We start from the raw sequence: 57671 nt of genomic DNA, 5'->3' as shown, positions 1-57671 counted from the left end.
ACTGCTGCGCACCTGGGACGGACCGGACGCGACAATCCAGTGCACCCCGGGTCACATCTTGAACTACGGCCTCAACTACAACAGCGAGTTCAGCCAGCTGAACCTCGAGCGCCACGTGAAGCTGGTGCAGTCCATGCTCAGTGACGGCATGTAGCCGTCACTCGAGGCACGCCCGAACGAGCATCCTCGCCGCCCCTCGCGGGCGGCCGGCGCCGGCGGGGCGGGGAACCAGAGCCCTCCCCCCCCCGCCGGCGCCGCATGCCCCGATGTCTCCCTCCGGAGGCGCGGGGCAGCGGAGCGCTCGGGAGTCGAGGAGGGCCCCTCGACCGGGTGGTCGCAGCCGACGTGCCGGACGCCGCACCCTGGGGAGGGGGCGTCCGGCACGTCCCCCTCGTGTCCGCGCCGTCCGGTCCGCCGGACCCCCCGGAGGCGCATGACGGGCGGCGTCTGCGGGCGCTAGCGGTTCTGCTCGACGGTGCTCGGCGCGGTCCGGTGCGTCTCCGGCGCCTCCGTGCGGACGGGCTCCGCCTCCCCGCTCGCCGCGGCCTCCCGCAGGTACTGCGCCGACATGACGCGGTAGGAGCGGGTGAGCATCGCCGCGCCGGCCGCGATGATCATGACGACTCCGCCGACCAGGAACACCAGCGCGATCCCCCGGCCGATGCCGTCGCCGAGCAGCCCGCCGAACGCCGAGCGCCCGGCCGGCGACTCCATGTACGGGATGAGCGCGAACTCGGCGATCGGGGCGATGAGGAACGACGTGATCGGAGCGGCGGCCGACTCGAACGCCGCCGCGAAGCCGAAGACGCGCCCCTGGGTCTCGAAGGGGACGACCTTCTGGATCACCGTCTGCTCGGCGGCCTCGACCGCCGGGATCAGGGTCATGTAGATCCAGATGCCGCCGGCGTAGAGCCACCACCAGTCGCGGAGGGTGAAGACCGCGCCGATCAGGCCCATCGCCATCACGAGCAGCAGCATCGTCCGGATCGGGTTCCTCCCGAGACCGAACCTCGCGACGAGCAGACCGCCGATGACGAAACCGGTCGCCGTCACTCCGAGCACCACGCCCCACAGCTCGACCGGGAACAGCTCGAGGCCGTACGGGTCCATCAGCGCCATGTAGACGCCGCCGATCAGGTTGTTGAACGTCGAGAAGACGATGAGCGCGAACAGCCCGGTCGCCGCCCGCACCGCGGTGATGCTGCCGCGGAGATCGATCAGCGGCGCCCTCTCCCCCGTCGGTGCGGGCCGGTCCTCCGGGATGCGCAGGAAGAGGAGGTGCAGGAGCGCGGCGGCGGAGAGGCCGATCGCGATCACCAGCGTCCACCCCATGCCGAGCAGGCCGATGGCGAGCCCGCTGAAGACGCTCGTCACCACGAAGGCGAGGCCCTGGACCGTGCCGACGAGGCCGTTCGCGCGGGCGTGCCCCTCCACCGGGACCAGCAGGGTCACCGTCGTGGACAGGGCGATGTTGCGCATGTTCTCGATGACGGCGCCGAAGAGGATCGTGCCCGAGAACACCCAGAACCACGGGGCGCGGAAGTCCAGGAGCGCCGCCTCGGGCAGCGCGAGGAAGAGACCGCCTGCGACGCCGAAGGACACCAGCGTGACCGCGCCGGCGAACACCATGACGCGGAACTTGCGGTGCCGGTCCACGATCGTGCCGAAGGCCATCGCGAAGACCGCGACGAGCAGCATGTAGGCGCCGCCGATGATCCCGGTCGCCAGGACGGAGCGCGTCTCGAGGTACACCCAGAACGTGAGCGCGAACCAGAGGAAGCTCGTCGTCACGTTCGCGACGGCGGTGTTGAGGAGGATCTGGTGGAAGTCGCGGAGCCTCGTCGAGGTGTCGGCGTCGGCTCCGGGCACGGGGGCGGTCGAGGACACGGCTTCCCTCCGCTCGCGACGGCGCCGTCGGTCCCGCGGCGGGAGTCGAGGGTCGTCGCAGCCACTGTAGGACCGCGCCGTCGGCGAGTCGAGAGGTGCCGGGCGTCCGGCGGGGATGCGCTGCCGCCTCCCGCGCGGACGCGGGCGCCGGCCTCCGGGCTGCATCGTCCGCTCCTCCTCGACGGATGCTCCGCGGCTTCACCGTGGACCGGCGCGGCGCCGGCGGGTCAGCGGTGACGATCAGGACGGCGAGCGCCGCGCACAGCACGACGCCGGCCCCTCGGAAGGGAGCCGGCGTCGTGCCCTCGCGGTTCCTGCTACTCGAGCAGCTTGCCCGCGGTGGCGACCTCGCCGCTGATCAGCGCCTGGATCTCCTCCGGCACCGCGGGGATCTCCTCGCGGGTGATCCCCGTGGAGGGCGACCAGACGAGGTTCACCTGGAGTGCCGGGTCGATGTCCGGGTAGTCGCTGCGGTTGTGGCAGCCGCGGCTCTCCCGGCGCTCGAGGGCGGCCTCGAGGGTGGCCCGCGCGGCCATCGCGGCCGACTTGAGGTCGAAGGCGTGGGCGAGGTCCTGGAAGCCGGCGATGTCCGGGTGCACGCCGATGTCGGCGATGCGCGCCTCGATCGCGTCCAGCTCGGCGAGCCCGGCGAGCAGGCCCTCCTCGTCGCGGACGACTCCGGCGTGCTCGGTCATCGTGTTGCGGATCGCGCGCTGCAGGGCGCGGACGTTCTCGGTGCCGTCGGCCGCGAGCAGGCCGGCGATCTCGTCGCGGGCGACCTGGACGGACGCGGCCGAGCGCGTCTGGGCGGTCAGTGAGGCGGAGTACTCCGCCGCCGCCTGCCCGACGATGCGGCCGAACACCAGCAGCTCGATCAGCGAGTTGCCGCCGAGGCGGTTGGCGCCGTGCAGTCCACTGGAGGCCTCTCCGATCGCGTAGAGCCCGGGGACGTCGGTGCTGTGGTCGTCCGAGCGCACCCAGACCCCGCCCATCGAGTAGTGCGCCGTGGGCGCGATCTCGATCGGGTCCTTCGTGATGTCGAGCATCTGCAGCTCGAGCATCGTCTGGTACACCCGCGGCAGCCGGGTCATGATCGTCTCGCGCGGCAGGTGCGAGACGTCGAGCCAGACCCCGCCGTTCGGCGTGCCGCGACCCTCCTTGATCTCGGTGTAGCAGGCGAGGGCGACGCGGTCGCGGGTCGAGAGCTCGAGGCGCTCGGCGTCGTACTTGCCCATGAAGCGCTCGCCGAGGCCGTTGCGGAGGATGCCGCCCTCGCCGCGCGCGGCCTCGGAGATCAGCGTGCCCGCCGCGTTCTCGGGCTCGATGATGCCCGACGGGTGGAACTGGACGAGCTCGGGGTCGCGCAGGCGGCCGCCGGCCTCGACGGCCAGGCGGAACGAGTCGCCCGTGTTCTCGTCGCGGCGGGAGGAGGTGCGGCGCCAGATGCGGTTGTGCCCGCCCGCGGCGAGGATCACCGCATCCGCGTGGATCAGGTAGCGGGTGCCGTCGACGAGGTCGAAGCCGTAGGCGCCGAACACTGCTCCGTCCTCGTTGACGAGGATGCGCGTGACGTACACGGTGTCCAGGATCGGGATCTCGAGCTGGGCGGCCCGGTTGACGAGCGTGCGCTGGATCTCGAGGCCGGTGTAGTCGCCCGCGAAGGCGGTCCGGCGGTAGGTGTGCGCGCCGAAGAAGCGCTGCGAGATGCGGCCGTCGTCCTCGCGGGCGAACGGCATGCCGTAGCGCTCGAGGTCCTGGATGCCGCGGGCGGCGTTGGAGGTGACGATCTCGACCGTGTGCGGGTTGGCGAGCTGGTAGGACTCGGTGATGGTGTCGGCCGCGTGCTGCTGCCAGCTGTCGTCGGGGTCCATCGTGGCGAGGGCGGCGTTGATGCCGCCGGCGGCGAGGGAGGTGTGCGCGTCCGACTTCGAGCGCTTGCCGAGCGCGAGGACGTCGACGCCCGCCTCGGCGAGCTCGATCGCGGCGCGCAGGCCCGATCCGCCGGTGCCGATGACGAGGACGGAGGTGGAGATCCGGCGCTCCGGTGCGGTGGTCTCTGAAGTGGTCATGCCTCCACGCTAGGCACGGCACTTCGATTACTCCAATGCATAATGCTGGGCACGGCCATGCGCATAGGGTATGCATGTGGATCTCGAGCAGCTCACCGGATTCGTCGAGGTCGCCCGCCTCGGCAGCTTCACCCGCGCCGCCGAGGAGCTGCACCTCGCGCAGCCCTCCCTGAGCCGCCGGATCGCCGCGCTGGAGCAGGACCTCGGCTCCGAGCTCTTCCACCGGGCGCGCTCCGGCAGCACCCTCACACCGGCCGGCGAGCTGCTGCTGCCGCTCGCCCGGCGCATGCTCGCCGACGCCGGATCGGTGCGCCGCGAGCTGGCCGAGCTGGCCGGGCTCGAGCGCGGCCGGGTGCGGTTCGGCGCGACGCCGACGCTCTGCATCAGCCTCGTCGCGGAGGTGCTGCACGCCTTCCACTCCGTGCATCCCGCCGTGGAGCTGCACCTCGCCGAGGACGGGTCGCGGAGCCTCTTCGACCGGCTGGCCCGGGGCGAGCTCGACCTGGCGCTGGTGACGACCTCGACCGCGGCCGCTCCCGGCGCCTTCACGGTGACCCCGCTGCTCGTCGAGGAGCTCGTCGTGGTCTCCTCCGCCGCAGAGCCTCCCCTCGCCGCGACCGGCGCGCTCGACCTGGCGGCGGTCGCCCGCCTCCCGCAGATCGTCTTCAACTCCAGCTACGACCTGCGCCGCACTACCGACGCCGCGTTCGCCGCCGCGGGCCTGGAGCCGGACGTGGTGCTGGAGGGCGCCGAGATGGACGCGGTTCTGCGCTTCGCCGAGCGGGGCCTCGGCGTCGCGGTCGTCCCGGCGATGGTGCTGCAGGGGCGCCCGGGGCTGCGCTCGATCCGCATCGAGGAGCCGACGCTCGAGAAGCCCACGCTGACCCGGACGATCAGCCTCGCGCGCCCGGCGGACCTCGCGCCGACCGCCGCGGCGCGGGTCATGCAGCGCACCATCGCGGCGACCGCCCGCGCCTTCGCCGCCCAGGCCGGCGGAACGATGCGCCTGGCCGACGCCCGCTGACCGAGCTGGGGTCTCGAGGCGCCGCTGCTCGACCAGCAGTACGGCGAACATGCTGATCGAGCAGCCCCGGAGGCGTATCGAGATCTCCCCCGCACGCGCAGGAGCGCCCCCGGCCCCGCAGGGCCGGGGGCGCTCCCCGGTGGTTCAGCCGTGCGCTACGAGCACGGGCGCGCCGCGTACGGAGCGCTCACCTCCGTCTCGACGGGGGCGCCGTTCATCGTGGCCGTGGCCTCGACGGTCACCGCACCGGCGGGCAGGTTCGCCTGACGGGTGGTGAAGGCGTGCGACACGGTCTTGCCGGGCGCCACCGAGGTGAACGACTTCGTGCCGGACGTCGACGTGAAGGTCACGCCGACGGGGACGTCGGAGCCGTTGCTCGCCTGGACGGTGACGATCGCCTTGCCCGCGATGCAGCGGGTCGCCGCGCTCGCCGTGATGTCGAGTGCCGGAGCCGCCTCGCCCTCGGTGAAGGCGAAGGTGTCGAGCTCGAACAGGTCGCCGGAGGGTCCGGAGTAGCTGAAGAACACGTCGTGCACTCCGGTCGCTCCGGTCAGCGCTGCGCTGACGTCGGTCCACTCACCGGTCGTCCCGTTCACCGCGACGGTGCCCGCGACGGGCCCGGTCTCGGAGTCGAGGCGGACGGTGACGGTGCCGCCGGCCTGCAGCGCCTTGGCCTTCGCGGTGAACGTCGCGGCTCCGGTGTCCCCGAAGTCGACGGCCGACAGCGCGGTCCAGTCGCCGTTGTCGAGGTCCTTCAGCACGAGGTTCTGGGTCGCGCCCGCGGCGGGGGTGCCGAGCGGCGCCGTCGCGATGCCCTTGCTCCAGCCGATGGTCTCGGCCGGGAAGGTGCGGTACGGATCGAAGTCCTTCACCTGGTCGACGCCCTTGTAGTCGCCGACCACCTGCTGCACCGTGCCGTCGGCGTTGAACTGCAGCTCCTGGATGTGCGGGCTGCGGTACCCCTGGGTGGTGTCGCCGTTGATCCGCTTGTTGAGCGTCGGCGCGTGGTAGGTGAAGTAGTACTTGCCGCCCAGCTCGAAGACCGACTGGTGGTTGTTGCCGCCGGTGCCGGCTCCGAAGAAGCGGCTCTGGTTCGGGAACATCACGCCGGCGTAGTTCTCCTTGGGCCAGGACATCGGGTCGTCCGAGATCATGTAGCCGATCTCGCCGCCGCCCGGGTAGCCGGGCTCGCGGGTCTGGTTGCCGCCGAAGTCGTTGCCGCCGAAGTGGGACGAGTACGAGAGGTAGTACTTGTCCTGGCGCTTGAACACCTGGGCCGCCTCGAACGCGACGGGCGCGTCCACGACGGCGGAAGTGCCCTGGGTCGAGATCATGTCGTCGCCGAGCTCGATCACGCGGATGTTCTTCGGGTTGTTGAAGCGCTCGGCCGCGGGGAGCGCGGTCGAGGCGGGTCCGCCTCCGAAGAACAGGTAGCCCTGGCCGTCGTCGTCGACGAGCGGTGCCGGGTCGAACTTCCACGCGACCGCCTCGGCGCCCGGGGTGGACGCGTTGATGAGCGTGGAGGTGCGCTGGCTGGTCCACGGACCCACCGGCGAGTCGCCGGTGATCACGTTGCTGGAGCCGCCGCCGTTGGCGTAGTAGAGGAAGTACTTGTCGACGCCGTTCACGGTCTTCTTCGCCATGCCGGGAGCCCACGAGTTGCCGGTGTAGGGCGCGACTCCGGTGGAGCCGGCGACCTGGATCTCGCCGTGGTCGGTCCAGTTGACGAGGTCGTCCGAGGAGATCACGGTGATCTGGTTGATCTTGCCGTAGTCGATGCCCGCCGAGACGCCCGTGGCGGGGTTCGGAGCGTAGCCCTGGGTGTCGTTCGTCATGTACATGTACACGCGGCCGTTCTCGACGAAGCCGAAGCCGTCGGCGCCGAACTTCCAGCCCATGAGCGGGTTGTGGTCGCCCGGGATCTTGCCCACGACCTCGATGGTGCGCGAGGCGGGCGCGGGCGGCGCCGCTCCGACCAGCGAGACGTCGTCGAGCTTGTAGTCCATGAGGTGCGTCTCGGGCGCGGCCGAGGGAGTCGCGGTCCACGGCGTCTCGAAGAAGAGGCGCGCGGTCGCGACGCTCTGCCCGGCGGGGATGGTGAACGATCCGTTGATCGTCGCCCACTGCCCCTTCGTGGCGGTGACGCTTGCGAGGTTCGTGTAGGTGCCTCCGCCGTAGTGCATGGTGGCGAAGAACTGCTTGGTCGCGGGGCTCGCGGCGTTCTCGTACTTGATCTGCGCCTTGACCTGGTAGGTCTGGCCGGCGACGACCTTGCCGCTGAGGTCCTGCATGGCGCCCGCGCCGGTGGTCGTGCGGCCGGTGACGAGCGCTGCGGCGGTGCCGGTGCGCGCATCCGTGGTCGTCGCGATGGTGCCGGCGTCGGCGGCGTTGCCGTTGTTGACGAACCAGCTGCTGATGCCGCTCTCGAAGCCGCCGTTGACGATGAGCTCCGCCTCAGCGGCGGACGAGGTCTGGGCGGCGAAGGGGGCCACCAGGAGCGCGGTCAGCGCGGCCGTGGCCAGCAGCCTCAGCCGCAACCGCCCCTTCGGAGCGGCTTCTCGTTGTGGTGATCTCACGGATCCTCCTTGATCGTGTCGTGCAGGAGATCGTCGGCGACGGGTGCCGCTGACGCGTTCGGGGGCGGGGGCGGCCGCGCGGGCCGCCCCCGGAGTGCTCAGCCGCAGGACGCGGCCGGGTGGGGCGCTCTCACCGTGGTCGTCACCGGCTCGCCGTCGAGGGTGGCGGTCGCGGTCACGACCACCTCGGCGGCGGGGACCGAGGCCGCCCGCGTGGTGAAGGCGTGGCTCGTCGTGGCGCCGGGTGCGAGCGCGGCGACCGTCTTCGTGCCGGAGGCGCTCTCCATCCGGAGGGCGACGGGCACGTCGTCGGCGTTGGTCGCCCGCACGGTCACGACGACCTTCCCCGCGATGCAGCGGGTCGCGGCGGCGGCGGTCACATCGAGCGACGCCTCCTTCAGCGTCCCGAGGCGGGCCAGCTGGTAGCTGAGCGCGCGCTCCGGGGCGTCGATCTGGTTCTGCGTTCCCGCGGTGCCGACCGCCTGCGCCTTCGCGAGGACCGACTGGAGGTCGGACCAGGCGTCGGCCGGGTAGTCGTCGGAGCGGAGCGTCGCCGCGTGAGCGACGGCCGCGTCGAGCTGCGAGCGGTCGAGCGCCTTCCCCTCCGAGGAGAGGGTGTCGCTCAGGAGGAACTCGTCGACGTCGACGTGGCCGCCGGCGGTCTTCGTCGCGTAGCTGAACAGCCCGAGGCGGTGGCCCATGAAGTGCGTGAGCTGACCGTCGAGGGTCTGCGGGCCGACGCGGCTGCCGAGCTTCGTCCAGCTCGTCCCGTCGAGGCTGTACGAGAAGGTCGTCCAGAGCTGTCCGGCCGGGGCCGAGAGCTCGAGGTCGGCCTTCAGGCGCACCTGCGAGGCGTCGCCGAGGGCGGCGGTGGTGCCGGGGAGGAAGGACTCCACGGCCGCCTGGTCGAACGTGGTCGCGAACGGCTGGCTGCGGTTCACGACGCCGACGGTGGTGACGCCGTCCACGCGCTTGACCGCGACGTAGGAGAAGCCGCGGTTGTAGGCCGCGAGGCCGGCGACGTCGCCGTCCTTCATCCCGGAGACGTCGAACGCCGCCTCCGCCGACTGCTTCGGAGCCACGATGCGCTGGGAGAGCGTGTTGCGCGCCTCCTCCAGGTACGTCATCTCGGGCGAGCCCGAGAGACGCGTGTGCGCGGCCGTTCCGCTGAGCACCTTCCCGTTGGTGAGGCGGAGCCAGCCCTCGCGCTCGGTCAGCGACCAGTAGCGGTTGTCGGGGGCGTGGTTCCACTGCCAGGGGAGGGCGAGGGTCGAGCCGTTCGGCTCGATCTCGGCGGCCGTCGGGCGCTCGAGGGTGGGAGCGGCGCCGACGAGCGAGACGTCGTCGAGCAGGTACTCGGTGCTCGAGGACGCCGGCTGCGGATTGCCCCACGGCGTCTCGACGGCGAACTTCACGCTGCCGACGTTCGCGGTCTCGGGCACCGTGTAGGTCCCCGTGATCGTCGTCCACTGCCCCTGCGTGACGGCGGCGGAGGCCATCGTCACGGGTCCCGCGCCGAAGTCGGCGCAGAGGTTGAAGCGGACCGACGCGGGGCCGGTCGTGTACTTCACCTTCGCGGACACGGTGTAGGTCACGCCGCGCTGCAGCTTGTTCGCCAGCACCTGGCTCGGGCCGGAGCCCTTGAGCGTGCGGGTGCCCACGCGGAGCGCGGCGGTGCCGGACGCCGGGTCGGTCGTGTCGGCCGACAGCGTCGCGCCGAACTGGCCTGCCCACGGCGCCGTCCCCGACTCCGCTCCCGGGTTCTGGAGCAGCTGCACGCCGAGCAGCGACGCGTCGTAGGCGGGCGCGGGCGGGATCGTCCACGACTCGTCCTGGTAGGCCTTCGCCGGGGCGTCGTTGTCGAAGTCGTCCGAGACGACGATGCTCTTCTGCCGCTCGAACAGCTCCTCCTCGGGGCTGAGGCGGATCGGCTTCGGGAAGCTCCCGCCCACCGGCACCGAGCCGTTCGTCCCGAACGTCGGCCAGCCGTCCTTCCACGTCGCCGGAATGAGCCCGGGGATGCGGCCGGTCGGGAAGCTGTCGCGGAAGAACATGCCGTGCCAGGCGGTCGAGCCGTCCTCCTTCGCGATCGGCACGAGGCTCCCCTGGGCGAACCCGCTGGAGTTCAGCACGCCCTTGCCCTCGTAGGGGTTGCTGCCGTCGGCGGTCGCGTAGCGGCCCAGCAGCTCGGACGAGCGGAACAGCGCCACCTGGCGGCCCTGGCCCGAGGGCCAGGTGATGATGACGATGTAGTACTGCCCGTCGATGTACTGCACCTGCGCGCCCTCGAACAGGCCGCCGAGGTAGCCGGCTCCCGGGTAGTCCGAGGTGCGGAGGATGTTCGGGTACTCGGCGACGACGGTCGTCAGGTCCTCGCTCAGCTTCACGGCGCTGGTGGATCCGGAGCCGTAGAAGATGTACGGCGTGCCGCCGTCCGCGTCGTCGAAGAAGAGCGACGGGTCGTGGAAGGCGCGGCCGAGTGCCGTGCGGGTCCAGGCTCCGTCCTCGATGTCGTCGGTCGAGTAGAGGTAGGAGCCGCCGAGGTTGTTGGTGTTGAAGACCGCGTAGTAGCGGCCGTCGTGGTACCGCAGCGACGAGGCCCACTGGCCGTTGCCGTAGGAGTTCTGCCCGTTGCGGAGCGAGAAGCGGTCGCCGATCTCGAGCCGGTCGAAGACGTAGTTGACGATCTCCCAGTTGACGAGGTCGTAGGACTTCATGATCGGGGCGCCCGGGCTGAGGTGCATCGTGGTGCTGATCATGTAGTAGATGTCGCGGCCCTCGTCGTTCTCGGACGCGGGCACGCGCTCGACGCTGACGTCGGGCACGTCGGCGTTCAGCAGCGGCACGGAGTAGGTGCCGTCGCCGCGGTCCGTCGACGTGTAGGAGGCCTTCGGCGACCACGCGCCGGCCGCGGTCGCCGGAGCCGCGCCGGAGGCGAGCAGGCCCGCCGCGAGGAGGGCGCCGATCGCCGTGGAGGCGACTGCGCGCATCGGGGTCATTCGAACAGCGACAGCGTCAGGACGGAGGAGTAGTCGCCGGGGGCGACGTCGGCCTCGGTCTTCAGGGTGAGGCCCGCGGACACGGTCCAGGACCCGTCCGTCGCGGTCTCCTGCGAGTCGAGCGACAGCGCGAGCAGCTCCTGGTCGAACAGGCCCACGGCGTCGGCGCCCTCGTCGAGGATCGTGTCGACCGGGTCGCCCTCGGACACGAGGCCCGACTCGCCGCCGTCCACGAGGACCGGCGTCCAGCCGAGGTGGTCGGAGGAGATGTCCTCCTGGTCCGCGTCGCCGGTGAAGGCGCTCGCCGAGCCGAGGACGTACCAGCCGGCTCCGGCCGGGATCTCGTCGACGGTCCGGGTGTCCGTCACGGTCACGTCGGGCAGCTGCCCCGTGAAGGCGCGCACGGTCGGGGTGGAGCCCTCCTCGGCGAGCGTGGCGGAGGTGCCGTCGATCGACATCGAGAGGGCGCCGGGCTGCTCCAGCTCCTCGATGCTGACGTTCACGTCGACGTCGTCGGAGCCGTACTCGGTGTCGGCGGCCGCGGCCGCGGCGGCGACGCCGGACAGGAGCAGGCAGCCGGCGAGAGCGGCGCCCGAGCGGACGAGCCAGAGGGGTCGGGGGGTGCGTCGCGTGGACATGGTGTTCCTCACTCGATCGGCATCGTCGCCGATCAGGTCGAGCGCCGGACGGCGCGGAGTGGTGGCGCGGCCCGAGGCCGCGAGAGGACGGAGCGCGGCGCAGCCCGAGGGGCGTTCGGCCGCGCCTGGAGCGCAGGACGCGCGGAGAGCGGCGGACGGCTCGTGCGCGGCGGCTTCCACAGCGTGGCCACGCGAGCTCCAGCTCTCGACCCCCTCAGCACTGAGGGGAGAAAGGCTGCCCGACACTCGTCTCTCTCGACTGCTGAGCTTTCCCTCAGCTAGTCTTGCGGGCAATGTTACCGGGAACATTCCCGATTGCAAGGACGTGTTCTCAACCGTCCGGAGCAGCGCAGCGAGGCGATCACCGCGTTCCGCCGCGGCCGGGCGGGGACGGCGGGAGGGGACGAGGATGTCCGCAGGGGCGGCGACGGCGGAGGCCGAGCAGGAGGTCGTGACGACGGAGTGCGCGGAGCGCTCGGGCGTCATCGGCGTGCTCCTGGGCGACTTCGAGCCGTTCGGCACGGAGGTGCTGCAGGGAGTGGCGACGGCGCTCCGGGGGACCCGGTTCGACCTCCTCGCCGGCAGCGGGGCGAGCCGCCGGGGCCGGGCGGGCTGGGAGCAGGAGTCCCTGCGGCGCCTCACCGAGGCGCACGTAGCGGGAGCGATCCTGGTGACTCCCTCCGGCGTGATCCCCTCGTCGGACCTGCCGCTCGTCGTCGTGGATCCGCTGACCGCGCAGACCGAGCTGCATTCGGTGGCGACCGACGACTTCGGCGGAGCGCAGCTGGCGACGAGCCACCTGATCGGGCTCGGCCACCGCCGCATCGGCTTCGTCGCGGGCCGCCCCGACCTGGAGTCGTCGCACCGGCGCGGCGCGGGCTACCAGCGGGCACTCGCGGACGCCGGCCTCCCCTACGACCCCGCGCTCGTGCGGGTCGGCTACTACCGGCACGACCCCTCCCTCGCCGCCGCCCACGAGCTGCTGCTGCTGCCCGACCGCCCGACGGCGGTCCTCGCCGCGAACGACGCCTCCGCCATCGCCGTGATCGAGGCGGCCCGGGCGCTGGGCCTCTCGGTGCCGGGGCAGCTTTCGGTCGTGGGCTACGACGACGTGCCCGACGCCTCCCGGGTGGTCCCCGCGCTCACGACGGTGAGGCAGCCGCTGCACCGCGTGGGGCGCGCGGCCGCCCGGGCGCTCCTGACGCTGATCGACGGCGGGAGCGTGGCCGAGCAGCACGTGCGGCTGCGCAACAAGCTCGTGCTCCGCGGGTCGACGGCGCCTCCCGCCGAGGGCCCGCCGTCCGGCTGACTCCTCCCCCTCCCCCAGCCGGCGGGAATACGCTCGGCGCATGAACCAGCAGCGCACTCCGGTCACGGTCACGGTCACGGGAGCGGGAGGCGCCATCGGCTACGCGCTCCTTTTCCGCATCGCCTCGGGTCAGCTCCTCGGGCCGGACGTCCCCGTCCGCCTGAACCTGCTCGAGATCCCCTCCGGCCTCCGCGCGGCCGCGGGCACGGCGCTCGAGCTGCAGGACGGCGCCTTCCCCCTCCTCCGCGGGATCGAGGCGACGGACGACCCGGCCGCGGCGTTCGACGGCGCGAGCGTCGCCCTCCTCGTGGGCGCCCGGCCGCGCAGCGCGGGCATGGAGCGCGCCGACCTGCTCGCCGCGAACGCGGGCATCTTCGGGCCCCAGGGCGCCGCGTTGAACGCGCACGCCGCCTCCGACATCCGCGTGCTGGTCGTCGGCAACCCGGCCAACACCAACGCCTGGATCGCGCGGCGCAGCGCCCCGGACATCCCCGCCGGCCGCTTCACCGCGATGACGCGCCTCGACCACAACCGGGCGGTCGCGCAGCTCGCCGCGAAGCTCGACGCCCCCGTCGACGCGATCGAGGGCGTCGCGATCTGGGGCAACCACTCCGCCTCGCAGTACCCCGACGCGACGCACGCCACCGTCGGCGGACGGCCGGTGCCCGAGCTGGTCGACGCGGAGTGGCTGCACACGGAGTTCGAGCCGCGGGTCGCCAAGCGCGGCGCCGAGATCATCGAGGTCCGCGGAGCCTCCTCGGCCGCGTCCGCCGCCTCCGCCGCGATCGACCACGTGCGCGACTGGGTCGACGGCACGTCGTGGACCTCGGCCGCCGTCGAGTCGGACGGCTCCTACGGGGTGGAGGAGGGGCTGATCTCCTCGTTCCCGGTCCGCTCCGTCGACGGCGAGTGGCGGATCGTCGAGGGACTCGAGATCGACGCGCACTCCCGCGCGCGGATCGACGAGTCCGTGCTCGAGCTGCGCGCCGAGCGCGACCAGGCGCTGGCGTTCCTCGCGTCCTGACGCGCCCCTCCCCGTCCTGTCGCCACGGGATGCCACTCCGGTGCGCCTCGCGCGACGTGTCGCGTACCGGAGCGGCATCTCGAGGAGGGGCTCAGCGGCGCTTCTCCGGAGTGGGGAGGGTGCCGGAGGCGCGGGCGGCCTCGTACCAGGCGTGCGCCTCCTCCTGGCGCTCCGCCTCGGCGCCGGTCGCGATCGCCGCGCGCACGTGCTCGGGCCCGTAGCCGAACGACGCGACCAGGTCGGCGGCGTGCGGGCGGATGCGGGCGAGCAGGCGGTCGATGTAGGACGTCACCGCGACCGCTCGCTGCGACGACAGGCGCCCGTGGATGAGGTACCAGTCGAGGTGCTTCTCGATCAGGCCCAGGCCGAAGAGATCGCGGAGCCAGGTGAGGACGGTGCGCGTGCCCGCGTCCTCCACGCCGGCGAGCGCCTCCGTGAACGCCTCCCACTGCAGCAGCTCGGCGTGGGCGCGCGCCGCCTCGATGAGCTCGCTCTGGTGCGCGTTGAACAGGCGGGCCGCCTCGTCGGAGGGCAGCTTCGACGCCGGGCGCAGCCGTGAGGCGATCCCCGCGACCATGCTCTCGACGCGGCCGGTGAGCAGCTCGCGCTGGTCCTCCCGCAGCTGGCCGACCGAGCGGGCCGTCGATCCGCGATCGGCGACGACCTGGGCCAGACGGCGCAGACCCGAGTTGTCGACGGTCGCCCCCGCGACCTGCGAGGCGGCGTACCGCGCCAGCTCCGCGGGCTGGGCGCCCTTGAAGCGGCGTCCGACGTCGGTCAGCAGGCGCTTGGCGACCAGCTGGAGGAGCACGGTGTTGTCGCCCTCGAAGGTCGCGTACACGTCGAGGTCGGCGCGCAGCTGCGTGAGCCGGTTCTCCGCGAGGAAGCCCGCGCCTCCGCAGGCCTCGCGCGCCTCCTGCAGCGTGTCGAGAGCGTGCCAGGTCGAGAGCGCCTTCAGCCCCGCGGCGAGGGTCTCGAGGTCCTGCCGCGACTGCTCGGTGTCGTTCGCGCCGGAGAAGACCTCGTCGAACGCCGTCAGCAGCTTCTCGTGCGCGAAGGCGGCGGCGTAGGTGGTGGCCAGGCGCGGCAGGAGGCGGCGCTGGTGCCGCTGGTAGTCGAGCAGCACCTCCTCCCGCTCGCCGCCGCCGGTGAACTGGCGGCGCTGGTCGCCGTAGGTGACGGCGACCGTCAGCGCGATCTTCGCCGCGGCGACCGAGGCTCCGTCGAGCGAGACGCGGCCCTGCACCAGCGTGCCGAGCATGGTGAAGAAGCGGCGGCCCGGGCTCGCGATCGGCGAGGAGTAGGTGCCGTCGGCGGCCACGTCGCCGTAGCGGTTCAGCAGGTTCTCGCGCGGGACGCGGACCCCGTCGAAGTGGAGGCGGCCGTTGTCGATCCCGTTCAGACCGCCCTTGAGGCCGTCGTCCTCCCCGCCGATGCCGGGCAGGAACGCGCCCTGCTCGTCGCGGATCGGGACGAAGAAGGCGTGGACGCCGTGGTTCACGCCGAGGGTGACCAGCTGCGCGAAGACGACCGCCGCGCGCCCGTCCACCGCCGCGTTGCCGAGGTAGTCCTTCCAGGCCGCGCGGAACGGCGTCCGCAGCACGAACTCGCCGTCCTCGTAGGTGGCGGTCGTGGCGATCGACGCGACGTCGGAGCCGTGCCCGGTCTCGGTCATCGCGAAGGCGCCCGGGATCTCGAGGCTCATGATCCCCGGCAGCCACTTCTCGTGGTGCGGGCGCGTGCCCAGGTGCAGGACCGCGGCGCCGAAGAGCCCCCACTGCACGCCGGACTTGATCTGCAGCGAGGGGTCGGCGGTGACCAGCTCCTCGAAGCCGGCGATGTTGCCGCCGTGGTCGGCCTCGCCGCCGAGGTCGACCGGGAAGGCGCGGTGCACGCCGCCCTCGGCCGCGAGCACGCGCATCTGCTCCGAGACGCGGAGGCGGTGCTCCTTCATCGGGAGGCCGTCGGTGCGGTGCAGCTCGGGGCGGGCGGTCAGGGCGCGGCTGGCGAGGCGCTGCTCGCGCCAGGCGCCGAGCAGGGTCTCGCCGAGGGCGGCGACGTCGACGGCGGGGGCGCCGTCCTCGTCCAGGCGCGCGTCGACCTCGGAGCCGAGGGAGTCCACCGGCGGCGTGGGCGCGATGGAGCCCGAGCGGGAGCGCCGGGCCCGCGTGCGCCCGGTGGCCGCCCGGTCGGCGGCGTCGGCGGCGGAGCGGGGGTGGGGAGCGGTGCTGACCATGGTGTTCGTGTCCCTTCGACCGTCTGCGGTTCGGGCCGCTCCCGGTGCGTCGTGCGCCGACGGGCGCGGCAGCGGAGGCGGTCCCCGCACGGTAGGTCGCGCGGCGGCGCGGCGGAAACGTTCCGTCGCCCGGGCACAAACAGCGCCGGGCGGAGGCGGAAGCGCGTTGTCGGAACCGACCAGGCGGGGGCGGGGCGCGCGGCTCGTGCGCAGGACGGGCTGTCCCTGCGACGGGAGCGGAGAAGGGGGCGGCTCGTCCGGGTGCTGAACGGGCTGTCCCTACGGGCTGCTTCTGCGGAGGAGGGACGCCGCACCGGAGGCCGCCTCGCTAGTCTCTCGGCATGAGCGAGCCGCCGCTGCCTCCCCCTCCGCCCGCCCGACACCCGGCGGCCGGGCCGCCCGCGGACGTCGCGGCAGCGCCTCCCCGGACTCCGGGTGCGCCGCCCGTGGACGTCGCGGCCGCGCCTCCCGCGCCTCCGGCCGCGCCGGGATCCGGGGTGCCGCATCGGCGCCCGGTCCGCGTCTGGGACCTGGTGCTGACGATCGTGCTGATCCTCGTGGCCTCCGCGGTGACGCTGCTGCTGTCGTTCTTCGGGCTGTTCTTCGCGATGGCCAGCGACTCGTGCGGCGGATCGAACGCCTGCGACATCGGCCTGATCGAGGGCGGGATGGTCCTCGCCGCGGGAGGAGTGTGGGTGCCGTTCCTCGCGGCGCTGGTCGTCTCGATCGTGCTGCTGGTGCGGCGGCGCATCGCGTTCTGGGTGCCGGTGGCGGGCCTCGCGGTGTCGTTCTGCTGCACGCTGCTCGGCGGGTGGATGGCGTCGACGGGCGCGAACGGCTGAGGGCGCTCGCCGGCGCCTCGGACCGAGGACGCTCGCGTCGGTGACGAGGTGGGCACGATCGTCGACGCGGAGCCCGGAACACGATCGCCCGCGCCGGCGCCCGCCTCCGTCGCGGGTGGTGAACCGCGCGCCTCAGCGACGGATCAGTAGCTGTCCCAGCCGGGCTCCCAGTCGGGCTCGTCCGGCGGCACCCAGTCGTCCTCCGGCGGCTGAGCGGCGGACACCGGCGGACCGGACGACTCGCGGCCGAACGAGGGCTTCGCCCCTTGCGAGCGGGACGACCCGCCACGGGCGGCCGGCGCGCGGCGGGGAGCGGGAGCCTCCTCACCGGGTTCCGGGACGGCGATCTCGGGGCTCTCCCCCGCGACGACGGCGAGAACGGCCTCGCCGTAGGTGAGCAGCTTCTTCTGGCCGACGCCGCCGATGATGCTGAGCGCGTCCATCGTCGCCGGCTCGGCGGTCGCGATCTCGCGGAGGGTCGCGTCGTTGAAGACGATGTAGGCCGGGACCGCCTGCGCGCGGGCCTGCGCGGCGCGCCACTCCCGGAGCCGCTCGAACAGCGGCTGAGCCTCGCCCGACAGCTCGGCGACGGTGGACCGCCCGGAGCGGGAGGATCCGCTGGAGCGGGCCGGCTTCTCCGGCTCCTGCCGCAGCTCGACCTTCCGCTCGCCGCTGAGGACGGAGCCGGACGCGTGCGTGAGCACGAGAGTGCCGAAGCCGTCGTCGTTCACGCCGAGCAGGCCCTGCGCGAGGAGCTGGCGGGCGACTCCGCGCCACTGGGTGTCGCTGAGCTCGGCGCCGATGCCCCAGGTGGCCAGGCCGTCGTGCTGGTGCTGAGTGGTGCGCGGCGTGGTCTTGCCGCGGAGGACGTCGATGATGTGTCCGGCGCCGAACTGCTGGTTGCGCTCCCGCTTGAGGCGGACGACCGTCGACAGGAACTTCTGCGCCGCGACGGTGCCGTCCCAGGAGGCGGGCGGCTCGAGGCAGGTGTCGCAGTTGCCGCAGGCGGTGCTCTCCTGGCCGAAGTAGGCGAGCAGGTTCACCCGGCGGCACTGGACCGTCTCGGAGAGCGCGAGCATCGCGTCCAGGTGCGCGGACATCCGCCGACGGTGCGCCAGGTCTCCCGGCGACTCGTCGATCATCCGGCGCTGCTGCACCACGTCCTGCAGGCCGTAGGCGAGCCAGGCGGTGGACGGCAGTCCGTCGCGGCCGGCGCGACCCGTCTCCTGGTAGTAGCCCTCGACCGACTTGGGCAGGTCGATGTGCGCGACGAACCGCACGTCCGGCTTGTCGATCCCCATGCCGAAGGCGATGGTCGCGCAGACGATGACGCCCTCCTCGCGGAGGAACCGCGACTGGGCGGCGGCGCGCACCCGCGAGTCGAGGCCCGCGTGGTACGCGACGGCGTCGAAGCCCGCCGAGCGCAGCGCCTCGGCCGTCGCCTCGACGCTCTTGCGGGAGAGGGCGTAGACGATGCCCGCGTCGTGCGCGTGCTCGCGCCGCAGGAAGTCGATCAGCTGCTTGCGCGGCTCGACCTTGTTGACGATCCGGTACTGGATGTTCGGGCGGTCGAAGCTCGAGACGAAGTGGCGGGCGGCGCCGAGGTGCAGGCGCGAGGTGATCTCGCGGTGCGTCGCCTCGGTGGCGGTCGCGGTGAGGGCGATGCGCGGGACGTCGGGCCAGCGCTCGGCGAGCTCGCCCAGTGCGAGGTAGTCGGGGCGGAAGTCGTGGCCCCACTGGCTGACGCAGTGGGCCTCGTCGATCGCGAAGAGGGCGATCCGGCCGCGGGCGAGGAACTGCTTCATGCCCTCGTTGCCCAGGCGCTCCGGGGCGACGTAGAGCAGGTCGAGCTCGCCGTCGAGGTAGGCGCGCTCGACGCGGCTGCGCTCGCCCGCGTCCTGGGTGGAGTTGAGGAACTCGGCGCGGACGCCGTTCGCGCGGAGGGCGTCGACCTGGTCCTGCATCAGCGCGATGAGCGGGGACACGACCACGCCGGTGCCGGGGCGCACGATGGCGGGGATCTGGTAGCAGAGCGACTTGCCGCCGCCGGTGGGCATCAGGACGACGGCGTCGCCGCCTCCGATGACCTGCTCGACGATGGCCTGCTGCTCGCCGCGGAAGGAGCCGTAGCCGAAGACCTTCTCGAGGATCGCCTGCGCCTCGGAGGATCCGGATCCCGGGGCGCCGCTCGCCGCGTCGCTCCGGACGCCGCCGCGGGACTCCGCCGAGGGGTCGGCGAGCGGCGGGGCGGGGAGGGCTGTCGCGGTGGGCTCTGTCACCCGGGGAACTCTACCCGCCGCCTCCGACGCCGCCCCGGGGGTCCGGGGAACTGTGGAGAAGGGCCGCAGGGAGGGAGCTGGGGAGGCGGCTGCGGGGAGGTCGGGGGTCTTCTGCGGCGCCCGGCTCAGAGGTCGGTGAGGGTGCGGGTGTCGCCGTCCCAGAAGCGGACGCCCGCGAGGCCGACGGTGAACGGCTCGCCGAGGAGGGGGACGGCGTCGCCGAGCTGCTCGGCGCGGAGGCGGCGAGAGACGCTGATGTGCGGCGTCCAGGCGTCCGGCAGCGAGGTGTCGACGCCGCCCGGCACGAGGCGCGTGGCACGGCCGTGCAGCGCGTCGAGGGCGGGCGAGCGGACCACTCCCCAGGCGAGGACGAAGCGCCCGGCGTGCGGGAAGAGGAGGACGGCACCGAGGTCGGCCGTCGCCGGCAGCGGACCGAGCGCGCCCGGCTCCGGGGCGGTCAGCTCGGGCCCGGCGATAAGGGTGAGGTGCGGGCGGTTGCTGGCGGACGTGTGCAGTGCGAGGCTCGGGACGCCGGCCGCCTCGAGCGCCTCCCACTGGCTGCGGACGCGAGCCTCCGACTCCGGATCGAGGAGGACTTCGAGGCTGCGCATGTCCACATTCTGCCGCGGCTCCTGTGTGCGGGCCTTCGCAGGCGCGCGGCCACTCGCGGGCGCGCGCGGTCCTCGTCGGCTCCCGCGAGTGCGCAGGAGTCGTCGCACTCGAGCTCGAGTGCGACGACTTCCGCGCACTCGCGGGGGCGGGGAGCGGGGCGGAGACGGGCAGCGGGCGGGCACCGCCCACCCGCGCCCCGCCACCCGCGTCAGCCGATCGTCACGAGGGCGGCGAACAGCTCCGGCGCTCGGCGGTCGACGATCCGACCGCCGACGCGGATGCCCACCAGCGCGAAGACGGTGCCCAGCACGAGGGCGGCCGCCAGTCCGATCAGGCCGAAGGCCGGGTCGCCGCCGATGAGCGAGATCGCGCCGAGGACGATCGACGGGAGCGCCAGCAGACCGGTCGCGGCCATGCTCCCCAGCATCACGACGCTCGAGATCATCCCGGAGCCCGGCGGCGTCTTCAGCGGGCTGTCCCCCGGCCCGGGCACGGGGTAGACGACGAGCGACGAGGCGACGCTCGACACTCCGAACCCGCTGAGAACGAGGGCCAGCGCCATGCCCAGCACGGCCGGGATCGCGTCGGCGCGTCCCGCGTACAGCGCGGTGCCCACCGCCACGGCGACCACCGCAGGGACGCCGATGATCGCGGCGGCGACGACGCGACCGGCGCGGTCGGCCGACCCCGTCACTCCGGAGCTGACGTGCGCCGCCCAGGCGGTGCCGTCGTACGACACGTCGGCGCAGAGGGTCACGCCGAAGATCAGGCCGACGAGCACGGCCGAGAGCAGCACGAAGGTGTCGCCCCCGCTGCCGATCGCGGAGTAGAAGACCGCGAGGACGACGACGGCGGGGATGACGAGGAGCCCGCGGCTGTAGCGCGGGTCGCGCCACCAGTAGCCGAGGGCACGCGCGGCGACGGCGCCGGTCGGGGTGCCGGGGAAGCGCCCGAACAGGCCGAGGCCCGCGGATCCGGAGGCGGAGTGCGCGCCGGACGCGGCGGGCTCCGCGAGCGCGTGCCGCAGCGCCCGGGCCCACGCCCAGACGAGGACGGCCAGCGTCGCGAGCCCGATCAGCAGGCGCGCAATCGCCGCGACCCAGTCGCCCGCGACGACGGATCCGGGGACGGCCCAGATCGCGCCGAGCGGCGACCAGCCGAGGGCGCCCGCGATCACGGGCAGGACGTCCAGGCCGTCGCGGATCACGTTCGTCAGGCCGAAGAAGAGCGGTCCGAGCAGGATGACGACGACGAGCACGACGCCGCCGATCACCTCGCGGTAGCGGCGGCTCGAGCCCAGGCCCGTGGTGAGCGCGCCGATCAGGCGGGACGCGACCACGCAGGTCGCGACGCCGATCACCGCGGCGACGAGGCCGGGCAGGATGCCGATCGGACGGCTCCACCAGGCGGCGGCGGAGGCGAGTGCGCCGAGCGTGGTCACCACGCCGGGGATGCCCGCGAGGCCCGCGGCGGCGAGCCCGAGGAGGAGGGTCCGCAGCGGGATCGGGAAGGTCGCGAGGGTGGGCAGGTCGAGGCTCTGGTCGGAGCCGGACAGGAAGATCGGCCCGAGCACCCAGCCGAGGATCAGAGCGGAGCCGCCGAGGACGATCGCGACGTTCGCGAACGCCGGGTCCGTGCCTCCGAGCGCGACCAGGCCGGCCGCGACCAGGCCGAGCACCGCGATCGCGTAGAGACCGCCGAGGATCACGCCGATCAGCTGCCACACGTTCCGCGTCAGCGAGTTGCGGAGCAGGAGCAGCCGCAGCCTCAGGAGATGCGCAACCATGCCGGTCCCTCCTGGTGGGTGCGGCCGCCGACCAGCTCGACGAAGCGCTCCTCGAGGCTGGACCCGGCGCGGACCTCCTCGAGGGTGCCGGAGGCGAGCACGCGGCCGTCGGCGATGACGGCGACGCGGTCGCACATCCGCTCGACGAGGTCCATGGAGTGGGACGAGACGATGACCGTGCCGCCCGACGCGACGAAGCCGGTCAGGATGTCGCGGATGTTCGCCGCCGAGACCGGGTCGACCGACTCGAACGGCTCGTCGAGCACCAGGAGGCGCGGGGCGCGCACGAGCGCGCAGGCGAGCGCGATCTTCTTGGTCATGCCCGCGGAGTAGTCCACAACGAGCGTGCGGTCGGCCGGATCGAGGCCGAGCAGGGCGAGGAGGTCGTCGGTCCGCTCGACGACGACGGAGCGCTCGAGCCCGCAGAGCAGGCCGTAGTAGGTGACGAGCTGGAGACCGGTGAGGCGGTCGAACAGCTTGACGCCGTCGGCGAGGACGCCGATCAGCCGCTTCGCCTCGAGGGTGTCCTTCCAGACGTCGACCTCGTGGATCGTGACGACGCCGCTGTCGGGGCGGAGCAGGGCCGTGGCCATCGAGAGGGTCGTCGTCTTGCCCGCGCCGTTGGGGCCGACGAGCCCGAAGAAGGACCCGGCGGGGACGTCGAGGTCGATGTCCTTCACGGCCTCCTTGTCGCCGAAGCGCTTGCGGAGGCCGCGGATCCGCAGGGCGACCTCGCCGTGGCGGCCGGAGGCCTCGGGGGCGGCCCACGCGGGGGTCGCGGAGTCGGTGAGCGCGGAGTCGGTGAGCGCGGAGTCGGTGTGCTCGGCAGCGGTGCCGTCGGCGGCGGTGCGCGCGGCGGGGCTCTCGGTGTCCGTGCCGTCCTGGGGAATGCCGGGGGGCGTCGTCCCGTCCATGTGTGTCCCTTCCGGGCCGCGGTGGGCGGCCGCTCCTCCACCCTAGGCAGGCGCTGCGGCCGGGGCATCCGTCCCGCGATGGAGTCGCGCTGAACGCGCCGGCGCGGCCCCGGTGGTCCGACGGGGCGGGGCGGGAGCACGGCCGCCTACGCTGGCCCCATGCCCACGCTCCTCCTCGTCCGGCACGGACGCACCACCGCGAACACCGCGGGGATCCTCGCCGGACGCACCGCCGGAGTGCGGCTCGACGACGTCGGACGCACGCAGGCGGCGCGCACCGGGGAGCGGCTGGCGGCGGTCGAGCTCGCGACCGTGGTGTCGAGCCCGCTCGAGCGGTGCCGGCAGACCACGCGCTTCGTCCTCGAGCGGCAGACGGGATCGCCGGCGACCGTGATCGACAAGGGCATCACCGAGTGCGACTACGGCGACTGGTCGGGGCGCTCGCTGCGGGATCTCGCGACGGAGCCGCTCTGGGCGACGGTGCAGAACCAGCCCTCCGCGGTGGTGTTCCCCGGCGGCGAGGGGATGCTCGCGATGCAGGCCCGGGCCGTATCGGCGATCCGGCGGCACGACGCGGCGGTGGCGGAGGAGCACGGGGCCGGCGCGGTGTGGGCGGCGGTCAGCCACGGAGACACGATCAAGGCGATCCTCGCGGACGCGCTCGGCATGCACCTCGACCTGTTCCAGAGGCTCAGCGTCGGACCGGCGTCGGTGTCGATCATCCGCTACGGCGCGGGGCGGCCCGAGGTCGTCGCGATGAACACGGACGCCGGGGACCTGGGCTGGCTGCGGAAGGCGGCCCCCGTGGCGGACGCCGCTGTGGGGGGCGGGGCGGGGCACGAGTAGGCGCGGTTCGGGAGGGCCGCTTCAGGGCTCGACCGAGCGGCAGGGACGCGGGTGCTCGGCGGCGGTGGATCTCGATGCGCCCGCTCCGCGGGGGGCTCGGTCAGCAGAAGAGACGGCTGCTCGATCAGCAGGCCGCCCGAGCCCGACGCGCGCAGCCACCGCGGAGGCGGGCGCTCGTAGACTGGGGGCATGCCTCCGATCGTGCACGGATTCGACTGGCCCGATCGCGTCGTCGTGGGGACCGTCGGCTCACCCGGCTCGCGCTCCTTCTACCTCCAGGCCAAGACCGGGCCCCGCGTGGTCAGCGTCGGCCTCGAGAAGCAGCAGTCGGCCCTCCTCGCCGAGAAGATCGACGAGATCCTCGACCAGCTGATGACCGCCCAGGGCAACCCGGTCAGCGTCCCCGCCGGCACTCCCCCGGAGCTCGTCGACAACGACCCGCTCGACCAGCCCGTGGAGCCCGAGTTCCGCGTCGGCGGTCTCAGCCTCGGCTGGGACCCGTCCACCGCGCAGATCGTGATCGAGGCCTACCCGCTGACCGAGGCGGAGGACGACTCCGAGGAGGAGCCCGAGCCCACCGAGATGCTGCAGGTGAAGATCCCGGTCGGAACGGCGCGCGCCTTCGCGAAGCGCACCCTCGAGGTCGTCGGCGCCGGACGTCCGCTCTGCCCCCGCTGCGGCGAGCCGATGGATCCCGACGGGCACGACTGCCCGCTCGCATGAGCGACCCGGGCGGGCTCGACGGCGAGCTGGAGCTGGCCGGCCGGATCACGATCGCCTCGAACGCGACGTTCCTCGCGCAGCTCGGCGAGACGTCCGTCGTCTACAAGCCGATCTCGGGCGAGAAGCCGCTGTGGGACTTCCCGGACGGCGTGCTCGCGGGCCGCGAGGTCGCCGCCTACCTCGTCTCGGAGGCGCTCGGCTGGAACGTGGTGCCGCGCACGTGGCTCCGCGACGGTCCGCTCGGGCCGGGCATGGTCCAGCTCTGGCAGTACATCGATCCGGACCAGGACGCGGTCGACCTGGTGCCCGCCGACGCCGTGCCCGACGGATGGCGGCACGTCCTCGACGGCAGCGACGAGGAGGACCGGGACATCTCCCTCGTGCACGAGGACTCGACGGCGCTGCGCCGGATGGCCGTGTTCGACGTGGTCGCCAACAACGCGGACCGGAAGGGCGGGCACGTGCTCGCGCTGCCCGACGGCCACCGCTACGGCGTCGACCACGGCCTCACCTTCCACTCCGAGCACAAGCTGCGCACGGTCCTCTGGGGCTGGATCGGCGAACCGCTGCTCGAGGAGGAGCTGACGGCGCTGGCGCTCCTGCGCGCGCAGATCGACGGACCGCTCGGCGAGGCGCTCTCGGAGCTGCTCACCGAGGACGAGGTCGCCGCGTTCGCGAAGCGCTGCGAGCGGCTCGGCTCCTTCGGCCGCTTCCCGGGCCCGCGGGGCGGGATGCCCGCGGTGCCCTGGCCGCTGTTCTGAGCCGGGCGCGGTCGGAACTCGGGACGAACGCCTCCGGAGCGGCGGAGACGCGCTGATCCTCAGGCGCGGGAGCGGATCCCTCCTGCATCCTGAGCGGCTCAGAAGCTCCAGCCGCGGCCGAACAGCTCCTCGCCGGGCGTCCCGCCGCCTCCCGGACCCGCGCCGCGAGCGCCGAGGTAGGAGGAGACGACGGCCGCTCCCAGGTCCTCCGCCTCCGGGTTCACCACCGAGCCGCCGACCCGGCGGGCGAGCGAATCGATGAAGCGCGCGAGGCCCGGGTCGTCGCCCAGGCGGAAGAACGTGGTGTGCGCGCCGAGGCGGAGCGACGCGTCGAGCTCGCGGACCGAGACGGCGACCGTCAGCGGGTCCGGCGGGTAGTCGAAGAAGACGCCGCCGTCGGGCTCGAGGTGCGCGGTCGGCTCGCCGTCGGTGACGATGAGCAGCACCGGCTGCGCATTCGGGTGCTTGCGGAAGTGCCGGTTGGCCAGCAGCAGCGCGTGGTGCAGGTTCGTGCCCTTGTCCCACTCCGCGTCCAGGCCCACCAGCTGCTCGACGTCCATCACCTCGGCGCGTCGGCCGAAGGCAACGAGCTGCAGCGCGTCTCCGCGGAACCGGCTGCTGATCAGGGTGTGCAGGGCGAGCGCGGTGCGCTTCATCGGCACCCAGCGGCCGTCCATCGCCATCGAGAACGAGGTGTCGACGAGGAGCGCGACACAGGCCTGCGTGCGCGCCTCCGTCTCCTGCACCTCGACGTCGTCGATCAGGATGCGCACCCCCGAGCCGACCGGTCGGCCCTCGCCGGCGGTGCGGGTGAGGGCGTTGGTCACCGTGCGGGGGATGTCCCAGGCCTCGGTGTCGCCGAACTCCCACGAGCGCGTCGCTCCGGAGCGCTCGCCCGCCGCGCCCGCGCGCCGGACGTCGCGGGCGCCCTGACGGCCGGAGACGGTCTCGGCGATGTCGCGCAGGAGCGCTTTGCCGAGCTGGCGCATGGCCTTCGGGCTGAGGGCGAGGCGGCCGTCGGAGCCGCGGCGCAGGGTCCCGGAGTCGCGCAGGGCCCGCTCCAGGCGCTTCAGCGTCTGCGCGTCGACGGAGGCGTCCTCGCCGAGGCGCTTCGCCAGCAGGTCGAGGTCGAGGTCGTCGAGGGAGGAGCGGTCCGTCTGCGCGAGCTGGTCGGCGAGGGCGTCGAGGTCGGCCAGCTCCTGGAACACGCCCGTCCCGTCGCCGAGGCCGAGCCCCTGCTCGCCGTCCATCCGCTCGGAGCCGCCCCAGTCCTCGCCGGGACGGAGCCCCCGCAGGGTCTCGTCGAGGCGGCCGAGGGACTGCATGAGCTCCGGCGTGCCGAAGGCCTCCTGGGCGAGGGCGTCGAGCTCGGCGCGCTGCTCGGCGGTCATCGAGTTGCGCATCCGCTGGGCCGCGGCCGCGCGGGCGGCGAGCGCGTCGATCAGCTCGTCCACCGACTCCGGGCCCTCGGGGAAGTACTCGCCGTGCTGCTCCATGAAGGCGTCGAACTGCTCGGGGGTGTCCTCCCCGCGCGCGTGCGCCTCGAGCAGCTCGTTCAGGTCGCGGAGCATCGCGTCGATCGCGGCGCGGTCCTCGTCGCTCGCGTTCTCGAGGGCCTGCTTCATCCCCTCGAAGCGCTGATCGAGCATCTCGCGGCCCAGGAGCTCGCGGATCCGCTCGAAGTCGGCGCGCGCCTCGGGGCTCTGCCAGCGGTAGTCGCGGAGCTCCGAGACGGCCGCGGCCGGTGAGGGCGGGAGGCTGTCGAGCTGGATCTCTGCGAGCGCGCGGTCGCCGTCGTCCATCTGCGTGTCGCGGGCGAGCTGCTTGCGCTCGGCGAGGACGGCCTTGTCGAGGAGCTCGCGGATCTCGCGGAGCGTGCCGTCGAGGTTGTTCCTCTGCGTGAGCTCGCGACGCCGCTGGGCGACGCGGGCGGCCAGGTCGTCCAGGCCCTCGCGGTCGCGGGTGCCCCGGCGGAGGAACTCGCGCAGGGCGCGCTCGGGCGAGGTGCCGCCCATCACGTCCTCGCCGATCGCGTCGAGGGCCTCCTTCAGGTCGACCGGAGGAGCGAGCGGATCGGGTCCCCCGTCGTACTTCGCGTAGCGCGCGTCGCGCTTCAGCCGCCGGTTGCCGCGCGGAGCATCAGCCATAGACGGCCTCGCCCCCGCCCGTCTCCTTGCTCAGCTTGCGCGAGAGGTAGAGGCCCTCGAGGGCGAGCTCGACCGCTCCGGCGCGGCGCCCCTCCCCCACGGCGTCGAGGCGCTCGGCGACCTCGTCGTACACGCGGGCCTCGCCCAGCAGCGGCAGGCCGGCCAGGAACTCGCGGGCGGTCACCTGCTCGCCGGTCGTGATCATCGCGCCGTTCTCGACCGCCTCGACGAGCGGCCCGAGGTCGACGCCGCGCAGGTGGGCGCGGACGGTCTCGGCGGTGGCCTGACGGAGCAGGTGGTCGAGGATCTCGTCCTCGCGGCCCTCCTCCCCCGACTCGAACTCGATCTTGCCGCCGAGCACGTCGACGGCGGTCTCGAGGTCGATGGGGCGGGCGACCGCCTCCTCCTCGCCGCGGCGGGTGGCGCGGTGCAGGGCGGCGGCGGCGATCGTCTCGGCGCCGGCGATGGCGAAGCGGGCGCTGACGCCGCTGCGCTGGTCGACGGAGCTCGACTCGCGCAGGGCCCGCGTGAAGCGGGCGAGGATCTCGATGAGCGCGTCGGGCACGGTCGCGACGAGGTCCGCCTCCTGCCGGATGACGGCGACCTCGTCGACGAGAGCCGTCGGGTAGTGGGTGCGGATCTCGGCGCCGAAGCGGTCCTTCAGCGGCGTGATGATCCGGCCGCGGTTCGTGTAGTCCTCCGGGTTCGCGCTCGCGACGACGAGGACGTCGAGGGGGAGGCGGAGGACGTAGCCGCGGATCTGGATGTCGCGCTCCTCCATCACGTTGAGCATGGCGACCTGGATCCGCTCGGCCAGGTCCGGCAGCTCGTTGATCGCGACGATGCCGCGGTGGCTGCGCGGGATGAGGCCGAAGTGGATGGTCTCCGGGTCGCCCAGGCTGCGGCCCTCGGCCACCTTCATCGGGTCGACGTCGCCGATGAGGTCGGCGACGCTGGTGTCGGGGGTGGCCAGCTTCTCGACGTAGCGCTCCTCGCGGGGCTTCCACCCGACGGGCAGGTCCTCGCCCAGCTCCTCCGCGCGGCGGCGGCTCTCCGTGGTGATCGGCTCGTAGGGGTGCTCACCGAGCTCGGACCCCTCGATGACGGGCGTCCACTCGTCGAGCAGGCCGACGAGGGTGCGCAGGAGGCGGGTCTTGCCCTGGCCGCGCTCGCCCAGCAGGACGATGTCGTGGCCGGCGATGACGGCGCGCTCGACCTGCGGGATGACCGTCTCGGCGAAGCCGTGCAGGCCCGGCCAGGGATCGCGGCCCTCGCGCAGGGCGTCGAGCAGGTTGTCGCGGATCTCGGTGCGGAGGCTCTTCTGCACGTGCCCGGAGGCACGGAGCTGGCCGAGGGTCTGGGTCGTCGGGCGCATCACCTCGGCAACGCTACGCCGCAGGTCCGACACGTGGTGGAGGTGCGGCGGATTCGCGGCGCGGGCTTGCGCGGGGGCCGCGCCGCGGACGGCTCAGCGCTCGAGGCGCGGGGCGGCGGCGAGCAGGCGGCGCGTGTACTCCTCCTGCGGTGCGGCGAGGAGCGACGCGGCCGGCCCCGCCTCGACGATCCGGCCCTCGCGCATCACCGCGATGCGATCGCTCATGTGCGCGATCACGCCGAGGTCGTGCGAGATGAGGAGGAGGGCGAGGCCGTGACGGCGCTGCAGGTCGTCGAGCAGGTCGAGGATCTGCGCCTGCACCGACACGTCGAGGGCCGAGACGGGCTCGTCGCAGATCAGCACGTCGGGGCGCGTCGCCAGCGCCCGGGCGATCGAGACGCGCTGGCGCTGACCGCCGGAGAGGGTCCGCGGCGAGCGCCGCTCCAGGGCGGGGTCGAGCCCCACGCTCTCGAGCAGCGCGGGCACGGAGGCGGCGCCGGCGTCGCGGAGGAGGCGGCCGACGCTCCAGCGCGGGTCGAACGAGGAGAGGCTGTCCTGGTAGACGGCGCCGATCCGCGGGCGGCGGGGACGGCGGGAGCGCTCGGTCGCTGCCGACCACGGCTCGCCGAACAGCTCGACGGCGCCCGCGTCCGGACGCCGCAGCGCCAGCACGAGCCGGGCCACCGTGCTCTTGCCCGACCCGGACTCGCCGACGAGCCCGACGGTCTCGCCGCGCCGCAGCCGGAGGTCGACGTCGTCGACCGCGACCCGCACTCCTCCGCCGGGCAGCGGGAAGCGGGCGGCGAGTCCGCGGGCCGCGACCACGACCTCGCCGGGAGTCTCGGGCGGGGTCGCCGGTGCGGTCGGGTCGGTGAGCCGGGAACCGCGCGGGCGCCCTGCGGGGACGGCGGCCACGAGCGCGCGGGCCTCGGGGCTGCGGGGCGCGCGCAGCACCTCGGCCGCGGTCCCCTCCTCCACCACGCGGCCGTCGGCGAGCACGAGGATGCGGTCCGTGAGGCCCGCCACCACCGCGAGGTCGTGCGAGACCAGGACGAGCGCCCGGCCGCGCCCCTTCTGCTCGGCGAAGAGCTCGAGCACGCGGGCCTGCACGGTCACGTCGAGCGCGGTGGTCGGCTCGTCGGCGACGAGCAGCGGCGGATCGAGCGCCACGGCCGCCGCGAGGAGGGCGCGCTGGCGGAGCCCGCCGGAGAGGTCGCCCGAGCGCTCCCGCATCCGCTCGGTCGGCTCCGGCATGCCGACGCTCGCCAGGGCCTCGACCGTCCGCTGCACGCGCTCGGCCGCGGGGAGGCGGCCGTGGAGGCGGAGCACGTCGCCGATCTCGCGGCCGATCGGGCGCAGCGGGTCGAGCGAGAGCAGCGCGTCCTGCGGGACGAAGCCGACGGATCCGCCGCGCAGCCGCCGCAGCTCCCGCTCGCCCGCTCCGACCACCTCGGTCCCGCCGACGCGGACGCTCCCGGTCACGGCGCCTCCGCTCAGCCCCAGCAGCGCTCGCGCGGTGACGCTCTTGCCCGACCCGGACTCGCCGACGATCGCGACGCACTCCCCCGGCTCCACGCGGAACGAGACCCCGTGCACCACCTCGACTCCGTCGAAGGCGACCCGGAGCCCCTCGACGACGACCGCGCTCACCGCGCACCCCTCAGACGCCCGCCGAGGACCGTCGTCGCGATCGTGGTCAGCACGATCGCCAGTCCCGGGAACACGGTCAGCCACCACGCGCTCGCGAGGTAGGTGCGGCCCGCGGAGAGCATCGCGCCCCACTCCGGCGCGGGCGGCTCGGCGCCCAGGCCCAGGTAGCTGAGAGCCGAGGCCCAGACGATCGCCTGGCCGACGCCGAGGGTCGCCAGCACGGCGAGCGGCCCGAAGGTGTTGGGGAGGACGTGCCGGACGAGGATGCGGACGGGTCCGTGCCCCAGCACGCGCGCCGCCTCGACGTAGCCGGAGTCGCGGATGCCGAGCAGCTGCGTGCGCAGGATGCGGGCGTACCCCGGCGCGGTCGAGAGGCCGACCGCGATGGTGGCGGGGACGACTCCGGGACCCGTGACCACGATCACGAGCAGCGCGAGCAGGAGCGCGGGGAAGGCGAAGAGCACCTCGAGTACGCGGCCGATCACGCCGTCGACGACGCGGCCGCCGAAAGCCGCGACCACCCCGAGCACCGCGCCGAGGACGAGGCCGATCGCGGTGGCGCTGGCGCCGATCAGGAGGGACGCGCCGGCCCCCGCGATGAGGCGGCTGAGGACGTCCCGACCGGACTCGTCGGTGCCGAGCAGGTGCGCGGCACCCGGTGGGGTGAAGGCGTCGCGCGGGGCGACGGCGAGCGGATCGGAGGGGGCGAGCAGCCCGGGCGCGACGGCGGCGAGCAGGAGCAGCACGACGAAGAACGCGGCCAGCACCTCGCCGGCGCGGAGGCGGGAGGGACCCCGGCGGAGCGGGCGGGCGGCGCGCAGTTCGAGCTCGCTCACGCGACCGCCTCCCGCCGGGCCAGCCGCGGGTCGATCACGCGGGTCAGCAGATCGGTGGCGAGCGTCACGACGATGTACGCCAGCGCCGTGACCAGCACGACACCCGTCACCACCGGCACGTCACGGATGGTCACCGCCGCGAGCAGAGTCCGGCCGAGCCCCGGCCTCGCGAAGATCGTCTCGACCACCACGGCCCCGCCGATCAGGTAGCCGAACGCCCAGCCCGAGAGCGAGACCCCTGGCAGCACCGCGTGGCGCAGGGCGTGGCGGGCGCGGACGCCGAACTCGCCCTCGCCGCGCGCCCGAGCGGCGAGCACGAACGGCGACTCCAGCGCGTCGAGGAGGGAGCGGCGCATCACCTGGCCGAGGAAGCCCGCCAGCGGGATCGCGAGGGTGAGCGTCGGCAGCACCAGCCCGGCGGGCGACCCGGTGCTGACCGGGGGCAGCCAGCGCAGCGCGGTCGCGAAGACGGCGATCAGCACGGTCGCCAGCCAGAAGTGCGGGAGCGCGGCCGCCGTGAGCTCGAGGCCGGACCCGACCGCGGCGGCGAGGCGGCCGCCCCGGGTCGACCAGAGGGCGGTCGCGAGCGCGAGGATCCATGCGGCGGTGAGCGCGAGCACGGCGAGCAGGAGGGTGCCGGGCAGCTGCTCGCCGAGGATCTGCGCGACGGGAGTGCGCAGGGAGTAGGAGGTGCCGAGGTCGCCGCGCGCGAGCCTGCCGAGCTGCGCCAGGTACTGCACGAGGAGCGGCTGGTCGAGGCCGTACTGCTCCCGCACCGCGGCGAGCGCCTCGGGCGACGCCTGCGAGCCCGGACCGCCGAGGATCGCCTGCGCCGGATCGCCGGGGACGAGGCGGATGAGGACGAAGACGGCGGTCGCGACGGCCCACAGCACCACGAGGGCGCCACCGAGGCGGAGGAGCACGCGACGGATCATGCGGGCGGGCGTCCTCTCTGGTCGGGGCGGTGGAGGGGGCGGGGCGTCGTCGAGGCCCGCTCCCTCCGGAGCACGGGGACTCGACGCGCGACAGACGGCGGCTACTCGACCAGCATGGAGGACGGACCCCTGCTGATCGAGCAGCCCGCGGAGCGGGCGTCTCGAGCTCCGCCCGTCCGATCGCGGGGTCTCGGTGCGCCGCCGCGGCGACTACTCGACCGGCATGCGTCCGCTCTTCGATCGGTGCAGGCGGCTCTCCGGGCCGGGTCAGACCCAGGCGTCGGCGAACCAGGGGGTCGACACGGTGTCGAGGGCGACGAGGCCCTGGACGGCCGACCGGTGCAGGTAGTGGTTCTGCTGGTCGTAGAGCGGCAGAATCCAGTAGCCCTCGAGGACGATCCGCTGCGCCTGCTCGTACAGGTCGGCGCGGGCGTCCTCGTCGGTCGTGGCGCTCGCCTGCTCAAGCAGCGAGTCGAGCGCGGGGTCGGCGATCTGCGCGTGGTTGGCGAAGTAGCCGCTCGGCGCGGGGGTGATGCCCGAGGAGGAGTAGAGGATCCGCAGCACGTCGGGTCCGACCTTCGTGTACGGGGCGCTCACCAGCTCGTACTCGTTCGACGCGAGCGCGGTGTACCAGCTCGACAGGTCGAGCAGGCTGATCCGCACGTCGAAGCCGAGGGTCTTCGCCGAGGCCTGGATCTGCTCGAACAGCGACTGCTCGGCCGGGATCGACTGGTTGGTGCTGACGGGGAATCGCAGCGTCAGCGGCGTGCCGCCCTTCTCGCGGATGCCGTCGCCGTCCGAGTCCACCCAGCCGGCCTTCTCGAGCAGATCCTCGGCGGCGGCCGTCTCGGAGTCGGACCCGGCGTCCTCGAAGAGCGACGGGTCGGAGTACGCGGTCGCCTCGCGGCTGGACAGCGGGGAGTAGGAGCGCTCGGCGGTGCCGAAGAAGAGGGAGTCGATCGCGTCGTTCACGCCGACGCCGCGGACGAAGGCCTCGCGAACGGACTCGTCGTCGAACGGCACCTGCCCGGAGTTGAGCTCGAGGCGGTTGACCGAGCCGGGCCGGGGCGCGTCGAGCTCGACGAGGTCGGTGGCTCCGGTCGCGGCCTTCAGAGTGTCGGGCTGGGCGTTGTCGAGCACGTCGACCTCGCCCGACTGCAGCGCCGCATAGCGGGTGGCGGAGTCGGGGATGAAGCGCCAGGTGATGCTCGCCAGGTGCGCGGGGCCCTCGTGGCCGTCCCCGGTCGGGCCGGTCGACGCGTCGTAGGCCTCATTGCGGGTGAGGGTCACGTGGTCCTGCTTGACCCACTCCGAGACGGTGAAGGGGCCGGTGCCGACGGGCGCCTCGCAGTTGGCCGCCTCGCCGCGGGCGATGCCGGCGGGCGACTCGATCGCGGTCCACGGCTGCGCGAGCGACTCGAGCAGCGCACTGTCCGGCGCGGTCAGGGTGAAGCGGGCGACGGTCGGCGAGACCGCGGTGACGGAGGCGACCTTCGCCACGGCGAGGTAGCCGGTGGAGGACTTGGTCGCCGGGTCCTGCAGGTGCGCGATGTTCGCGGCGACCGCCTCCGCGTCGAGGGCGGTGCCGTCGGTGAAGGTCGCGCCCTCGCGCAGGGTGAAGTCGTAGCTGAGCGCGTCGTCCGAGACGGTCCACGACTCGGCCAGCCACGGCGTGATGGTGCCGTCGGCGTCGCGCGAGACGAGCGACTCGAGCACCTGCGTCGCGAGCAGCGCCTGCGGGTAGTTGCCGCCGACGTGCGGGTCGAGGCAGGTGGGCTCGGCGTCGCCGGACGCGTAGGTCAGCGTCCCGCCGTCGACGGGGGTGCTGGAGGCGTCGGGCGTCTCGGCGGTGCAGCCGCTGAGCAGGAGCGCGGCGGCCGCGACGGCGGCGGGGAGGGCGAGGAGGCGGGAGCGCAGCGGCATGACGTCTTTCGTGGAGGGGTCGGGGGTGCACGCGTTTCTTGGACGCGACCCAGGAAACGCTAGCAGGGCGTGGAGGCGGCGGACGGGGATCGCTCGGATCCGTGGAGGAGCGCCCGGATCCCGCGCTGGGGAGGGACGAACCGCGCTGTCAGAGGCCCCTGATGCGCCGGGCGGTCGAGAAGGGCCTCCGCTCTCCTACTGTCGACGCATGACCTCCGCCGTGCTCGCCCTCCTGTTCGGCTCCGCCGTCGCCCTCGTGGGCCTCGTGCCCTGGGCCGCCCTGCAGTACCGGCGGCGCGGCGTCCTCGGGATCGGCAACGCGGTGCTGGCCTTCGCCGCCGTGGTCTACGCGCTCGCCCTCGTCACCTACACGCTCCTCCCCCTGCCCGACGAGGCGACGGTCGCCGCCGCCTGCCGCACCGGATCGGGTCCGCAGCTGCGCCTGTTCGCCTTCGTCGGCGACATCGCGAAGGAGGGCGGGATCGACGGGCCCCGCGCGCTGCTGACGAACCCCGCGTCCGCGCAGGTGCTCCTGAACGTGGTCTTCTTCGTCCCCCTCGGGATGCTCGTCCGACACCTCGCTCTGCGCGGGCGCCTCGTCGCCGGGCTGATCGGCGGCACCGTCGTCGGCTTCGCCGTCTCGCTCCTCATCGAGGTCACGCAGCTCACGGGCGACTGGTTCCTCTACCCGTGCGCCTACCGGCTCTTCGACGTCGACGACCTGCTGGCCAACACGGCCGGCGCCCTGCTCGGCACCCTCCTCTCCCCCGTCCTCCTCCTCTTCACCCGCCGGACCGAGGGCGCGGTGCCGGAGCTGGCGCGCCCGGTCACGATCCGCCGCCGCGCGTTCGGCATGTTCTGCGACGTTCTCGCGCTGAGCCTCATCACGGGCGCGCTCGTCTCGATCACCGGGGTCGGCCTCGTGCTCGCGGGGGTGGACACGCGCTCGAGCCCCGGGGACGTGGTTCTCGGAGCCCTGCCGTTCGTCGCTCCGCTGCTCCAGCTCGTGATCGTGCTGCGGTCCGGACGGACCCTCGGCGAGACGGTGGTGCGCCTGCGTCCCGAGCCGCGACCGCTCCTCTGGCAGCGGCTCGTGCGCTGGGCGGCGGGATCGGGCGGCTGGTCGACCCTGCTCGCCGTCGAGGGCGGCTTCTGGTCGCTGCTCGCCTTCGTCCTCGCGGCGGCCGCGATGATCGGCCTGGTCGCGACACGGGGCCGCCGGGGGACGGCGAACGCGCTGGCTCGCCTCGACGTCGTGGACGAGCGGGCGGAGGCGCCGTCCGCCATACGGAAGACGGACTGAGAGGAGCCTGCCGGACGCCTGGGCCGGCCGGTGGTCAGACCGCCGCGCGGAGCCCCTCGACCAGGTCGTGCTGCGCCTCGCGGCCGGCCCGCGTGGGCACGAGCGGGTACACGTGGACCTGCCCGACGGCCTCGTGGAGCTCGAACGGGACCCCGGCGGCCGCCGCCCGCTCGGCCAGCACGTGGGCGTCCGGATTGAGGACGTCACGCGTGCCGCTGAAGACGGTGAGCGGACCGAGACCCGCCAGGTCGCCGAACAGCGGGCTGACCGCGGGATCGAGCAGGTCGAGGGCGCCGCGCCAGCTCTCGGCGAGGACGCGACCGCCCGGGGTGCCGAGCCAGGGATCGGTCGGCTGCACCTCTTGGATGCGCGGATTGCTCCAGGAGAGGTCGAGCGCGGGCGAGACGAGGGTGGTGCGCGGCAGGACCACCCCGTCGTCGCGCAGGGCGAGAGCCGTCGAGAGGGCGATCTGGCCGCCGGCCGAGTCGCCGGCGAGGCAGGTCGCGCCGTGCCGCTCCAGACTTCGCAGCACCAGGCCTCGGACGCCGTCGCGCGCCTCGAGCGCCGTGCCGAAGGGCACGAGCGGGTAGATCGGGAGGGTCACCGCGACGGAGGCCTCGTCGGCGATGCGGGCGGCGAGCCACCAGTGCTGGGGCGCGATCTCGTTCACCCAGCCGCCGCCGTGGACGTAGACGACGCCGCCGCGGATCACCCGCGGGCGGATCGTGTAGACCGGCCAGGAGCCGACCTGCTCCACGTCGACGCGCACGCCGGGCCGGAGGCGGGGCGGCGGGCCGTAGGAGGCGGGACGGAGCGCGCGCTCCCGGATGCGGCGACGGGCTCCCTCCGCGCTGACGAAGGTGCGGTTCGCACGGGCGAGCCGGAGCGCGAGCGGGACGAGGGCATCGGGGACGACGAGCGGCATCGCCCGAGCATCGCGCACCCCGGTGCGCGGCGGCTGGGCGGCGACGGGCTGCGCGGCTGCCGACTCTGGGGCGACGGACTCGGCCGCCACCGACGCGGCGTCGACGGACTCGGCCGCCGATCCACGGAGGTCGGAGGACGCGGCGCGGGCTCCGCGGACGGAGCGTCGGAACCCGCGGACGCAGCGTCGGAGACCGCGGTCGTCGCCCGGGCACCCCGCGGACAGCACGACGGCCCGGCCCGTGGAGGGAGCCGGGCCGGGGCCGCCGGTCAGCGTGGTGCCTGCATGCCCGCGGAGCGCGGGTCGGCAGCCACCTCGCTGTCGCCGTGCGCTGCGGGTCAGCGGCGCGCGGCGGAGCGGCCGGCGAAGCGGGTGTAGACGAGCAGGACGATGATCGCTCCGATGATCGAGCCGATGATGCCGGCGGGCTGGAAGAAGCCGTCCATCGGGTCGTGCTGGAAGATCAGGAAGCCGAGGAAGCCGCCGACGAACGAGCCGACGATGCCGAGCACGATGGTCATGCCGATGCTGATGCTCTGCTTCCCGGGGACGATGAGGCGGGCCAGCGCTCCTGCGATGAGTCCGACGACGATGAGGCTGATGATGAGACCGAGCATGGCGGTCGTCCTTCCGTTGTGCGGGCGGGGGCCCGCTGATCGGTTCCGCGGTTGCGGGACCGGTGGCTACGCAACCACCCCGGAGGAGGCGGCGGTACACCCCTGGGGGTGTGCTCGCCCCGACGAGTCGTGCGGTAGCGTCCGACCATGACCCGCCGCGCGCCCCTCACCGTCGCGCTCGTCGACGACTACGACGTCGTCCTCACGGGCCTCGCGCACATGTTCGACCACTACCGCGATCGGGTGGTCGTCGCCGAGATCGACGCGAACGCCTCCCTCTCCGATCGGATCGACGTCGTCCTCTACGACTCGTTCGCCCAGCCGGAGTCGGACCACCACGAGATCGCGGAGCTGGTGCGCAACGAGCGGGCCGAGCACGTGGTCGTCTACACCTGGAACTTCGCGCCGACGCTCATCGCGGACGCCCTCGAGCAGGGCGTCCACGGCTACCTCTCCAAGACCCTGCCGGCGCGGGAGCTGGTGGCCGCGCTCGAGCGGGTGGCGGCGGGCGAGGTCGTCGTCAGCGATCCTCCGCGGCGGGCGGGCAGCGCACCGGGCCTCGACTGGCCGGGCCGCCACGAGGGCATCACCGACCGGGAGTCGGAGATCCTCGCGCTCATCACGCAGGGCAAGAGCAACGCCGACGTCGCCGCGCTCACCTACCTCAGCCCCAACACGGTGAAGTCCTACATCCGCAGCGTCTACGGCAAGATCGGCGCGACCAGCCGCACGCAGGCCGTCCTCTGGGGCGTCGACCACGGCTTCACCCCCGACCACCACCGCATCGACCACTGGCTCGGCGGCCCCTGACCCGCGCCCGCGGGACGCCACTCCGGTACGCGACCCGCCGACGAACCCGCACCCGGGAGGCGTCTCGCGGGAGGGGGCGGGGGCGCACGCACCGCTACGGTGTCGCCATGCCCCTCGACCGCGCGCCGACCATCCGCGACGTCGCGGTGCGGGCCGGAGTGTCGTACCAGACGGTCTCGCGCGTGCTCAACGACAGCTCCCAGCTGCGGCCGCGCACCCGGGAGCGCGTGCTCGCCGCGATCGAGGACCTCGGCTTCCGCCCCAGCGCCGCCGCCCGCGCCCTGGCGACGAGCCGCTCCGGCCTGATCGGGATCCTCGCCGCCGAGAGCCACAGCTTCTACGGCACCGCCACCGCGATGGCCGCGATCGAGCAGGCGGCGCGCGACGCGGGCTACCGGGTCCCGGTCGTGAACGCGGCGCCGGACGCGGAGTCGCTGGCCGACGGCCTCGCCCACCTGCAGCGGGAGTCGGTGGAGGCGATCGTGGTCCTCGCCCCGCAGGAGCGCGCGCTGGAGGCGATCGAGAGCCTCGCGATCGGCGTCCCGTCGGTGACGCTCGGCGCGACGGACCGCGGCGCCGACTCCCTGCTCCTCGTCGACCAGGCAGCCGGAGCGCGACTGGCGACCGAGCACCTCGTCGGCCTCGGCCACACCCGCATCGCGCACCTCGCCGGTCCGCAGCACTGGGTGGAGGCGCAGGCGCGGCTCGAGGGCTTCGGCGCCGGGATGAGCGCGGCCGGCCTCGACCCCGTCGCCGTCGTGGAGGGCGACTGGAGCGCCGAGTCCGGCTACCGCGCCGGCCTCCGCCTCCTCGACTCCTCGCCCCGGCCGACCGCGGTGTTCGCCGGCAACGACCAGATGGCCCTCGGACTCCTGCACGCCTGCACCGAGCGGGGACTGCGCGTGCCCGAGGACCTCAGCGTCGTCGGCTTCGACGACGTCCCCGAGGCGGCGCACTACCAGCCGCCGCTGACCACCATCCGCCAGGACTTCGCGGAAGTCGGCCGCCGCACGATCGGCGTCGTGCTCGCGGAGCTGCGCGGCGAGGAGCCCGCCGTCGACCGCCCGGTGCCGCCGGTGCTGGTGGAGCGGGCGTCGACGACTCAGGCCTGAGCAGCACCGGCCCCCGCCTCACCCCGCGTGCGGCAGCAGCACCTCCACGCGCCCCTCGCGCACCCGAGTCTGGAACCGCGGCTGCGGCGAGGTGGCCGGCCCCCGCAGCACCTCGCCGGTCTCGAGCGAGAAGGCGCTGCCGTGCCACGGGCAGGCGACGCACGCCTCCCCCGAGCCGTCCGCCGAGACCTCGCCCTCGTCGAGCGGGCCCGAGAGGTGACTGCAGACGTTCGAGAGCACGTCGATCCGCTCGCCCCGCCGGAAGGCGAGCAGGGGGAGGCCCGCGACCTCCCTCCTCACCGGCGTGCGCTCCGGCAGGTCCGCCAGGGCGCCGAGCTCCTGCCAGCCCGAGGGGAAGCGGTGCGGCACGTCCTCCGCGTGGTTCGCCCCCGCCGCCTGCCGGTAGCTGAGGTGGCCGCCCAGGTAGCCGCCGCCCGAGACGACGGCGAGCCCGAGCATCCCGAGCACCTTCCCGCTCGTGGTGCGCCCGCGGCGGCGCTGCACCCACGACGCGGCGTAGAGGCCCGTCGCGACCACGTTGGCCGCCGAGTGCACCAGCCCGACGCGGGTCTGCTGCTCGTGCAGCTCCGACCAGTCGGTGAAGCCGGAGGCGGCGGTCGGCAGGACGCTGATCACGCCGACGCCGACGAGGGTCCGCGCCGCCCGCTGGTTCCCCGGCAGCAGGTCGAGCACCGCCGCCGACACCCAGGCGCCGGTGGGCACGAGGACGAGCAGCGGATGGACGGGGTGGCCGACCGGGACGCCGTGCAGCACGTCCCGCACCGGCTGCGGCCGGACCACCGCGTTCACGGCCCGCTTCACCCGGCCGACGAGCGGATCGAGGGCGGCGGCGTTCTCGAGGCGGGTGACGAGTCTGATCTCACGCATGCCTCATGCGACCAAGCGGGCGGCCCCGGCGGAAGGGGCTTGCGGCGGAGGAGGAGCAGTCGGACCCCGTCGGCGGGCCCCTCGCTTGCCGACCCCGAGCCGTTTCGCCTACGCTGACCCGGGGCTTTGTGAACGGTCACATCGCCCGAGCGAGGAGCATGATGGACCAGCGCAGGCCCACCCCCGCCGACGTGATCACGAGCGGCGCCACCGCCCTCGGCATCGAGCTCGGCTCCACCCGGATCAAGGCGTGCCTGGTCGACGCGGCCGACCCGTCCGTGGTCCTCGCCGTCGGCAGCCACGAGTGGGAGAACCAGTTCGTCGACCGCCGCTGGACCTACTCCCTCGACGCCGTCCACGCGGGGCTCCAGGCCGCCTACGCGGACCTCGTCGCCGACGCCTCCTCGCGCCACGGCGTCCAGCTCTCCTCCGTCGGGGCGCTCGGCGTCTCGGCGATGATGCACGGCTACCTCCCCTTCGATGCGGACGGCGGACTGCTCGTCCCGTTCCGCACCTGGCGCAACACCAGCACCGGGCCCGCGTCGGCCGAGCTCACCGAGCTGTTCGGCGCCAACATCCCGCTGCGCTGGTCGCTCGCGCACCTGCACCAGGCGGTCCTCGACTCCGAGCCGCACGTCGAGCGGATCGACTTCCTCACCACCCTCGCCGGCTACGTGCACTGGCGCCTCACCGGCGAGAAGGTCCTCGGAGTCGGCGACGCCTCCGGCATGGTCCCGACCGACCCGGCGACCCGCGACTACGACCAGCGCGTCGTCGACCTCTACGACGAGCGCGCGGCCGGCGCCGTGAAGCCGCTGCGCGAGCTGCTGCCCGCCGTGCTCCCCGCGGGCGCCGACGCCGGCTCGCTCACCGCCGAGGGCGCGCTCCTGCTCGACCCCACCGGCTCCCTCCGACCCGGCGCCCCCGCCTGCCCGCCCGAGGGCGACGCCGGCACAGGCATGGTGGCGACCAACTCCGTCGCCCCGCGCACCGGCAACGTCAGCGCCGGCACCAGCATCTTCGCCATGGTCGTCCTCGAGGGCCCGCTGGAGAGCGTGCACCACGAGCTCGACCTCGTCGCGACCCCCGCCGGCGACCTCGTCGCGATGGTCCACTGCAACAACGGAGCCAGCGAGCTCGCCGGCTGGGTCGGCCTGTTCTCGCGGTTCGCCGCCGCGTCCGGCGGACCCTCCGACAGCGACGCCGTCTACGGCACCCTCTTCGCCGAGGCGCTCGAGGGCGAGGCGGACGCGGGCGGACTGCTCGCCTACAACCACCTCGCGGGCGAGCCGATCGCCGGCCTGGTCGAGGGCCGCCCGCTCGTCGTGCGCACCCCCGACTCGCGCCTCACGCTCGCCAACTTCATGCGCGCGCAGCTCTACGGCGTGTTCGGCACCCTGGCGCTGGGCATGCGCGTCCTCGCAGGGGAGGGCGTCCGGATCGACGAGATGTTCGCGCACGGAGGCATGTTCCGCACCGCCGGGGTCGCCCAGCGCTTCCTCGCCGGCGCGCTCGACGCCCCCGTCTCGGTCGCCGCGACCGCCTCCGAGGGCGGCCCGTGGGGCATGGCGGTGCTCGCCGCCTACCGCCTGCAGAGCGGAGTCGCGCTCGACGCGTACCTCACCGATCAGGTCTTCGGCGACTCCGGCTTCGAGACCGTCGCCCCCGACGCGGACGACGTCGCCGGCTTCTCCGCCTACCTCGAGCGCTACCGCGCCGGCCTCGCCGTCGAGCAGACCGCCGTCGAGACCCTCACCGACCCGCAGAACCAGGGAGCCACCGCATGACCACCCAGACCCCCGCCGTCGAGGAGGCGATCGCCCGCGTCCGCGAGGACGTCGCGCGGCTGCACTCCGAGCTCGTCCGCTACGGCCTCGTCATCTGGACCGGCGGGAACATCTCGGGCCGCGTGCCCGGCGCCGACCTCTTCGTGATCAAGCCCAGCGGCGTCTCCTACGACGACCTCGCGCCCGAGAACATGATCCTCTGCGACCTCGACGGGAACGTCGTCCCCGGCACCCCCGGCAGCGACCGCAGCCCCTCCAGCGACACCGCGGCGCACGCCTACGTGTACCGCGAGATGCCCGAGGTCGGCGGAGTCGTGCACACGCACTCCACCTACGCGACCGCGTGGGCGGCCCGCGCCGAGTCGATCCCCTGCGTCATCACCGCGATGGCCGACGAGTTCGGCGGGGAGATCCCCATCGGTCCGTTCGCGATCATCGGCGACGACTCCATCGGCCGCGGCATCGTCGCGACCCTCAGCGGGCACCGCTCGCGGGCGGTCCTGATGCAGAACCACGGCGTCTTCACCATCGGCAAGGACGCGAAGGACGCCGTCAAGGCGGCCGTCATGGCCGAGGACGTCGCCCGCACCGTGCACCTCGCGCGCCAGGGCGGCGAGCTCGTCCCCATCCCGCAGGAGTCGATCGACGCCCTGTTCGACCGCTACCAGAACGTCTACGGACAGAACCCCACCGGAGCCATCGCATGAGCGTGTACCAGAGCATCATCCCCGACCTCGCCACCCGCACCGTCTGGTTCCTGACCGGCAGCCAGGACCTCTACGGCGAGGACACCCTCCGCCAGGTCGCCGAGCAGTCGCAGGCCGTCGTCGCACAGCTGAACGAGGCGGGCGCGATCCCCGTGACCGTCGAGTGGAAGCCGGTGCTGAAGAGCTCCGACGCCATCCGCCGCACCATGATCGAGGCGAACTCCGAGGACTCCGTCGTGGGCGTCATCACCTGGATGCACACCTTCAGCCCCTCGAAGATGTGGATCCACGGCTTCGACGCGCTCGCCAAGCCGCTGCTGCACTTCCACACCCAGGCAAACGTCGCCCTGCCGTGGCAGGACATCGACTTCGACTTCATGAACCTCAACCAGGCCGCGCACGGCGACCGCGAGCACGGCTACATCCTCAGCCGGATGAGCGTGCCCCGGAAGACCGTCGTCGGCCACGCGAGCGACGCCCGCGTCACCGAGGCCATCGGCACCTGGTCGCGCGCGGCCGCCGGCTGGTCCGCCTCGCAGAGCATGAAGGTCGCCCGCTTCGGCGACAACATGCGCAACGTCGCCGTCACCGAGGGCGACAAGACCGAGGCCGAGATCCGCCTCGGCGTCAGCGTCAACACCTGGGGCGTGAACGAGCTCGTCGAGCGCGTCGACGCCGCCACCTCCGAGCAGATCGACGCCCTCGTCGCGGAGTACCTCGTGAGCTACGACGTGGTCCCCGAGCTGCTCCCCGGCGGCGAGCGCCACGAGTCGCTCCGCTACGGCGCCGCGGTCGAGATCGGCCTGCGCTCGTTCCTGGAGGAGGGCGGCTTCGAGGCGTTCACCGACAGCTTCGAGGACCTCGGCGGGCTCCGCCAGCTCCCCGGACTCGCCGTGCAGCGCCTCATGGCCGACGGCTACGGCTTCGGCGGAGAGGGCGACTGGAAGACCGCCGTCCTCATCCGCATCGCCGCCGTCATGGGCGCCGGCCTCCCCGGCGGCACCAGCCTGATGGAGGACTACACCTACGACATGACGCCCGGCGAGGAGCTCATCCTCGGCGCGCACATGCTCGAGGTGTCGCCGTCCCTGTCGTCGAAGCGCGCCTCGCTCGAGATCCACCCGCTGGGCATCGGCGGCCGCGAGGACCCGGTGCGCCTGGTCTTCACCGCCGACGCCGGCCCCGCCGTGGTGGTCGCCCTGAGCGACGTCCGCGAGCGCTTCCGCCTGGTCGCGAACAAGGTCCAGAACGTCGAGCCGCCCCAGACGCTCCCGCACCTGCCCGTCGGCCGCGCCGTCTGGCAGCCCGCCCCGGACTTCGGCACCAGCGCCGCCGCCTGGATCACCGCCGGTGCCGCGCACCACACGGTGATGACGACGCAGATCGGGCTGGAGGCGTGGGAGGACTTCGCCCGCATCGCCGGCGTCGAGCTCCTCGTGATCGACGAGTCGACCACCCTCCGCGGCTTCGAGTCCGACATCCGCTCGAACGCGGCGTACTACCGCCTCTCCCAGGGCCTGTAGATCCTGCGAGGCCGGACGGCCGGCTCCCTGCGGGGGTCGGCCGTTCCGTCGTTCCCGGCGAGCCGCCGGGTCGGGGCGGGGGGCCCGCCGCCGAGACCGACCTGGATCACGTCGGCGATCGAGGTCGGATCGCCCTCTCCGGCCCGTTCGGCGCCCGCTGCAGCGTCCTGGCCCCGGTTGCGGACGCGGTCGCAGCACGACGGAGGCCGGGAGGCCCGGACGGCCCTCGCGGGCAGTCGGTCCTTCCGGCCTCCGGGACGCAGGCGTGCGGCGGACGGTCAGTCGCGCGAGGTCGAGAACGCCGCGTCGAAGGCGTCGGCCGGCGGCGTGATCGCGTTGAGCTTCCGCACGAAGGCCAGGGCCTCGGGGGCGCCGTCGAGGCGGTCCATGCCGGCGTCCTCCCACTCGACGCTGGTCGGGCCGGTGTAGCCGATCGCGTTGAGCGCGCGGAACACCGGCTCCCACGGGACGGCGCCGTGCCCGGTCGAGACGAAGGTCCACCCGCGGCGCGGGTTCGCCCACGGCAGGTGCGAGCCGAGGACGCCGTTGCGGCCGTCGAGGTTGGTGACCGACTCCTTCACGTGAACGTGGAAGATGTGGTCGGCGAAGTCGAGCACGAACGCGACGCTGTCGAGCTGCTGCCAGACGAAGTGCGACGGGTCGAAGTTGAAGCCGAACGAGGCGCGGTGGCCGATCGCCTCGAGGGTGCGCTTGGCGGTCCAGTAGTCGTAGGCGATCTCGCTCGGGTGCACCTCGAGCGCGTAGCGGACGCCGACCTCCTCGAAGACGTCGAGGATCGGGTTCCAGCGGTCGGCGAAGTCCTGGTAGCCGGCGGCGATCCACTCGTCGGAGGCGGGCGGGAACATGGCCACGCCCTTCCAGATCGACGAGCCGGAGAAGCCGTTGACCTGCGTCACGCCGAGCGCGGCGGCGAAGCGGGCGGTGTCCTTGAGGTCCTGGGCGGCGCGCTGCCGGACGCCCTCGGGGTCGCCGTCGCCCCAGACGCGGTCGCTGAGGATGTCGCGGTGGCGCTCGTCGATCGGGTCGTCGCAGACCGCCTGGCCGGTGAGGTGGTTCGAGATCGCGAACACCTGGAGGCCGTTGCGCTCGAGGATGTCCTTCCGGCTCTGCACGTACTCCGCGTCGTCCCAGCGCGCCACGTCGATGTGGTCGCCCCAGCAGGCGATCTCGAGGCCGTCGTAGCCCCACTCCCCCGCGAGGCGCGCCACCTCCTCGAAGGGGAGGTCCGCCCACTGGCCGGTGAAGAGGGTGATCGGTCGCGTCATCGCGGATTCCTAACTCTCGACTCCCGCGCGCCGTCGCACCGGGAGAGGTAATTTGAGGGTTCACGCAACATATCAGGCACTCCCGCGAGCCCGAAAGGAACCGATCATCGCCCCGATCGCCGGCGCACTGTCGCGCACGCCCACCCTCGTCACCGCCACTGCGGCCCCGACCTGGGAGGAGGGCCTGATCGTCGGCAGCGGCCGCGTCGGCGCCGTGGTGCACGGCCCGGCCGACTCCCTGACCGTCCCGCTCGCCCACGAGCGCTGGTTCCTCCCCGTCAATCCGCGCCCGGACGCGCCCGACCTCGCCGGCGTCCGCGACGAGCTGCGCGGCGCCCTGCTGGCCGGCGACTCCGACACCGCCACCGCCCTGCTCGCCCGCGCCGCCCGCGACAGCGGCTACGACGGCGGCCTGATCTGGACCGACCCGCTCGGCCTCTGCGCGACCGTCACGCTGCGCACCCCCGGCGGCGTCGCCTCCGCGGTCCGCCTGATCGATCCGCTCGGCGGCGAGGCCGCGGTGGAGTGGACCGACGAGGACGGCGGCCGCCACGCCGTGCGCCTGCTCGCCCCGCACGGCGGCGAGGGCGTCCGGCTGGCTCTGGAGTCCTCCGCGGACACCGTCGTCACCGTCGAGCTCGCGCTCGGGGCCGGCGAGGCGACCTCCTTCGACACCGGCGTGCCCGACGCCTCGGCCGTGGTCTCGTCGCACGTCGAGGGCGGCGCCTCCGCGGTGCTCACGGCCGAGGCGGGCGAGGGCCCGACCGCGATCCGCGCCGTGACGCGGGCGACGAGCGGAGCGACGTGGCGCGTGGCCGGGGGCGCCGCCGTCTCGGACGTGGAGATCTCCGCGGGGGTCGCCCGCGTGCTCCGGCTGGACGTCGCCATCGGCGCGGCTCCCGACGCCTCCGCCGACCTCTCCTGGGAGGAGCTGCGCGACGCCCAGCGCGAGGGGCACGGCCGGCTGGTCGGCGCCTCCGTGCTGGATCTCGACGGCGCCTCCGACGCCGAGCTGACCGAGGACCTGTGGGACGCCGCCCGCTCCGGCGACGCGGGCGCCCGTCGCCGCGTGGTCGAGCTGGCCTGGCTGAGCGGCCGGGCCAACATCGTCGCGTCGACCGGCGAGCTGCCGCCGACGCTGCAGGGCGTCTGGCAGGGCACCTGGCGGCCGGCGTGGTCGGCCGACTACACGCTGAACGGCAACGTCCAGAACGGAGCGATGGCGGGCATGATCCCGACCGGCACGCCCGAGCTGGCGCTGTCGATCCTGGAGCTGGTGCTGCCGCACCTCGACGACTACCGCGACAACGCGCGCCTCGTCTACGGGTCCGAGGGGATGCTCCTGCCGTCGCGGATGTCGACCCACGGCCGCGCCGACCACTTCGCGGCGAGCTACCCGCACCTCTTCTGGACGGGCTGCGGCGGCTGGGTGCTGCGCCTGGCCGCCGACGCCGTCGCGGCCACGGGAGACCGCGGCATCGTCGACGACCGGCTGTGGGAGCTGGCCGAGGGCGTGCTGCGCTTCGCCGAGACCGGGACGACCGTGGTCGACGGGGTGCGCCGGATCGTCCCCTCCTACTCCCCCGAGAACACACCGGGTGGTGCGCGCTCGCCGATAGCGGTCGATGCGACGATCGACGTCGCCGTGCTGCGGGACGCCGCGCGGGCGACGGCGCTGCTCGGCCGGGCCCGCGGCGACGACTCGCTCGACGAGCGCTGGGCGCGGGTGGTGGCGGAGCTGCCGGAGTACCGGGTCGCCGAGGACGGCACGCTGGCGGAGTGGATCGACCCTCGGTTCGCGGAGGAGATCGCGCACCGGCACGCGTCGCAGCTGTACCCGCTCTGGTACGCGGGCGACGCGGCCTTCGAGGGCCCCGGCGCCTCCGCGGTGCGGCTGCGGGCCGCCGCGGCGGCGACGGTGGCGGCGAAGATCGCGTGGCGGGCCGAGGCGCCGACCGCTCCTCCCGGGCGGATGGAGATGGCGTTCGGGCTGGTGCAGGTGGGCGTCGCGGCGGCGGCGCTGGGTGACGGGGAGGCGGCGCTGACCTGCGCGGAGTGGCTCGCGGTCGAGCACTGGTCACCGACGCTGACGACCCGGCACGACGCGGGGCGGATCTTCAACCTCGACGCCAGCGGCGGACTGCCGGGGCTCGTGGCGGCGATGCTGCTGGGATCGGATGACGAGACGCTGACGGTGCTGCCGGCACTGCCGTCCGCGTGGGCGCGGGGTGCCGTGACGGGGCTGCGCGCGCGCGGCGGGGTGGTCGTGGACCGGCTGGAGTGGTCGCCGGGACGGGCGTCGCTGTGGGTGCGGCGGGTGCCGAGCGCGGAGTGGCTGGCACCGGCGGGCGGGACGCGGGTGCGCACGCTGCGCGACGCGGTGCTGCGGGTCGACGGGCGCGAGGTGTCGAGCGGGCTGGAGCTCGGTGCGGAGGCGGTGCGCGTGGACGTGGAGTGGCGCGGCTGAGGGCGCTGCGGAGGGTCCGGCTGCGGCACGCGGAACGAGCTCCGGTCCGCCGACGGAGGCGGAGCAGCGCACCGGGTGTCGTCCCCGCTGGCCGCCGGACCCGCCGTGTGGCCGCGTCGACGTGAGAACGAGACGCGCGCCGGATGCGGTGGGGTCGGTTCAGCTCCGCGAGTGCCCGTAGCGGCCGTAGACGCGGTTGCGAGCCGCCCGCTCGGCGGCGGGCAGGCGCTGCGCATCGGCGATCTCGTAGACGCCGAAGGTGTCGCGCAGGCGCGAGGCCGGGTCGACCTCGACGAAGGTGCACCAGGGCAGCCAGTGGTGGTGGCTGCGCAGGGTCTGGGTCGCGAAGTCGCCGCTCTCGTGGCCGAGGCCGGGCATCGCGTAGCCGATGCTGCCGTCGACGTCGGTCGACTGGCGGGTGTTGCGGTGCAGGAACTCGGCGAAATCGAGGTAGTGCTCGTCGCCCGTGATCAGGTGCAGTCGGTAGTAGCTGTACGAGCAGGCCGCCATGTAGACGTCGGCGCCGCCGCCGAGGGTGATGATGCTCTGTCCGCTGATCGAGTACCGGTTGAAGGGATGCGCCCAGGGCGCGCGGACCGGGAAGGACCACGCGTACGTCCAGGTCTCCGTGTAGTCGGCGGCGCGGACGGCGCCCTCCAGCCAGCGCGGCTCCTCCGTCAGGTCGTACAGCGCGAGGAAGCCGAACAGCCCGTAGATGCCCGCCTCCTTGTCCTGGATGTCGGCGTTGTCGCAGGTGCCGCCGCGGTACTCCAGGGTCCGGTGGATGTTCGCGAACGACCACTCGCCGGCGCGCACCGCGGACGCGCGGTAGCGCCCCTCCCCCGTCACGAGGTGCAGCTGCACGAGGAAGCGGATCACGCTCGGGGTGTTCGAGCGCGAGTCCATCCGCACCGAGCCATCGGCGTTGTAGGCGCGGTGGAAGCTGCCGTCGGCGTCCTGCACCTCGAGCAGCCAGTCGGCGGTCCGCCGGCAGAACTCGAGCCAGAGCGGGCGCTCGTCGCCGAGGTCGCGCAGGTGCAGGTAGGCGTCGAGGATCGCCTCGACGCCGTCGGCGAGCATCCGCAGGTAGTGCGGGTACGGCTCGAAGCCGCCGAGCGAGGGGTTGAAGCACATCCGCGGCGGGCCCGACTCGGGCAGCGCGGTCCGCGCCCAGAAGTCGACGATGCCGACGCCCTGCTCGAACGCCTCCGGCACGCCCTCGCGGTCGCCGTAGCGCAGCAGCTGGTAGCCGATGCCGGGCTGCTGCCCGACGAAGCCGAACTGGAAGGAGACGCTCGAGACGTCGAGGTCCGGCAGCTGGCAGGCGAACGGCAGGCCCCAGGAGTCGCCGTAGCGGCGGGTGAGGCGCTGGAGGATCGCCATGCCGTGGTGGAAGTGCCGCTCGTTGTCGACCTCGAACAGGTCGTCGCGGAGCCGGGCGTAGGTGCTGCGCCAGGTGGCGCGCATCATCGTCGCGAAGTCGTCGTACCGACCGAGGTCGACCGCGACGGCGTAGCGCTGGCGGAAGCCGACCTCGACCGGGTGGTTCACCCGCTGCAGGGCCTTCGGGGCGGCGTCGTAGTCGAGGCCGGAGTAGGGGTTGTCGATCGGGCGCTCGCCGTCGGCGCCCGGGTGGACGTAGTCGATCGACAGGCCCGCGGGCGGCACGTCGAGCGGGGTCCGCACGCCGAAGCCGTAATAGAGGTAGTTCAGCGTCGTGCCCTGCGGGCGGCTCAGGCCGATCGAGCCGACGGTGCACTCCGGGTCGGTGAAGTTCTCCGAGCGGACCACGTCCAGGCGCGGCAGCGTCGCGTCGGCCGCCCAGCGCGAGAGCGCCACGGTCTCGCCGGTCGCGAGGCTCTGCGCGGCGAACAGCGGCAGCGCGTAGTGCGTCTCGGTGCGCCAGAAGTACTCGCTGCCGGGGTCGCGGCCCATCGCGTCGGCGGGACCGAAGGCGTTGTCGCGGTACCAGGCGCCGGGGGCGAAGCACTCGTAGTCGCGGAGGTCGTCGGACCCGGTCAGCCCGAGCGAGACGGCGGTGGAGAAGCCGAGGTCGCCGCCGGCCGCCAGCACCTCGACGTCGCGGTGCACGGAGAATCCGTCGCCCGCGACGCGCCAGACGTCGGTGACGGCGAAGGCCGACCCGGAGCGGACGGTGATCGTCCCGCTCGCGGTGATCGCCCCCTCCGACAGCGAGACGTCGTCGTAGGGCGCGCCGGAGTACTCGCTGATCGCGGCGACGGTCTTGACCGTGACGCGCAGCGGCCGGTCGTTCGCGTGAAGGACGCGCTCGCCCTTGAGCACCTCGAGGCCGCCCGCCTCGACGCGGAGGGTGTAGTCGCCGGAGCGCAGTTCCACGGTGGTTCCTTCCCGGAGGGTCATCTCAGCTCTTCTCGTCGTGCGCGCGGGGGCCGGCCGATGCGGCGGCCCCCGCCGGCTCGTCCTCGAGCCGCTGCGCCCCGGGATCGAAGCGCCGCGAGCCCGGCCGGAACAGCAGCGCCACGCCGCCCTCGACCAGGCCCGCGAGCAGCAGCAGGATCGCGAACGGGATCAGCGAGATCTCGGCCCACGCGCCCATCACCGGCATCACCAGTCCGGCCGCCGTGAAGCTGACCGTGCCGAGGATCGCCGTGACGCTGCCCGCCTCGCTCGACGGGCCCTGCAGCGAGAGGTACTGCACCGGGGCGAAGCCGAGCGAGCGGCCGGCCAGCGCGAACGTCAGCGCGCCGACGACGACGAGCAGCGGCTGCGTGCCGGTGAGCGCGAGCACCGCGACCACGACGGCGCCGAGCGCCGTGACGATCGCCGAGGCGGACATCGCGAACCGGGGTCCGAACCGCGGCACGATCACCCGTCCCGTCGTCTGCCCGACCGCGATCGTCACGAGCGAGGTGACCAGGAACAGCAGCCCGTACAGGTCGGGCCCGACCGCGTAGACGTTCGTGTAGAGGAAGGGAGCGGTCGCGAGATACGCGAAGCCGACCGACCAGCCCGCGGCCGAGGCGGCGGCGAGCGCCAGCACGCGCGGCCGGCGGAGCATCCCGAAGGAGTTGCGCAGCGACGGGCCGAGCCCGCCCTGGTGCCGCCGCTCGCGGGGCAGCGTCTCGGGCAGCACCAGGAGCGCGATCACGGTCGCGAGCGCTCCCCAGGCGGCGACCGCGAGGAAGGAGCCGCGCCAGTCGATCACCTTGGTCAGCTGCGCGCCGACGGAGGGCACCAGGATCGGGAAGACCGAGACGATCACGGCGAGGTTCGCGAGCATCGTGACGAGCCGCTTGCCGCTGTAGAGGTCGCGGACGATGGCGGTGACGACGACGCCCGCGGCGGTGCAGGCGGCGCCCTGGACGAAGCGGGCCGAGAGCAGCACGGCGGTGTCGGAGGTCATCGCCGCGACGAGGCTCGCCGCGATGTGCAGCGCCGCCGAGACGCCGAGCGGCCACTTGCGGCCGACCGCGTCGCTGAGCGGTCCTGAGACGAGCTGGCCGGCCGCGAAGCCGAAGGTGGCGCCGGTGACGACCAGCTGGGCGGTCGCCACCGAGACGCCGAGATCGTCCTGCAGCGTCGGCAGGAACGGCAGCACCAGGTCGATGGTGAGCGGCCCGAAGCCGACGAGCATCGCGAAGATCGGCAGCAGGAGGCGGCCGCGGGGCATCGCCCGGACGGCGGTGGAGGCGGTGGAGGCGGTCATGAGCGCGGAGCGCAGGTCACGGAGGGGATCCTGTCCATCAGCTCCCGGCCGAGACCGGGAAGTAGAGCGAGAAGGGTTCGTCGACGACCTCGTGCAGAGGCCGGAAGCGGACGGCGGCGGGCTGGCCGACGGCGCGGTAGCCGCGCAGCCACTGGGTCCACTGCCGCTCGTTGTCGGGGGCGAGCAGGGCGGGGGCGTCCTCGAGGCGGCCCCGCAGCGCGATCTCGCGGTCGACGAGGCCGGCCAGCACGATCGGGCCCTCGACGAAGGCGACCGTGCCCGGCTCGTCCGGGATCGGCACGGCGCGGATCTCGGTGCCGAAGGCGAGGTCGACGCTCGTGCGGCCGCCGGGGTGCTCGATCAGGAGCGCGCCGTCGCCCGCCCGGGCGCGCTCGGCGTCGCCCGCGACCCCCGGCTCGCCGACGGTCCACTCCGGCACCCGCAGCCGCACGTGCAGCGCGACCCCCTCCTCCGAGACGATCTCGACCCGGATCCGCGAGGCGGTGGGGCGGTGCACGTCACCCGCGGCACCCGCGTTGGCGTCCGGGCCGACGTAGCCGGCGGTGTCGAGCACCTCGACCCGCACGGCCGCGTCGCCGGCGGCGGTCGGCAGGCGCAGGCTCGCGTCGACGTGCTGCGCGATCGTCAGCTCGGCGTCGCCGCCGCGGTAGAAGACGAGCCCGGAGTGGCGCGTGTGCGCCTGCACCAGCGTGCCGTGGCAGCACCAGAAGTCCTCGGTCGGGCTGCCCCAGTCCTTGCGGGCGCCGCCCTCGAGCGGCAGGAAATAGGCGACCATCCCGGTCCGCGGGTTCTGCTGGGCGAGGAGGCCGTTCCAGAGGTTCCGCTCGATGTAGTCGGCGTAGGCGAGGTCGCCGGTCCAGCGCAGCAGCACGTCGGCCAGCCGGATCATGTTGTAGACGACGCAGTGCTCCTGCGTCTTCTCGCCGCGGCGAGCGGCGAACGCGAAGGGCGGCGTCCAGATCTCGCCGGAGGTCTGACCGCCCGTGCAGAAGGTGCCGCGGAGGGTGACCGCCTGCTCCCAGTAGGCCTCGACGATCCTCCGCCATCGCTCGTCGCCGGTGACCTCGTGGGCGCGGGCGGCGCCGAGCACCTCGGGGATCGTGGTGTTGGCGTGCATGTTGGTCAGCACGTCGCGGCCCTCGAGCAGGCCTTCGAAGAGGGAGCGGCGGTCGTAGCGGCCGAGCAGCTCGGTGTAGACGGGGTCGCCGGTGATCGCGAGGAGGTCGGCCCAGACCTCGAGCATGCCGCCGGTCTCGACCTCGAGGATCTCCTGGAACGCGGCGTCGTCGAATCCGCGGACCCACTCCAGCAGCGGGACCGTGGCGGCCCGCGCCATCCGCAGCGCCCGCTCGTCGCCGAGGTCGAGGTGCAGGTCGACGAGGCCCATCAGCAGCTTGTGCATCGCGTACTGCGGCGCCCAGATGGGGCGGCCGGTCGCGAGGCGGTCGAGGTAGCCGCGCGGGATCGCCCAGATCCAGCCGCCGCCGTTCTCCTCCTGGCAGCGCTCGAGTCCGTCGAGCACGGAGTCGATCCGGACGCGCAGCAGCGGGTCGCCGGTGACCGCGACCTCGCGGGCCGCGGCGGAGAGCCAGTGGCCGAGGAAGTGCCCGCGCAGCTGGGAGCCCGGCGTCTCCCAGCCCCAGTGCCGGTCGAGGCCGCGGGCCTCGCGCGAGTCCTGCGAGGGGTGCAGGTGCCAGCCCTGGTCGCCGATCCCGGCCTCGATCAGGAAGTTCTGCAGCAGCCCCTCATCGGTGAGCGAGAGGAGGTAGTCGCGGTTGAGCCGCCGCCGCGCGTCGAGCACCCCGCGCTCCAGGCGGGTCTCGTGCGGGGCCGGGTGGGTCAGCGGCATGGGTGCTCCTCGTCGAGGCCGTGGGTGGTGGGGGTGAGCGGTGCGAGCGGTGGTCGATCGGCGCGGGTCGATCCGCGCGGTGGTCCATCCGACCGAGGGTCGAGATCGATCTCTCGCTGTACTCAGACCAGGATCGACGATAGGAATGGGGACATGCAATCCCCGAGAGTGATCCATCTCGTCGCCGATGACGTGTCCGCCCTCCTCACTCAGTCGGGAGGCGACCTGCCCGTGCTGCTGCACTGGGGTCCGCGACTCGACGCGAGCGACGACGATCTCGCAGCTTTCGCAAGAACTCCCGCGCGGACGGGGATCGAGGGCTCCTCCGACGTCCCCTACGAGCCCGGGATACTGCCCGAGCACACCTTCGGCTGGGCCGGCCTGCCGGGTCTCCGGGTGCACCGGGAGGGCGCCGGCTGGTCGCCGAGGCTGACCGTGGACGCCGTCTCGGTGGACGGGGAGGCCCTCGCGGAGGGCGCGGTCGCGCAGGCCGGCAGCGCCGCTGTGACCGTCGAGGCGCACGACGCGCAGGCCCGGATCGGGGTCGTCCTAGAGATCGTTCTCTCTCCTGCCGGACTGCTCAGGACCCGCGTCTCGGTCCGCAACGACGGCGCCGGGCACCTGGAGGTGATCGGCGTCGACCCCGCCCTCCGGATCCCGACCGAGGCCCGCGAGATCCTGGACTTCTCCGGCCGCTGGGGCACCGAGAAGATCCCCCAGCGCCACCCCGTCGTCACCGGCACCCACTCCCGCTCCTCGCGGCGCGGCCGCACCGGCCTGGACGCGACGACGGTCGTCGCGGTCGGCACCCCCGGCTTCGACTCCGCCGACGGCCGGGTCTGGCTCTGCCACGTCGGCATCGGCGGCAACCACGAGCACGCGGTGGAGCGCGGCGACGGCTGGCTCGCCTTCCGGGGCGGCGAGCTGCTCCTGCCCGGCGAGGTGCGCCTCGCGAGCGGCGAGAGCTACTCCTCCCCCTGGATCTCCGGCAGCTTCGGCCACGGCCTCGACGCCGCGGCCGCCCGCTTCCACGCCCACCTCCGCGGGGTCTCCCGCTCCTCGCGCCGGCCGCGCCCGGTGACGCTCAACGTCTGGGAGGCGGTCTACTTCGACCAGGACCTCGCCGTCCTCGCCGAGCTGGCCGACCGCGCCGCAGCCCTCGGGGTCGAGCGCTACGTGCTCGACGACGGCTGGTTCCTCGGCCGCAGCGACGACCGCGCCGGCCTCGGCGACTGGACGCCCGACCCCGTCGCCTGGCCCGACGGCCTCCTCCCCCTCGCCGAGCACGTCCGCGGCCTGGGCATGGAGTTCGGCCTCTGGGTCGAGCCCGAGATGATCAACGAGGACTCCGACCTCGCCCGCGCGCACCCCGACTGGATCCTGCGGGCCCGCGAGGAGCTGCCGCCGCGGTTCCGCTTCCAGCAGGTGCTCGACCTGACGAACCCCGACGCGTTCGCGCACATCCTCGGCGTGCTCGACGGCCTGGTCGCCGACCTCGGCGTCGCGTACCTCAAGTGGGACCACAACCGCGACCTGATCGACGCGGGCCACCCCGCCACCGGGACGGCCGCGGTGCACGAGCAGACGCTCGCGCTGTACCGGCTGATCGACGAGCTGCGCGCCCGGCACCCGGAGCTCGAGATCGAGAGCTGCGCCTCCGGCGGCGGCCGGGTCGACCTGGGGATCCTCGAGCGCACCGACCGCGTGCACACCTCCGACAACCAGGACCCGCTGGACCGCTCGCGGATGCTGCGCTGGACCGGGCTGCTCGTGCCGCCGGAGATGCTCGGCTCGCACGTCGCCTCGCCGGTCAACTCCGTCACCGGTCGCACCAGCGACCTGCACACCCGCTGCGCGATCGCCTTCCTCGGCCACTTCGGGATCGAGTGGGACCTCCGCGAGCTGGACGCGGAGGAGGAGCCCGTGCTGGCGGGCTGGATCGCGGCGTACCGCGAGCACCGCGGCCTGATCGCGACCGGCCGGGTCGTCGGGGGCGACGACTCCGACCCCGACGCGCCGTCGCTGCGCGGCGTCGTCGCGCCGGACGGCTCGGAGGCGCTGTACACGCTGGTCACGCCCGCGCTGACCGCGGACTCGCGCCGCCGCGTCCGCCTCCCGGGCCTGGATCCGCGGGCACGCTACCGGATCGAGACCGCGCGCCCCGGCTCGCTCGGCCCGCCCTGGCAGAGCCCGCACTGGCTGGAGTCGACGGTGCCGCTGGACTCCGACGCCCCGGCCCCCGCCTACTCGGGGAGCCTGCTGGGCGAGGCGGGCCTGGACCTGCCGACCTTCCACGCCGACCGCGCGATCGTCCTGCGGCTCGTCCGCGAGACCGCGTGAGCACCGCCGCCGACCCCGGCGTCCTCGACACCGCCGCCGCCGGAACCGCCGCCGCCGATTCGTCCGCCACGACCCTGGAGCACCCCGTGAACAGCACCGTCACCGTCGACCTCGACCGCCCCGGCGCCACCATCAGCCGCCACCTCTACGGCCACTTCGCCGAGCACCTCGGCCGGTGCATCTACGACGGCTTCTGGGTCGGCGACGACTCGCCCGTCCCGAACGAGGGCGGGATCCGCCTGGACGTCGTCGAGGCCCTCCGCGCCCTCGACATCCCCAACCTCCGCTGGCCCGGCGGCTGCTTCGCCGACCGCTACCACTGGACCAACGGCATCGGCCCGCGCGAGGAGCGCCCCGGCCTGATCAACACCCAGTGGGGCGGAGTCGCGGAGGACAACTCCTTCGGCACCCACGAGTTCATGGCGCTCTGCGAGCTGCTCGGCGCCGACGCCTACATCTCGGGCAACATCGGCTCCGGCACCGTGCAGGAGATGGCGGACTGGGCCGAGTACCTCACCGGCGCGGGCAAGTCGCCGATGGCCGACCTGCGCCGCTCCCACGGCCGGGAGGAGCCGTGGACCGTCCGCTTCTGGGGGCTCGGCAACGAGACCTGGGGCTGCGGCGGCAACATGCGCGCCGGCGCCTACGCCGACCTGGCGCGGCAGTTCGGGACCTTCGTGCAGAGCGGCAACGACACTCCGCTCTACCGCGTGGCGGCCGGAGCCGACGGCGCCGACACCCACTGGACGCAGACGCTGATGGAGGTGATCCCCGAGATCGAGGGGCATCCCTTCTCCTCCGTGCCGTGGGAGTCGGTCTCGGTGCACTACTACACGATCGGCGGCAGCTGGCACGCGAAGGGCAGCGCGACCGACTTCGACGCCGACACCTACTGGAGCACGATCGTGGCCGCGCAGGGGATCGAGGAGCTGCTCCGCTCGCACGCCGCGGTGATGGACGTCCACGACCCCGAGAAGAAGTACGGGATGGTGCTCGACGAGTGGGGCACCTGGTGGGACGTGGAGCCGGGGACCCACCCGGGCTTCCTCTTCCAGCAGAACACGATCCGCGACGCGATGGTCGCGGCCTGGCACTTCGACGTCTTCCACGGCTTCGCCGACCGCCTGACGATGGCGAACATCGCGCAGACGGTGAACGTCCTGCAGGCGATGCTGCTGACGGACCCGGACGGCGGCGAGATGGTCCGCACGCCGACCTACCACGTGTTCGAGATGAACAAGGGGCACCACGACGCGACGGTTCTGCCGACCACGGTCGCCGGCCCGACGCACGCGGTCGACGGCCGCGAGATCCCGGTCGCCTCCGCCTCCGCCTCCACGAAGGACGGCCGCGTCCTGGTCTCGCTGACGAACGTCGACCTGGAGGAGCCGCTCGAGGTCTCCCTCGACTTCCGCGGCGGGACCGTGACCGGCGCGACCGGCCGCCTCCTGACGGCCGACCGCCCCGACGCGCACAACCGGCCCGGCGCCGCCGACGAGGTGAGCCCCGTCGCCCTCGAGGGCATCGAGACCACGGCGACGGGCCTGCGCGTCACGCTGCCCCCGCACTCCTTCGCGACCGTGACGCTGGAGCTGTCGTGATCGCCGCGCGCACGGAGGCCGCCCGCCGCCCGCCGATGGGCTGGAACAGCTGGGACTGCTTCGGCGCCTCGGTGACGGAGGAGGAGGTGCTCGCGAACGCCGAGTACCTCGCCGAGCACCTCCTGCCGCACGGCTGGGACACGGTCGTCGTCGACATCCAGTGGTACGAGCCCGATCCCGGCACGAGCGACTACCAGGAGGTGTCGGAGCCGGTGCTCGACGACTGGGGGCGCCCGCAGCCCGCCGTCGGACGCTTCCCCTCCGCGGCGACGGGCGGATTCACGGCGCTGGCCGCGCGCGTGCACGCCCTCGGCCTCCGCTTCGGCGTGCACCTGATGCGCGGCGTCCCCCGGCGGGCCGTCGAGCTCGGCCTGCCGGTGCTCGGGGCGGAGGCGACCTGCGCCGACATCGCCGACCGCGGGAACGTCTGCCCGTGGAACCCGGACAACTACGGCGTCGACATGAACGCGCCCGGCGCGCAGCAGTACTACGACTCCGTGATGGCGCAGCTGGCCTCGTGGGGCGTCGACTTCGTGAAGCTCGACGACGTGCTCTACCCGCCGATCCAGGCGGAGGAGATCGCCGCCCTCTCGCGCGCGATCGACGCGACCGGCCGCCCGATGGTGCTGAGCCTCTCGCCCGGCAAGCAGCTCTCGCTCGAGAACCTCGAGCTGCTGCGGTCGACCGCGCAGATGTGGCGGATCTCGGACGACTTCTGGGACGACTGGGCGCACCTGCACGAGCAGTTCCAACGGGCCGCGCGCTGGGCGCCGCACCAGCGCCCCGGCGCGTGGGCCGACGCCGACATGCTGCCGCTGGGGCGGATCGGCGTGCGCGCGCACGTGGGCGAGGACCGGCTCTCGCGGTTCACGCCCGCGGAGCAGCGGACGCTCGTGACGCTGTGGTGCCTGCTCCGCTCGCCGCTGATGATGGGCGGGCACCTCCCGGACACGCCCGCCGACACCCTGGCGCTGCTGACGAACGACGACGTCCTCGCGCTGCTCGGCAGCGACGGCAGCCGCGAGATCGTCCGCGACGGCGACCTGGTGGTGTGGTCGGCGTGGCGCGGCGACGAGCAGTGGCGCGGAGTGTTCTGGCTGGGCTCGTCGGCGCGGTCCTACTCGGCGCATCTGGCCGACCTGGGCTGCTCCGGCGCGACCTCGGCCGTCGACGTGTGGAGCGGCGCCGAGCTGCCGATCGTCGGCGGCGCCGTCGAGCTCGAGCTCGGGCCGCACGGCTGCCGCCTGCTGCGCCTGGCCTGACGCGCGGGCGCCTGCTCCTGACGGTCCGGAGGCCGTCGCACTCGAGCTCGAGTGCGGCGGCCTCCGTCGTCTCGGCGCGTCCTGCGCCGCCTCC

General features: G+C 73.7%; 41 protein-coding genes (1 of these 41 running past the window's edge). 18 read left to right on the top strand and 23 right to left on the bottom strand.

Annotation, left to right across the window (positions count from 1 at the left end; all coding sequences use genetic code 11):
- Positions 1–154: the final stretch of an RICIN domain-containing protein gene (locus C5D09_RS08945; RefSeq protein ID WP_104269123.1), read on the top strand. 875 nt of this gene lie to the left of the window's left edge; the window shows 154 of its 1029 coding nt (coding positions 876–1029); the start codon falls outside the window, past its left edge; the stop codon is at positions 152–154.
- Positions 155–456: 302 nt separating this feature from the next.
- Here C5D09_RS08945 and C5D09_RS08940 read toward each other — a convergent pair whose 3' ends face one another.
- Together C5D09_RS08940 and C5D09_RS08935 are read right to left on the bottom strand one after the other, a co-directional pair.
- Positions 457–1887, bottom strand: a complete 1431-nt coding sequence (locus C5D09_RS08940) for an MFS transporter (protein ID WP_374953805.1) — start codon at positions 1885–1887, stop codon at positions 457–459.
- Between the two features lie 317 nt (positions 1888–2204).
- Positions 2205–3956, bottom strand: coding sequence for an L-aspartate oxidase (locus C5D09_RS08935; protein ID WP_104224384.1), 1752 nt, complete (start codon positions 3954–3956; stop codon positions 2205–2207).
- 70 nt (positions 3957–4026) lie between these two features.
- On the opposite strand from C5D09_RS08935, the gene C5D09_RS08930 reads away from it, so the two are divergent.
- Positions 4027–4980 (top strand): LysR family transcriptional regulator, encoded by a 954-nt coding sequence (locus C5D09_RS08930; protein WP_104233660.1) that lies wholly within the window; start codon positions 4027–4029, stop codon positions 4978–4980.
- 155 nt (positions 4981–5135) lie between these two features.
- Here C5D09_RS08930 and C5D09_RS08925 read toward each other — a convergent pair whose 3' ends face one another.
- The 3 genes from C5D09_RS08925 to C5D09_RS08915 all read right to left on the bottom strand — a co-directional run bounded on the left by C5D09_RS08925 (position 5136) and on the right by C5D09_RS08915 (position 11193).
- Positions 5136–7556 (bottom strand): family 43 glycosylhydrolase, encoded by a 2421-nt coding sequence (locus tag C5D09_RS08925; protein WP_219812654.1) that lies wholly within the window; start codon positions 7554–7556, stop codon positions 5136–5138.
- Between the two features lie 98 nt (positions 7557–7654).
- A complete protein-coding gene (locus C5D09_RS08920) occupies positions 7655–10546 on the bottom strand; it encodes a family 43 glycosylhydrolase (protein WP_258066959.1) in 2892 nt (963 codons plus the stop codon).
- 5 nt (positions 10547–10551) lie between these two features.
- Complete coding sequence (locus C5D09_RS08915) at positions 10552–11193, bottom strand: hypothetical protein (RefSeq protein WP_104233676.1); 642 nt, start codon at positions 11191–11193, stop codon at positions 10552–10554.
- Between the two features lie 409 nt (positions 11194–11602).
- Between C5D09_RS08915 and C5D09_RS08910 the strand changes: the two genes are divergently transcribed.
- Both C5D09_RS08910 and C5D09_RS08905 read left to right on the top strand, forming a co-directional pair.
- Positions 11603–12502: a LacI family DNA-binding transcriptional regulator gene (locus tag C5D09_RS08910; RefSeq protein WP_104226034.1), complete on the top strand. Its 900-nt coding sequence runs from the start codon at positions 11603–11605 to the stop codon at positions 12500–12502.
- Positions 12503–12542: 40 nt separating this feature from the next.
- Complete coding sequence (locus C5D09_RS08905) at positions 12543–13526, top strand: malate dehydrogenase (protein ID WP_104226035.1); 984 nt, start codon at positions 12543–12545, stop codon at positions 13524–13526.
- Between the two features lie 91 nt (positions 13527–13617).
- Here the strand turns inward: C5D09_RS08905 and C5D09_RS08900 are convergent, their stop codons facing one another.
- Positions 13618–15762, bottom strand: a complete 2145-nt coding sequence (locus C5D09_RS08900) for an acyl-CoA dehydrogenase (RefSeq protein ID WP_104269120.1) — start codon at positions 15760–15762, stop codon at positions 13618–13620.
- A gap of 341 nt (positions 15763–16103) precedes the next feature.
- On the opposite strand from C5D09_RS08900, the gene C5D09_RS08895 reads away from it, so the two are divergent.
- Positions 16104–16604 (top strand): DUF6264 family protein, encoded by a 501-nt coding sequence (locus C5D09_RS08895; RefSeq protein WP_219813061.1) that lies wholly within the window; start codon positions 16104–16106, stop codon positions 16602–16604.
- 143 nt (positions 16605–16747) lie between these two features.
- Here the strand turns inward: C5D09_RS08895 and recQ are convergent, their stop codons facing one another.
- From recQ to C5D09_RS08880, 4 genes are all read right to left on the bottom strand, one after another.
- Positions 16748–18883 carry a DNA helicase RecQ gene (gene recQ, locus C5D09_RS08890; protein WP_181135021.1) on the bottom strand — a complete coding sequence of 712 codons (2136 nt, stop codon included), beginning with the start codon at positions 18881–18883 and terminating at the stop codon, positions 16748–16750.
- A 125-nt stretch (positions 18884–19008) separates the two neighbouring features.
- Positions 19009–19494 (bottom strand): 2'-5' RNA ligase family protein, encoded by a 486-nt coding sequence (locus C5D09_RS17490; protein ID WP_181127356.1) that lies wholly within the window; start codon positions 19492–19494, stop codon positions 19009–19011.
- A gap of 209 nt (positions 19495–19703) precedes the next feature.
- Positions 19704–21281 carry a transporter gene (locus C5D09_RS08885; protein WP_104262323.1) on the bottom strand — a complete coding sequence of 526 codons (1578 nt, stop codon included), beginning with the start codon at positions 21279–21281 and terminating at the stop codon, positions 19704–19706.
- Positions 21263–22195, bottom strand: coding sequence for an ABC transporter ATP-binding protein (locus tag C5D09_RS08880; RefSeq protein ID WP_104226041.1), 933 nt, complete (start codon positions 22193–22195; stop codon positions 21263–21265). Before C5D09_RS08880 ends, C5D09_RS08885 begins: the two co-directional genes overlap by 19 nt.
- A 159-nt stretch (positions 22196–22354) precedes the next feature.
- On the opposite strand from C5D09_RS08880, the gene C5D09_RS08875 reads away from it, so the two are divergent.
- From C5D09_RS08875 to C5D09_RS08865, 3 genes are all read left to right on the top strand, one after another.
- Positions 22355–23041 (top strand): histidine phosphatase family protein, encoded by a 687-nt coding sequence (locus C5D09_RS08875; RefSeq protein WP_104226042.1) that lies wholly within the window; start codon positions 22355–22357, stop codon positions 23039–23041.
- A 189-nt stretch (positions 23042–23230) separates the two neighbouring features.
- Entirely contained in the window at positions 23231–23764 is a 534-nt protein-coding gene (locus tag C5D09_RS08870) for a DUF3090 domain-containing protein (RefSeq protein WP_104225051.1), read from the top strand.
- The gene (locus tag C5D09_RS08865) at positions 23761–24525 is read left to right on the top strand and encodes an SCO1664 family protein (RefSeq protein WP_104269118.1); all 765 of its coding nucleotides are present in this window, start codon (positions 23761–23763) and stop codon (positions 24523–24525) included. The genes C5D09_RS08870 and C5D09_RS08865 overlap by 4 nt, the downstream gene beginning before the upstream one ends.
- Positions 24526–24623: 98 nt before the next feature.
- On the opposite strand, the gene C5D09_RS08860 is transcribed toward C5D09_RS08865, so the two are convergent.
- From C5D09_RS08860 to C5D09_RS08835, 6 genes are all read right to left on the bottom strand, one after another.
- Positions 24624–26672, bottom strand: a complete 2049-nt coding sequence (locus C5D09_RS08860; protein ID WP_104269117.1) for a VWA domain-containing protein — start codon at positions 26670–26672, stop codon at positions 24624–24626.
- Entirely contained in the window at positions 26665–28047 is a 1383-nt protein-coding gene (locus C5D09_RS08855) for a magnesium chelatase (protein WP_104249672.1), read from the bottom strand. The genes C5D09_RS08860 and C5D09_RS08855 overlap by 8 nt, the downstream gene beginning before the upstream one ends.
- A gap of 93 nt (positions 28048–28140) precedes the next feature.
- Positions 28141–29697 carry an ABC transporter ATP-binding protein gene (locus tag C5D09_RS08850; RefSeq protein ID WP_104269116.1) on the bottom strand — a complete coding sequence of 519 codons (1557 nt, stop codon included), beginning with the start codon at positions 29695–29697 and terminating at the stop codon, positions 28141–28143.
- On the bottom strand, positions 29694–30533 hold the full coding sequence (locus C5D09_RS08845; protein ID WP_104269115.1) for an ABC transporter permease: 840 nt from the start codon (positions 30531–30533) through the stop codon (positions 29694–29696). The genes C5D09_RS08850 and C5D09_RS08845 overlap by 4 nt, the downstream gene beginning before the upstream one ends.
- On the bottom strand, positions 30530–31468 hold the full coding sequence (locus tag C5D09_RS08840; RefSeq protein WP_104269114.1) for an ABC transporter permease: 939 nt from the start codon (positions 31466–31468) through the stop codon (positions 30530–30532). The genes C5D09_RS08845 and C5D09_RS08840 overlap by 4 nt, the downstream gene beginning before the upstream one ends.
- Before the next feature lie 267 nt (positions 31469–31735).
- A complete protein-coding gene (locus C5D09_RS08835; protein ID WP_104269113.1) occupies positions 31736–33391 on the bottom strand; it encodes an ABC transporter substrate-binding protein in 1656 nt (551 codons plus the stop codon).
- A 208-nt stretch (positions 33392–33599) separates the two neighbouring features.
- Between C5D09_RS08835 and C5D09_RS08830 the strand changes: the two genes are divergently transcribed.
- Positions 33600–34694, top strand: coding sequence for a VanZ family protein (locus C5D09_RS08830; RefSeq protein WP_181027251.1), 1095 nt, complete (start codon positions 33600–33602; stop codon positions 34692–34694).
- Positions 34695–34728: 34 nt separating this feature from the next.
- Here C5D09_RS08830 and C5D09_RS08825 read toward each other — a convergent pair whose 3' ends face one another.
- Together C5D09_RS08825 and C5D09_RS08820 are read right to left on the bottom strand one after the other, a co-directional pair.
- Positions 34729–35619, bottom strand: a complete 891-nt coding sequence (locus C5D09_RS08825; protein WP_104269145.1) for an alpha/beta hydrolase fold domain-containing protein — start codon at positions 35617–35619, stop codon at positions 34729–34731.
- A 338-nt stretch (positions 35620–35957) separates the two neighbouring features.
- Positions 35958–36236, bottom strand: a complete 279-nt coding sequence (locus C5D09_RS08820; RefSeq protein ID WP_104225042.1) for a GlsB/YeaQ/YmgE family stress response membrane protein — start codon at positions 36234–36236, stop codon at positions 35958–35960.
- Between the two features lie 147 nt (positions 36237–36383).
- Between C5D09_RS08820 and C5D09_RS08815 the strand changes: the two genes are divergently transcribed.
- Entirely contained in the window at positions 36384–37046 is a 663-nt protein-coding gene (locus C5D09_RS08815; RefSeq protein WP_104225041.1) for a response regulator transcription factor, read from the top strand.
- 107 nt (positions 37047–37153) lie between these two features.
- Complete coding sequence (locus C5D09_RS08810) at positions 37154–38158, top strand: LacI family DNA-binding transcriptional regulator (protein ID WP_104269111.1); 1005 nt, start codon at positions 37154–37156, stop codon at positions 38156–38158.
- A gap of 18 nt (positions 38159–38176) precedes the next feature.
- Here the strand turns inward: C5D09_RS08810 and C5D09_RS08805 are convergent, their stop codons facing one another.
- Complete coding sequence (locus tag C5D09_RS08805) at positions 38177–39046, bottom strand: Rieske 2Fe-2S domain-containing protein (RefSeq protein ID WP_104269110.1); 870 nt, start codon at positions 39044–39046, stop codon at positions 38177–38179.
- Between the two features lie 161 nt (positions 39047–39207).
- Between C5D09_RS08805 and C5D09_RS08800 the strand changes: the two genes are divergently transcribed.
- Genes C5D09_RS08800 through araA form a run of 3 tightly spaced genes read left to right on the top strand, consistent with a single transcriptional unit; the run spans position 39208 to position 43063 of the window.
- Entirely contained in the window at positions 39208–40833 is a 1626-nt protein-coding gene (locus tag C5D09_RS08800) for a xylulokinase (RefSeq protein ID WP_104248018.1), read from the top strand.
- A complete protein-coding gene (locus tag C5D09_RS08795; protein WP_104224687.1) occupies positions 40830–41540 on the top strand; it encodes an L-ribulose-5-phosphate 4-epimerase in 711 nt (236 codons plus the stop codon). Before C5D09_RS08800 ends, C5D09_RS08795 begins: the two co-directional genes overlap by 4 nt.
- Positions 41537–43063 carry an L-arabinose isomerase gene (gene araA, locus C5D09_RS08790; protein WP_104269109.1) on the top strand — a complete coding sequence of 509 codons (1527 nt, stop codon included), beginning with the start codon at positions 41537–41539 and terminating at the stop codon, positions 43061–43063. Before C5D09_RS08795 ends, araA begins: the two co-directional genes overlap by 4 nt.
- Before the next feature lie 278 nt (positions 43064–43341).
- Here the strand turns inward: araA and C5D09_RS08785 are convergent, their stop codons facing one another.
- Positions 43342–44349: a sugar phosphate isomerase/epimerase gene (locus C5D09_RS08785; RefSeq protein ID WP_104226056.1), complete on the bottom strand. Its 1008-nt coding sequence runs from the start codon at positions 44347–44349 to the stop codon at positions 43342–43344.
- Positions 44350–44401: 52 nt separating this feature from the next.
- On the opposite strand from C5D09_RS08785, the gene C5D09_RS08780 reads away from it, so the two are divergent.
- Positions 44402–46816, top strand: a complete 2415-nt coding sequence (locus C5D09_RS08780; protein WP_146085622.1) for a glycoside hydrolase family 95-like protein — start codon at positions 44402–44404, stop codon at positions 46814–46816.
- Positions 46817–46975: 159 nt separating this feature from the next.
- Here the strand turns inward: C5D09_RS08780 and C5D09_RS08775 are convergent, their stop codons facing one another.
- The 3 genes from C5D09_RS08775 to C5D09_RS08765 are packed head-to-tail and all read right to left on the bottom strand — an operon-like array spanning position 46976 to position 52374.
- A complete protein-coding gene (locus C5D09_RS08775; protein WP_104269144.1) occupies positions 46976–49174 on the bottom strand; it encodes a hypothetical protein in 2199 nt (732 codons plus the stop codon).
- A gap of 25 nt (positions 49175–49199) precedes the next feature.
- Positions 49200–50504 (bottom strand): multidrug effflux MFS transporter, encoded by a 1305-nt coding sequence (locus C5D09_RS08770; RefSeq protein WP_104269107.1) that lies wholly within the window; start codon positions 50502–50504, stop codon positions 49200–49202.
- A 37-nt stretch (positions 50505–50541) separates the two neighbouring features.
- Positions 50542–52374 (bottom strand): beta-L-arabinofuranosidase domain-containing protein, encoded by a 1833-nt coding sequence (locus C5D09_RS08765; protein ID WP_181135020.1) that lies wholly within the window; start codon positions 52372–52374, stop codon positions 50542–50544.
- Positions 52375–52527: 153 nt separating this feature from the next.
- Here C5D09_RS08765 and C5D09_RS08760 point away from each other — a divergent pair, with 153 nt between their 5' ends.
- Genes C5D09_RS08760 through C5D09_RS08750 form a run of 3 tightly spaced genes read left to right on the top strand, consistent with a single transcriptional unit; the run spans position 52528 to position 57577 of the window.
- Complete coding sequence (locus C5D09_RS08760; protein WP_104269106.1) at positions 52528–54714, top strand: alpha-galactosidase; 2187 nt, start codon at positions 52528–52530, stop codon at positions 54712–54714.
- Positions 54711–56315, top strand: coding sequence for an alpha-L-arabinofuranosidase C-terminal domain-containing protein (locus C5D09_RS08755; protein ID WP_308471884.1), 1605 nt, complete (start codon positions 54711–54713; stop codon positions 56313–56315). Before C5D09_RS08760 ends, C5D09_RS08755 begins: the two co-directional genes overlap by 4 nt.
- Positions 56312–57577, top strand: a complete 1266-nt coding sequence (locus C5D09_RS08750; RefSeq protein WP_258066958.1) for a glycoside hydrolase family 27 protein — start codon at positions 56312–56314, stop codon at positions 57575–57577. Before C5D09_RS08755 ends, C5D09_RS08750 begins: the two co-directional genes overlap by 4 nt.
- Positions 57578–57671 lie beyond the last annotated feature (94 nt).

This window comes from Rathayibacter sp. AY1C9 (genome assembly GCF_002932315.1).
GTDB lineage: Bacteria > Actinomycetota > Actinomycetes > Actinomycetales > Microbacteriaceae > Rathayibacter.
This window is presented reverse-complemented; position numbering and strand designations above follow the sequence as displayed.

Coding starts and splice junctions, on each gene's coding strand:
- C5D09_RS08935 (WP_104224384.1), bottom strand. CDS start 3,956: ATGACCACTTCAGAGACCACCGCACCGGAGCGCCGGATCTCCACCTCC.
- C5D09_RS08930 (WP_104233660.1), top strand. CDS start 4,027: ATGCATGTGGATCTCGAGCAGCTCACCGGATTCGTCGAGGTCGCCCGC.
- C5D09_RS08920 (WP_258066959.1), bottom strand. CDS start 10,546: ATGCGCGCAGTCGCCTCCACGGCGATCGGCGCCCTCCTCGCGGCGGGC.
- C5D09_RS08915 (WP_104233676.1), bottom strand. CDS start 11,193: ATGTCCACGCGACGCACCCCCCGACCCCTCTGGCTCGTCCGCTCGGGC.
- C5D09_RS08910 (WP_104226034.1), top strand. CDS start 11,603: ATGTCCGCAGGGGCGGCGACGGCGGAGGCCGAGCAGGAGGTCGTGACG.
- C5D09_RS08905 (WP_104226035.1), top strand. CDS start 12,543: ATGAACCAGCAGCGCACTCCGGTCACGGTCACGGTCACGGGAGCGGGA.
- C5D09_RS08900 (WP_104269120.1), bottom strand. CDS start 15,762: ATGGTCAGCACCGCTCCCCACCCCCGCTCCGCCGCCGACGCCGCCGAC.
- C5D09_RS08895 (WP_219813061.1), top strand. CDS start 16,104: ATGAGCGAGCCGCCGCTGCCTCCCCCTCCGCCCGCCCGACACCCGGCG.
- C5D09_RS17490 (WP_181127356.1), bottom strand. CDS start 19,494: ATGCGCAGCCTCGAAGTCCTCCTCGATCCGGAGTCGGAGGCTCGCGTC.
- C5D09_RS08885 (WP_104262323.1), bottom strand. CDS start 21,281: ATGGTTGCGCATCTCCTGAGGCTGCGGCTGCTCCTGCTCCGCAACTCG.
- C5D09_RS08880 (WP_104226041.1), bottom strand. CDS start 22,195: ATGGACGGGACGACGCCCCCCGGCATTCCCCAGGACGGCACGGACACC.
- C5D09_RS08875 (WP_104226042.1), top strand. CDS start 22,355: ATGCCCACGCTCCTCCTCGTCCGGCACGGACGCACCACCGCGAACACC.
- C5D09_RS08870 (WP_104225051.1), top strand. CDS start 23,231: ATGCCTCCGATCGTGCACGGATTCGACTGGCCCGATCGCGTCGTCGTG.
- C5D09_RS08865 (WP_104269118.1), top strand. CDS start 23,761: ATGAGCGACCCGGGCGGGCTCGACGGCGAGCTGGAGCTGGCCGGCCGG.
- C5D09_RS08860 (WP_104269117.1), bottom strand. CDS start 26,672: ATGGCTGATGCTCCGCGCGGCAACCGGCGGCTGAAGCGCGACGCGCGC.
- C5D09_RS08855 (WP_104249672.1), bottom strand. CDS start 28,047: ATGCGCCCGACGACCCAGACCCTCGGCCAGCTCCGTGCCTCCGGGCAC.
- C5D09_RS08840 (WP_104269114.1), bottom strand. CDS start 31,468: ATGATCCGTCGCGTGCTCCTCCGCCTCGGTGGCGCCCTCGTGGTGCTG.
- C5D09_RS08835 (WP_104269113.1), bottom strand. CDS start 33,391: ATGCCGCTGCGCTCCCGCCTCCTCGCCCTCCCCGCCGCCGTCGCGGCC.
- C5D09_RS08830 (WP_181027251.1), top strand. CDS start 33,600: ATGACCTCCGCCGTGCTCGCCCTCCTGTTCGGCTCCGCCGTCGCCCTC.
- C5D09_RS08825 (WP_104269145.1), bottom strand. CDS start 35,619: ATGCCGCTCGTCGTCCCCGATGCCCTCGTCCCGCTCGCGCTCCGGCTC.
- C5D09_RS08820 (WP_104225042.1), bottom strand. CDS start 36,236: ATGCTCGGTCTCATCATCAGCCTCATCGTCGTCGGACTCATCGCAGGA.
- C5D09_RS08815 (WP_104225041.1), top strand. CDS start 36,384: ATGACCCGCCGCGCGCCCCTCACCGTCGCGCTCGTCGACGACTACGAC.
- C5D09_RS08810 (WP_104269111.1), top strand. CDS start 37,154: ATGCCCCTCGACCGCGCGCCGACCATCCGCGACGTCGCGGTGCGGGCC.
- C5D09_RS08805 (WP_104269110.1), bottom strand. CDS start 39,046: ATGCGTGAGATCAGACTCGTCACCCGCCTCGAGAACGCCGCCGCCCTC.
- C5D09_RS08800 (WP_104248018.1), top strand. CDS start 39,208: ATGGACCAGCGCAGGCCCACCCCCGCCGACGTGATCACGAGCGGCGCC.
- C5D09_RS08795 (WP_104224687.1), top strand. CDS start 40,830: ATGACCACCCAGACCCCCGCCGTCGAGGAGGCGATCGCCCGCGTCCGC.
- araA (WP_104269109.1), top strand. CDS start 41,537: ATGAGCGTGTACCAGAGCATCATCCCCGACCTCGCCACCCGCACCGTC.
- C5D09_RS08785 (WP_104226056.1), bottom strand. CDS start 44,349: ATGACGCGACCGATCACCCTCTTCACCGGCCAGTGGGCGGACCTCCCC.
- C5D09_RS08770 (WP_104269107.1), bottom strand. CDS start 50,504: ATGACCGCCTCCACCGCCTCCACCGCCGTCCGGGCGATGCCCCGCGGC.
- C5D09_RS08765 (WP_181135020.1), bottom strand. CDS start 52,374: ATGCCGCTGACCCACCCGGCCCCGCACGAGACCCGCCTGGAGCGCGGG.
- C5D09_RS08760 (WP_104269106.1), top strand. CDS start 52,528: ATGCAATCCCCGAGAGTGATCCATCTCGTCGCCGATGACGTGTCCGCC.